The organism is Streptomyces sp. NPDC087845 (genome assembly GCF_044742755.1).
Lineage (GTDB): Bacteria > Actinomycetota > Actinomycetes > Streptomycetales > Streptomycetaceae > Streptomyces.
On the sequence record NZ_JBIUVC010000022.1, the window covers coordinates 55,712 to 112,230 of the forward strand.

At 68.4% G+C, this 56,519-nt stretch carries 51 protein-coding genes and 11 pseudogenes (2 of these 62 running past the window's edge); 43 read left to right on the top strand and 19 right to left on the bottom strand.

Annotated features, from left to right (window positions below; all coding sequences use genetic code 11):
* The 7 genes and pseudogenes from ACIOMQ_RS36160 to ACIOMQ_RS36190 all read left to right on the top strand — a co-directional run.
* Window positions 1–690, top strand: the 3' portion of a protein-coding gene (locus ACIOMQ_RS36160) for a methyltransferase domain-containing protein (RefSeq protein ID WP_401270544.1). Its footprint begins 114 nt before the window's first position; only the last 690 of its 804 coding nucleotides appear in the window; the start codon falls outside the window, past its left edge; it ends in the stop codon at window positions 688–690.
* A 58-nt stretch (window positions 691–748) separates the two neighbouring features.
* Complete coding sequence (locus tag ACIOMQ_RS36165) at window positions 749–1,012, top strand: hypothetical protein (protein WP_401270541.1); 264 nt, start codon at window positions 749–751, stop codon at window positions 1,010–1,012.
* Between the two features lie 33 nt (window positions 1,013–1,045).
* Window positions 1,046–1,586 (top strand): annotated as a pseudogene (locus ACIOMQ_RS36170) (transcriptional regulator); the annotation flags it as partial.
* Between the two features lie 140 nt (window positions 1,587–1,726).
* A complete protein-coding gene (locus ACIOMQ_RS36175) occupies window positions 1,727–1,888 on the top strand; it encodes a WYL domain-containing protein (RefSeq protein WP_401270539.1) in 162 nt (53 codons plus the stop codon).
* A 228-nt stretch (window positions 1,889–2,116) separates the two neighbouring features.
* Window positions 2,117–2,425, top strand: coding sequence for a DsbA family protein (locus ACIOMQ_RS36180; protein WP_362208582.1), 309 nt, complete (start codon window positions 2,117–2,119; stop codon window positions 2,423–2,425).
* A 223-nt stretch (window positions 2,426–2,648) separates the two neighbouring features.
* Window positions 2,649–3,116, top strand: coding sequence for a class I SAM-dependent methyltransferase (locus tag ACIOMQ_RS36185; protein WP_402191984.1), 468 nt, complete (start codon window positions 2,649–2,651; stop codon window positions 3,114–3,116).
* Window positions 3,117–3,270: 154 nt separating this feature from the next.
* Window positions 3,271–5,103 (top strand): annotated as a pseudogene (locus ACIOMQ_RS36190) (Tn3 family transposase); the annotation flags it as partial.
* 289 nt (window positions 5,104–5,392) lie between these two features.
* Here ACIOMQ_RS36190 and ACIOMQ_RS36195 read toward each other — a convergent pair.
* Window positions 5,393–6,253, bottom strand: a complete 861-nt coding sequence (locus ACIOMQ_RS36195; protein WP_402191987.1) for a class I SAM-dependent methyltransferase — start codon at window positions 6,251–6,253, stop codon at window positions 5,393–5,395.
* A gap of 431 nt (window positions 6,254–6,684) precedes the next feature.
* On the opposite strand from ACIOMQ_RS36195, the gene ACIOMQ_RS36200 reads away from it, so the two are divergent.
* Together ACIOMQ_RS36200 and ACIOMQ_RS36205 are read left to right on the top strand one after the other, a co-directional pair.
* A complete protein-coding gene (locus ACIOMQ_RS36200) occupies window positions 6,685–7,458 on the top strand; it encodes a recombinase family protein (RefSeq protein ID WP_402191990.1) in 774 nt (257 codons plus the stop codon).
* Between the two features lie 8 nt (window positions 7,459–7,466).
* Window positions 7,467–7,826 (top strand): hypothetical protein, encoded by a 360-nt coding sequence (locus tag ACIOMQ_RS36205; protein WP_402191992.1) that lies wholly within the window; start codon window positions 7,467–7,469, stop codon window positions 7,824–7,826.
* 15 nt (window positions 7,827–7,841) lie between these two features.
* On the opposite strand, the gene ACIOMQ_RS36210 is transcribed toward ACIOMQ_RS36205, so the two are convergent.
* Window positions 7,842–8,396, bottom strand: a complete 555-nt coding sequence (locus ACIOMQ_RS36210; RefSeq protein ID WP_402191994.1) for a GNAT family N-acetyltransferase — start codon at window positions 8,394–8,396, stop codon at window positions 7,842–7,844.
* A 272-nt stretch (window positions 8,397–8,668) separates the two neighbouring features.
* Here ACIOMQ_RS36210 and ACIOMQ_RS36215 point away from each other — a divergent pair, with 272 nt between their 5' ends.
* From ACIOMQ_RS36215 to ACIOMQ_RS36245, 7 genes and pseudogenes are all read left to right on the top strand, one after another.
* The gene (locus tag ACIOMQ_RS36215) at window positions 8,669–9,082 is read left to right on the top strand and encodes a DUF6083 domain-containing protein (protein WP_402191997.1); all 414 of its coding nucleotides are present in this window, start codon (window positions 8,669–8,671) and stop codon (window positions 9,080–9,082) included.
* A gap of 49 nt (window positions 9,083–9,131) precedes the next feature.
* A pseudogene (locus ACIOMQ_RS36220) lies at window positions 9,132–9,310 on the top strand (DUF6225 family protein).
* A gap of 134 nt (window positions 9,311–9,444) precedes the next feature.
* Window positions 9,445–9,786, top strand: a pseudogene (locus tag ACIOMQ_RS36225) (transposase); the annotation flags it as partial.
* A gap of 103 nt (window positions 9,787–9,889) precedes the next feature.
* Window positions 9,890–10,402 (top strand): DinB family protein, encoded by a 513-nt coding sequence (locus ACIOMQ_RS36230; RefSeq protein ID WP_402192000.1) that lies wholly within the window; start codon window positions 9,890–9,892, stop codon window positions 10,400–10,402.
* Between the two features lie 359 nt (window positions 10,403–10,761).
* Window positions 10,762–11,133 (top strand): VOC family protein, encoded by a 372-nt coding sequence (locus tag ACIOMQ_RS36235; RefSeq protein ID WP_362208560.1) that lies wholly within the window; start codon window positions 10,762–10,764, stop codon window positions 11,131–11,133.
* A 182-nt stretch (window positions 11,134–11,315) separates the two neighbouring features.
* Window positions 11,316–11,540, top strand: a pseudogene (locus ACIOMQ_RS36240) (hypothetical protein); the annotation flags it as partial.
* Window positions 11,541–12,428: 888 nt separating this feature from the next.
* Complete coding sequence (locus ACIOMQ_RS36245; RefSeq protein WP_402192003.1) at window positions 12,429–13,262, top strand: hypothetical protein; 834 nt, start codon at window positions 12,429–12,431, stop codon at window positions 13,260–13,262.
* A 307-nt stretch (window positions 13,263–13,569) separates the two neighbouring features.
* Here the strand turns inward: ACIOMQ_RS36245 and ACIOMQ_RS36250 are convergent, their stop codons facing one another.
* The gene (locus ACIOMQ_RS36250; RefSeq protein ID WP_362208554.1) at window positions 13,570–14,313 is read right to left on the bottom strand and encodes an SDR family oxidoreductase; all 744 of its coding nucleotides are present in this window, start codon (window positions 14,311–14,313) and stop codon (window positions 13,570–13,572) included.
* A gap of 241 nt (window positions 14,314–14,554) precedes the next feature.
* On the opposite strand from ACIOMQ_RS36250, the gene ACIOMQ_RS36255 reads away from it, so the two are divergent.
* Window positions 14,555–15,109, top strand: coding sequence for a transposase (locus ACIOMQ_RS36255; RefSeq protein ID WP_402192048.1), 555 nt, complete (start codon window positions 14,555–14,557; stop codon window positions 15,107–15,109).
* A 14-nt stretch (window positions 15,110–15,123) separates the two neighbouring features.
* Here the strand turns inward: ACIOMQ_RS36255 and ACIOMQ_RS36260 are convergent, their stop codons facing one another.
* The 3 genes from ACIOMQ_RS36260 to ACIOMQ_RS36270 all read right to left on the bottom strand — a co-directional run bounded on the left by ACIOMQ_RS36260 (window position 15,124) and on the right by ACIOMQ_RS36270 (window position 17,400).
* The gene (locus ACIOMQ_RS36260) at window positions 15,124–15,393 is read right to left on the bottom strand and encodes a hypothetical protein (RefSeq protein ID WP_401759188.1); all 270 of its coding nucleotides are present in this window, start codon (window positions 15,391–15,393) and stop codon (window positions 15,124–15,126) included.
* Window positions 15,394–15,917: 524 nt separating this feature from the next.
* Window positions 15,918–16,535, bottom strand: coding sequence for a TOPRIM nucleotidyl transferase/hydrolase domain-containing protein (locus ACIOMQ_RS36265; protein ID WP_362208710.1), 618 nt, complete (start codon window positions 16,533–16,535; stop codon window positions 15,918–15,920).
* A gap of 601 nt (window positions 16,536–17,136) precedes the next feature.
* On the bottom strand, window positions 17,137–17,400 hold the full coding sequence (locus tag ACIOMQ_RS36270) for a hypothetical protein (RefSeq protein WP_402192005.1): 264 nt from the start codon (window positions 17,398–17,400) through the stop codon (window positions 17,137–17,139).
* A gap of 95 nt (window positions 17,401–17,495) precedes the next feature.
* Between ACIOMQ_RS36270 and ACIOMQ_RS36275 the strand changes: the two genes are divergently transcribed.
* From ACIOMQ_RS36275 to ACIOMQ_RS36290, 4 genes are all read left to right on the top strand, one after another.
* Window positions 17,496–17,813: a hypothetical protein gene (locus ACIOMQ_RS36275; protein WP_402192007.1), complete on the top strand. Its 318-nt coding sequence runs from the start codon at window positions 17,496–17,498 to the stop codon at window positions 17,811–17,813.
* Complete coding sequence (locus ACIOMQ_RS36280; RefSeq protein WP_402192009.1) at window positions 17,740–18,897, top strand: polyprenyl synthetase family protein; 1,158 nt, start codon at window positions 17,740–17,742, stop codon at window positions 18,895–18,897. Before ACIOMQ_RS36275 ends, ACIOMQ_RS36280 begins: the two co-directional genes overlap by 74 nt.
* Window positions 18,898–18,959: 62 nt before the next feature.
* Entirely contained in the window at window positions 18,960–19,382 is a 423-nt protein-coding gene (locus ACIOMQ_RS36285) for a MerR family transcriptional regulator (RefSeq protein WP_402192012.1), read from the top strand.
* Window positions 19,383–19,757: 375 nt separating this feature from the next.
* Window positions 19,758–21,242, top strand: coding sequence for an alpha/beta hydrolase (locus ACIOMQ_RS36290; protein WP_402192014.1), 1,485 nt, complete (start codon window positions 19,758–19,760; stop codon window positions 21,240–21,242).
* Between the two features lie 774 nt (window positions 21,243–22,016).
* Here the strand turns inward: ACIOMQ_RS36290 and sigJ are convergent.
* Window positions 22,017–22,934, bottom strand: a complete 918-nt coding sequence (gene sigJ, locus ACIOMQ_RS36295; RefSeq protein ID WP_362211619.1) for an RNA polymerase sigma factor SigJ — start codon at window positions 22,932–22,934, stop codon at window positions 22,017–22,019.
* A gap of 101 nt (window positions 22,935–23,035) precedes the next feature.
* Here sigJ and ACIOMQ_RS36300 point away from each other — a divergent pair, with 101 nt between their 5' ends.
* The 5 genes from ACIOMQ_RS36300 (at window position 23,036) to ACIOMQ_RS36320 (ending at window position 29,121) form a co-directional block, all read left to right on the top strand.
* Window positions 23,036–23,416, top strand: a complete 381-nt coding sequence (locus ACIOMQ_RS36300) for a hypothetical protein (RefSeq protein WP_362211622.1) — start codon at window positions 23,036–23,038, stop codon at window positions 23,414–23,416.
* A gap of 875 nt (window positions 23,417–24,291) precedes the next feature.
* Window positions 24,292–26,115, top strand: a complete 1,824-nt coding sequence (locus ACIOMQ_RS36305) for an ABC transporter ATP-binding protein (RefSeq protein WP_362211625.1) — start codon at window positions 24,292–24,294, stop codon at window positions 26,113–26,115.
* Between the two features lie 331 nt (window positions 26,116–26,446).
* Window positions 26,447–26,650, top strand: coding sequence for a hypothetical protein (locus ACIOMQ_RS36310; RefSeq protein WP_362211628.1), 204 nt, complete (start codon window positions 26,447–26,449; stop codon window positions 26,648–26,650).
* 23 nt (window positions 26,651–26,673) lie between these two features.
* Window positions 26,674–28,029, top strand: coding sequence for a hypothetical protein (locus tag ACIOMQ_RS36315; protein ID WP_402192016.1), 1,356 nt, complete (start codon window positions 26,674–26,676; stop codon window positions 28,027–28,029).
* Between the two features lie 306 nt (window positions 28,030–28,335).
* A complete protein-coding gene (locus tag ACIOMQ_RS36320) occupies window positions 28,336–29,121 on the top strand; it encodes a hypothetical protein (RefSeq protein ID WP_402192018.1) in 786 nt (261 codons plus the stop codon).
* A 268-nt stretch (window positions 29,122–29,389) separates the two neighbouring features.
* On the opposite strand, the gene ACIOMQ_RS36325 is transcribed toward ACIOMQ_RS36320, so the two are convergent.
* Entirely contained in the window at window positions 29,390–30,964 is a 1,575-nt protein-coding gene (locus ACIOMQ_RS36325) for a TIGR03086 family metal-binding protein (RefSeq protein ID WP_402192021.1), read from the bottom strand.
* Window positions 30,965–31,193: 229 nt separating this feature from the next.
* On the opposite strand from ACIOMQ_RS36325, the gene ACIOMQ_RS36330 reads away from it, so the two are divergent.
* Window positions 31,194–31,592 (top strand): GNAT family N-acetyltransferase, encoded by a 399-nt coding sequence (locus ACIOMQ_RS36330; RefSeq protein WP_362211643.1) that lies wholly within the window; start codon window positions 31,194–31,196, stop codon window positions 31,590–31,592.
* 35 nt (window positions 31,593–31,627) lie between these two features.
* Window positions 31,628–32,005 (top strand): annotated as a pseudogene (locus ACIOMQ_RS36335) (ATP-dependent DNA ligase); the annotation flags it as partial.
* 171 nt (window positions 32,006–32,176) lie between these two features.
* Here the strand turns inward: ACIOMQ_RS36335 and ACIOMQ_RS36340 are convergent.
* Window positions 32,177–32,599, bottom strand: a pseudogene (locus tag ACIOMQ_RS36340) (ATP-binding protein); the annotation flags it as partial.
* A 126-nt stretch (window positions 32,600–32,725) separates the two neighbouring features.
* Window positions 32,726–34,213 carry a carboxylesterase/lipase family protein gene (locus ACIOMQ_RS36345; RefSeq protein WP_402192023.1) on the bottom strand — a complete coding sequence of 496 codons (1,488 nt, stop codon included), beginning with the start codon at window positions 34,211–34,213 and terminating at the stop codon, window positions 32,726–32,728.
* 83 nt (window positions 34,214–34,296) lie between these two features.
* Here ACIOMQ_RS36345 and ACIOMQ_RS36350 point away from each other — a divergent pair, with 83 nt between their 5' ends.
* The 3 genes and pseudogenes from ACIOMQ_RS36350 (at window position 34,297) to ACIOMQ_RS36360 (ending at window position 37,063) form a co-directional block, all read left to right on the top strand.
* Entirely contained in the window at window positions 34,297–34,902 is a 606-nt protein-coding gene (locus tag ACIOMQ_RS36350; RefSeq protein ID WP_402192025.1) for a TetR/AcrR family transcriptional regulator, read from the top strand.
* Window positions 34,903–35,171: 269 nt separating this feature from the next.
* Window positions 35,172–35,465 (top strand): annotated as a pseudogene (locus ACIOMQ_RS36355) (IS630 family transposase); the annotation flags it as partial.
* A 381-nt stretch (window positions 35,466–35,846) separates the two neighbouring features.
* Window positions 35,847–37,063, top strand: a protein-coding gene (locus ACIOMQ_RS36360) for an IS3 family transposase (RefSeq protein ID WP_401938260.1) whose coding sequence is annotated in 2 segments (ribosomal slippage) — window positions 35,847–36,099 and window positions 36,099–37,063 — 1,218 coding nt in all. Because the reading frame shifts where the segments join, the coding sequence is not laid out codon by codon here.
* A gap of 29 nt (window positions 37,064–37,092) precedes the next feature.
* Here ACIOMQ_RS36360 and ACIOMQ_RS36365 read toward each other — a convergent pair.
* Entirely contained in the window at window positions 37,093–37,215 is a 123-nt protein-coding gene (locus ACIOMQ_RS36365) for a hypothetical protein (protein WP_402192027.1), read from the bottom strand.
* Between the two features lie 493 nt (window positions 37,216–37,708).
* On the opposite strand from ACIOMQ_RS36365, the gene ACIOMQ_RS36370 reads away from it, so the two are divergent.
* Window positions 37,709–37,939 carry a transposase gene (locus ACIOMQ_RS36370; protein ID WP_402192030.1) on the top strand — a complete coding sequence of 77 codons (231 nt, stop codon included), beginning with the start codon at window positions 37,709–37,711 and terminating at the stop codon, window positions 37,937–37,939.
* A 131-nt stretch (window positions 37,940–38,070) separates the two neighbouring features.
* Here the strand turns inward: ACIOMQ_RS36370 and ACIOMQ_RS36375 are convergent, their stop codons facing one another.
* The 3 genes from ACIOMQ_RS36375 to ACIOMQ_RS36385 all read right to left on the bottom strand — a co-directional run bounded on the left by ACIOMQ_RS36375 (window position 38,071) and on the right by ACIOMQ_RS36385 (window position 42,117).
* Window positions 38,071–39,861, bottom strand: coding sequence for a glycoside hydrolase family 3 protein (locus tag ACIOMQ_RS36375; protein WP_402192032.1), 1,791 nt, complete (start codon window positions 39,859–39,861; stop codon window positions 38,071–38,073).
* Window positions 39,862–39,928: 67 nt separating this feature from the next.
* Window positions 39,929–41,254, bottom strand: coding sequence for an MFS transporter (locus ACIOMQ_RS36380; RefSeq protein WP_362211663.1), 1,326 nt, complete (start codon window positions 41,252–41,254; stop codon window positions 39,929–39,931).
* A 71-nt stretch (window positions 41,255–41,325) separates the two neighbouring features.
* Complete coding sequence (locus ACIOMQ_RS36385; protein ID WP_362211666.1) at window positions 41,326–42,117, bottom strand: tyrosine-protein phosphatase; 792 nt, start codon at window positions 42,115–42,117, stop codon at window positions 41,326–41,328.
* Window positions 42,118–42,256: 139 nt separating this feature from the next.
* On the opposite strand from ACIOMQ_RS36385, the gene ACIOMQ_RS36390 reads away from it, so the two are divergent.
* Window positions 42,257–42,538 carry a UTRA domain-containing protein gene (locus ACIOMQ_RS36390; RefSeq protein WP_362211669.1) on the top strand — a complete coding sequence of 94 codons (282 nt, stop codon included), beginning with the start codon at window positions 42,257–42,259 and terminating at the stop codon, window positions 42,536–42,538.
* Window positions 42,539–43,415: 877 nt separating this feature from the next.
* Window positions 43,416–43,553 carry a hypothetical protein gene (locus ACIOMQ_RS36395; RefSeq protein WP_401271222.1) on the top strand — a complete coding sequence of 46 codons (138 nt, stop codon included), beginning with the start codon at window positions 43,416–43,418 and terminating at the stop codon, window positions 43,551–43,553.
* Window positions 43,554–43,852: 299 nt separating this feature from the next.
* On the opposite strand, the pseudogene ACIOMQ_RS36400 reads toward ACIOMQ_RS36395, so the two are convergent.
* Window positions 43,853–44,457: pseudogene (locus ACIOMQ_RS36400) on the bottom strand (helix-turn-helix domain-containing protein).
* Window positions 44,458–44,544: 87 nt separating this feature from the next.
* Between ACIOMQ_RS36400 and ACIOMQ_RS36405 the strand changes: the two are divergent.
* Window positions 44,545–45,127, top strand: a pseudogene (locus ACIOMQ_RS36405) (class I SAM-dependent methyltransferase); the annotation flags it as partial.
* Between the two features lie 422 nt (window positions 45,128–45,549).
* Here the strand turns inward: ACIOMQ_RS36405 and ACIOMQ_RS36410 are convergent.
* Window positions 45,550–46,359: a hypothetical protein gene (locus ACIOMQ_RS36410; RefSeq protein ID WP_402192034.1), complete on the bottom strand. Its 810-nt coding sequence runs from the start codon at window positions 46,357–46,359 to the stop codon at window positions 45,550–45,552.
* Between the two features lie 633 nt (window positions 46,360–46,992).
* Between ACIOMQ_RS36410 and ACIOMQ_RS36415 the strand changes: the two genes are divergently transcribed.
* Entirely contained in the window at window positions 46,993–47,658 is a 666-nt protein-coding gene (locus ACIOMQ_RS36415; protein WP_402192037.1) for a hypothetical protein, read from the top strand.
* 308 nt (window positions 47,659–47,966) lie between these two features.
* Here ACIOMQ_RS36415 and ACIOMQ_RS36420 read toward each other — a convergent pair whose 3' ends face one another.
* Window positions 47,967–48,200, bottom strand: coding sequence for an HAD family hydrolase (locus tag ACIOMQ_RS36420; protein ID WP_401759848.1), 234 nt, complete (start codon window positions 48,198–48,200; stop codon window positions 47,967–47,969).
* Complete coding sequence (locus ACIOMQ_RS36425; protein WP_402128937.1) at window positions 48,197–48,376, bottom strand: hypothetical protein; 180 nt, start codon at window positions 48,374–48,376, stop codon at window positions 48,197–48,199. Before ACIOMQ_RS36425 ends, ACIOMQ_RS36420 begins: the two co-directional genes overlap by 4 nt.
* A gap of 395 nt (window positions 48,377–48,771) precedes the next feature.
* On the opposite strand from ACIOMQ_RS36425, the gene ACIOMQ_RS36430 reads away from it, so the two are divergent.
* The 7 genes from ACIOMQ_RS36430 to ACIOMQ_RS36460 all read left to right on the top strand — a co-directional run bounded on the left by ACIOMQ_RS36430 (window position 48,772) and on the right by ACIOMQ_RS36460 (window position 55,610).
* Window positions 48,772–49,182, top strand: a complete 411-nt coding sequence (locus ACIOMQ_RS36430; RefSeq protein ID WP_362211684.1) for a Rid family hydrolase — start codon at window positions 48,772–48,774, stop codon at window positions 49,180–49,182.
* A gap of 231 nt (window positions 49,183–49,413) precedes the next feature.
* Complete coding sequence (locus ACIOMQ_RS36435) at window positions 49,414–50,148, top strand: NUDIX domain-containing protein (RefSeq protein ID WP_401271239.1); 735 nt, start codon at window positions 49,414–49,416, stop codon at window positions 50,146–50,148.
* A gap of 247 nt (window positions 50,149–50,395) precedes the next feature.
* Window positions 50,396–50,599, top strand: a complete 204-nt coding sequence (locus tag ACIOMQ_RS36440) for a hypothetical protein (protein WP_401759839.1) — start codon at window positions 50,396–50,398, stop codon at window positions 50,597–50,599.
* A gap of 771 nt (window positions 50,600–51,370) precedes the next feature.
* Window positions 51,371–51,967 (top strand): RNA 2',3'-cyclic phosphodiesterase, encoded by a 597-nt coding sequence (gene thpR, locus ACIOMQ_RS36445; protein WP_362211691.1) that lies wholly within the window; start codon window positions 51,371–51,373, stop codon window positions 51,965–51,967.
* Window positions 51,968–53,274: 1,307 nt separating this feature from the next.
* On the top strand, window positions 53,275–54,042 hold the full coding sequence (locus ACIOMQ_RS36450; RefSeq protein ID WP_402192039.1) for an SDR family NAD(P)-dependent oxidoreductase: 768 nt from the start codon (window positions 53,275–53,277) through the stop codon (window positions 54,040–54,042).
* 108 nt (window positions 54,043–54,150) lie between these two features.
* Window positions 54,151–54,495 (top strand): hypothetical protein, encoded by a 345-nt coding sequence (locus ACIOMQ_RS36455; RefSeq protein WP_402192041.1) that lies wholly within the window; start codon window positions 54,151–54,153, stop codon window positions 54,493–54,495.
* A gap of 899 nt (window positions 54,496–55,394) precedes the next feature.
* Complete coding sequence (locus tag ACIOMQ_RS36460) at window positions 55,395–55,610, top strand: hypothetical protein (RefSeq protein ID WP_402192044.1); 216 nt, start codon at window positions 55,395–55,397, stop codon at window positions 55,608–55,610.
* A gap of 234 nt (window positions 55,611–55,844) precedes the next feature.
* Here ACIOMQ_RS36460 and ACIOMQ_RS36465 read toward each other — a convergent pair.
* A pseudogene (locus ACIOMQ_RS36465) lies at window positions 55,845–56,519 on the bottom strand (aromatic amino acid lyase) (it continues 264 nt past the right edge of the window).

Here is a 56,519-nt window from a genome sequence, read left to right on the forward strand (position 1 = left end):
GACCAGCTCGGGATCACCACCGGCATGCGGTGCTGGGAGGTCGGCGCCGGCGCCCCGTCCGTACCTCTCGGGCTGGCCGAGCGAGTCGGCCCGACGGGAGCGGTGATCGCCACCGACATCGACGTGTCCTGGACCGGAGACATCGACGGCGGCGTGATCGAGGTGCTGCGGCACGACGTGGCGGCCGACCCGCCGCCGCCCGGCGTCTTCGACCTCGTCCACGCCCGATTGGTCCTGGTACATGTCACCGACCGCGCCGAGGCGCTGCACAGGATGGTCCAGGCGTTGCGGCCCGGCGGCCGGCTGCTCCTGGAGGATGCCGACCCGGGGTTGCAACCGCTGTTGTGTCCGGACGAGTCAGGTCCCGAACAGCGGCTTGCGAACCGGCTGCGATCCGGCTTCCGCGCCTTGATGGCGGCACGCGGCGCGGACCTCGCGTACGGGCGAACCCTGCCCCGGCTGCTGCGTGAGGCCGGTCTCGAGGACGTTCAGGCCGACGCGTACTTCCCGATCACCTCGCCGGCCTGTGCCGTTCTCGAGGACGCGACCGTACGGCAGATCCGCCGCCTCCTGGTGGCGGAAGGGCTCGCCACCGACGCGGAGATCGACCGCCACCTGGCGAACGTCGCCACCGGACGCCTCGACCTTGCCACCGCTCCAATGATCTCCGCGTGGGGACGCCGCCCGTGACCCTCCCCGATTGCCTCTCACGCGCACCCGTCGTCCAGACGAGGCTGCCGTCGAGGTGATGGCACCCTGGGCGGTGCTACCAGAGAAGGACGCCCTCGGTATCGAAGCAGCCTCCCGTGGGGACGCCGGGGCCCAACTGCGCCATACACACGATGCTCCCGGCACCCTGCTCGACGGCCGGGACGCAGTGTTCCCGTTCAAGTCGGTCTTGGTGAACCCGGGCTCCGTTGCGTTGATCCGCGTGTTCGGGAACGCCTTCGCGTACTGCACGGTGATCACGTCGACCGCCGCCTCGGACGCCGAATGGGCGATGCCCGGGTAAGCACAGACGGGGCACCGGGAGTGGTGAGCCCGGTTCCATGTTGCCGGGTTCGTAGGCCCAGGGCAGGGCACGGTGCCCGGCTACATCACGCCAGGCGGGCACCGGTTGCTGGACAGACTGCTCAAGACGCCCGTCGCCGCCTTCGACGGGGCGTGGACGCTGCTGCTGGCCAACTCGATGTACGCGACACCCATGGGCGAGTGGCACGGCCGCGAGCACAACGGTGTGTGGCGCACCTTCCTCGGCTCGGGTGGTCGCGTTCGCCACACACCGCAGTTCCGGTGCGCGAGGGAGACCGCGGTGGTCGGCGCCCTGCGTGCGACCGCCCCGGCGCCCGGATGGCCGGCAACTGCGTCGTCCGGTGGAAGAGTTGCGGACAAACAGCGACCGGTTCGCCGAACTGTGGGATGTGGGCGCCGCGGGTCGGCACGATGCCGCGCGCAAGACCATCGATCACCCGCAGGTGGGCTCCCTGACGCTGGATTGCGACGTGCTCAGCACAGCGGGCAGTGATCTGCGCATCGTGATCTACACGGCTGAGCCCGGTACCCAGGACGCCGAACGCCTTCCACTCCGATGCCTGCACCTGGTCCCCGCTGAACTACAGGCCACCGGCGCACACCCACGCTGTCCTGCCCGGGCCCTTCAGCGCGCGATGAGACTGCATGGAGTCCTTCGGCGGAGACCCGCACGCCGGTCGACCCCGAGGTGCTCATGACGCCGACCAGAACCTGTCACAAGGAGGTCGAGGCCGGCCTCGACCACTCGTCCGGGAACGAGGTGCGACGGCGACGGCGACAGATCGAGCCCTACCGCCTGGTCGCCTCCGACCGGCGCTGGTACCTCCTCGCCTGGGTCCTCGGACACGACGGCTGACGCAGCTTTCGCGTCGACCCGATGGGCGCATCAGCCCGCAAGCGGAAGAGGACTTCCTTGGCCGCGTCGCGGTCGGTCATGTCGGCCGGGGTGACCATGACGACCAGCGGCAGGCTTTGGTGTCCGCGACCAGTTGCCACTTGCCGCCGTTGATTTCTTTCGCGCCGTCGTAGCCGCCGGCAGGTCCGGCGCGTCGGGCCGTGCAGCGCGACGTGCGATCCTGGAGGCGTGGAGATCGAGATCCTGGTCGTGCCCGACTGTCCGAACGAGAAGCCTGCCGCCGAGCAGCTGCGCCGTGCGCTCGACGGCCTCGGGCTGACCGACACCATGTTCACCACCCGGATCATCGCCGATCAGGCCGAGGCCGAACGGATCGGCTTCACCGGCTCTCCGACCGTCCTCATCAACGGCCGCGATCCCTTCCTCGAATCAGGTCGCCCCGCCGGCCTGACCTGTCGCGTGTACCGCACGGCGGGCAGGCCGACCGGGCTTCCCGGCGCCGACCAGCTGCGCGAGGCTCTGATCAGCGCTCTCTAGGCTGGGCACGAAGTCCGGCATCGGCCGGACAGCAGGGGAAGCGGGCACCACGGCGGACATCGCGTACGACCTGGTGGACGCGCAGAGGCAGTATTGGCGGAACACTCACACCGCCCACCCCGGCGTGTAGGGCGACCAGCCCGCCGTCCCCGCTGTCCCCGCTGTCCCCGCTGTCCCCGCTGTCCCCGCCGTCCCCGCCGTCCACTCGGCCGGAGCGCGGGACGTGCTGGGACGCGGTGCCGGGCACGGCCACGGCACCCTGTACTTCGCCCGCGAAGGGCTCACCGTCCGGGCCGCCGACTTCTCCGCCACCGGACTCCAGCAGCTGCAAGAACCCGCCCGAGCCCAGGACATCGACCAGCGAGTCACCACCGCGGCGCACGACGTGCGCGACCCACTGCCGCTGCCGTACACCTCCATCGACGCGGTCTTCGCCCACGTGCTGCTCCGCATGGCCCTGTCCACCAAGGAGATCCACTCTCTGGTCGGCGAGATCCGCCGTGTCCTGCGGCCCGGAAGCACCTTCGTGTACACCATCCGACACACCGGCGACGCGCACTACGGCACCGGCACCGGCACCGGCATCGCGCATGGCGACGCCATTGTCGTCGCGCTCACGATTGCGAGGCAGGCGAGGAACGTGATGAAGCCCTTCTCCGGTTGGGGGAAGGGCTTCGTGAGTGAGCGCTGAGAAGGCCTTGCACCTGCATTTCCCCGCAGGAAGTGGGGCGTTTTTCAGCGGACTAGGGGTAGCGCCGAGGGAAGCCCAAAAGCCGCCAGTTGTTGATCCTGGGGTTCGGTCCGGTGGCACCTGTCACCCATTCGGCCGAAGGCCGTTGGTGGTGATGGTGACTGTTGTCTGGGCGTGGCGCGGGACTGTGACCTTGATCGAGCTGACTGCGTATCCGCGGTTCAAGCGGCTGATCACCGCGCATGAGCTGCACTTGTTCTTCGCGCCGACGCGGGAGGAGACAGCGTGGGCCGCTGAGCGGATGGACTCCGACGGTCATCAGCTCGCGCTGTTGTTGGCTCTCAAGTCGTATCAGCGGATGGGCCGGTTCCCGAAGCCGGATGAGTATCCGGAGATGGTGGTCGACTTCGTCCGTCGTGCGGTCGAGCTGCCGGAGGGCACGCTCCCGCTCTACGGGACGGGCCGCACTGCTGAGCGGCAGCGTACGGAGGTGCGCCAGCGGGTGGGGACGAAGTACCAGCAGTCCCAGGCGCGGCGGATCGCCGAGGCGGCGATCCGCAAGGAGACCGCGTCGAAGAACCGGCCCGCCGACCTGATCAATATCGCGTTGGGGAAGGTGGTGGCGGCCGGGCTGGAACTGCCGGCGTTCTCCGCCTTCGACACGATGACCTCCACGATCCGCACCGAGGTGAACACCTCGATCTGCTGCGGCATCCACGACCGGATGAGCCTCGCCGAGCAGGCGGGGCTCATCCGGCCGCTGGAAGAGCGCGACAGCGACGGCACCACACAGTTCAACCGGCTGAAGCAGACCGCCCAGGGCCCGAGCTGGTCGCACTTCAAGCGCCTGTTCACGCACCTGGAGTGGCTGGACAAGCTCGGCGACACCACGGTGTGGGTGGACGGCGTCGCGTCGCCGAAGGTCACCGACTTCGCCGGGGAAGCGGATGCGGCGGATGCCTCCGGACTACGGGACTACGCGGCCGTCAAGCGGATCGCGCTGCTGGCCCGCCTCGCTGACACGGCGCGGATGCGGGTGCGAGACGATCTGGCGACGATGCTCTGCAAGCGGGTCGCCATGGAGGTCGGACTGCGCGAGGAGGGCGAGGCCGAGGCTTTCGACGCGGTGTCCTTCCGCCGGCAGCCGGAGGACAAGCTGCGCGGCGCCGCCGCGGCGGCGGATGCCGCGTATCCGGACAACGAGGGCCTGGTCATTGACCCCGAGACCGGAATCCCGTCACTCAAGCCGCACCGCTACGAGGGCCGGCGGCCCTCGGCGAAGCGCCTGGAGCAGGAGGTCAAGGCGAGGATGCCGGAGCGCACGCTGATGGGGATCGTGGCCCGCGCCGCGTACTGGGTGGAGTGGTGGCGCCGATTCGGGCCGCCCTCGGGCAAGGACCCGAAGCTGAAGGATCCGTTCGGCCGGTACGTGCTGACCACGTTCGTCAAGGGCACCAACATGGGTCCGTACGAGGCGGCGAAGCACATCCCCGGGGTGTCCGGGCATGAGCTGTCGTACGTGGCCAACCGGCACTTCTCCATCGCGCTGCTGAACGAGGCCGTCGCCGACCTGGTCAACGCGCACGCCCGCCTCGACATCTCCCAGGCGTGGGGCGACGGCACCGCCGTGGCGGCGGACGGCACCCACATGGACACCTACCTCGACAACCTGCTCGCCGAGCCGAGCGTGCGCTACGGCAAGGCGGGCGGGATCGCCTACCACCACATCTCGGACACCTACATCGCGCTGTTCACGCACTTCATCCCGTGCGGGGTGTGGGAGACCGTCTACATCATCGAGGGCCTCCTCAAGAACACCTCCGAGGTCAAACCGACCACCGTGCACGACGACACCCAGGGCCAGAGCGTTCCCGTTTTCGCCCTGGCGCACCTGCTGGGCTTCCATCTGATGCCCAGGATCAGGAACTGGAAGGGCCTGACCTTCTGCCGCCCGTCCGAGCAGAGCGAGTACGTCCACATCGACTCCCTGTTCGGGGAGGCGGGCAAGAAAGATCGGTGCGGGGACGGGGATGTTCTGTGCGGCTCTGGCGTGCTGGCGTCAGACATCGCTGGTGGTCGGTGTCGATCCCTCGGTGGCGATGCTCGCTCAGGCCGGGCGGTTCACCCCCTACCTGGACCGCAGCGGCGTGTCCCAGCGGGTGAACGGCAAGCCGTTCCTCGCCCCGGGCGCGGCCAGCGTGCCGGCCTAGCGGACCGCAGGGACGGACAGTCGAAGGCCGGCCCCCGCCACACGCGGGGGCCGGCCTTCGTCGTGCTCAGTGCGTCGCGCGCACCGCCGAGACCAGTCCGCCGGTGCCCTCGTCCTGCTGCGACGGGGTGAGCACGGGACGCCCGTAGGCCTCGGCGCGCTCACGCAGGGTGAAGGTCTCTGCCTCCCAGCCGAGGCCGGCCAGCCAGCCGACCGGGTTCTCCGGCATCTCCGAGACCCACATCGACGCTGCCGATCCCGGAGCGGCGTCCCCGCGGAAGCGTTCGACCACACCGCGCGGGCCCAGTGTCAGGCCCATCCTGCTGCCTGCAGCGGACAGCGCGCCAACCCGTTCGAGCAGCGACTGCACCGCGTCCTCGGGCAGGTAGATCAGCAGTCCCTCGGCGATCCACACCGTCGGCTGCGCCGGATCGTGCCCGGCCGCGGCCAGGGCGCCGGGCCAGTCCTCGCGCAGGTCGACCGGGACGGTGATCCGCTCGCAGCGCGGAACGGCCCGCTCCTGACGCAGCACCGAGGCCTTGAAGCCCAGCGGTTCGGCCGTGTCGACCTCGAACAGCCGGGTTCCCGCAGGCCAGTCCATCCGGAAGGCCCTGCTGTCCATCCCGGCTCCGAGCAGCACGACCTGCCGGACGCCGGACGCGACCGCCCGGTCCAGCAGGTCGTCCAGGAACTTCGTCCGGATGACGATCGAGAAGGCCACACCGAGCCAGCGGCGCCGCGCCGCCTCGTCCGCGCGCAGGGGCGGCGGCGCCCCGGGGCCGATCCCGCCGGCCGTGGCGAAGGCCAGCGCCAGCGGGTCCCGGAACAGCGGCTGCTCGCGTGCCGTCTCCATCGCCCTCACCCGGGCCACGCCCACGGCTGTGGCCCACACCCCGGACGGCTCGACCCGTCCCGCCGCATCAGTCATGCGTTCAGCCTAGGCCGCCGGGGCGTGGGGTGTTGACCTGTAGGTCTGGTCAGCCTCGGTGCTGGGCTCTTGGTGATCGTTTCCCACGTGTCTGGAGATCGTTTCCCGAGGCCGAACAGTTCTGCTGGGGCTGGGGCTGGGGCTGGGGCTGGGGCTGGGGCGGCGGTCAGGCGGTCTTGCTCGCGAATGTACTGCCGGGATTGGACGCACGCCGTTTCATAGGTGGTCACTTGTGAAACACCCCGACGCCCGGCGGCCTACCTGTAGCGATCATGTTTCATGAGTTGTTGCAAACGGCTGGACGTCTGAAACACCCTCATGAAGCGGTCGGGGGTGCGAGCGACGAATTCAAGCGCGTGGAATCGCGCGCCTGTCCGATGTCCACCTGCGCCACCCCTGCGGGCTCCTCGTGTCGGACCGGAAAGGGCAGGGTGGCAATCCAGTACCACACCGCCCGCTTCCGGCTCGTGCCCCAACTCGCCAAGGTGCTCAACGTGCCGACTCCCGCGGTGCGTAAGCCGGGCTCGGTCTGGACCGAGTTGCCCCGGCCCGCAAGCGCCGGCGCCGGGCCGGTCGGACACGTCCGTCTCGGGTACGCCCGCGCCTCGACCGCGCGGCAGTCCCTGGACGCACAGCTCGACTCGATCGCCGAAGCCGGGGGCACCCGGATCTTCTCGGAGAAGATCTCCACCCGCGCCACCAAGCGCCCCGAGCTGGAGGCCGCTGTGAAGCTCGCCGGGGAGATCCGCTCCTCCGGCGTCGCTGTCACCCTCGTCGTCCACGAACACAAACGTCTCGGCCGCGGCATCGAACTCGCCATGCTCGCTGAGGAACTGAAGGCGAGCGACGTCGGCCTGGAGTTCCTCACCGGGGAGCTGAAGGGCTCGCACGGCCCCTCCGGCATCGTCTTCACCGTGCTGGCCGCCATGTCCGGCATGGAGCGCGAGTATATCCGCGACCGCACCCTCGAAGGCCATGAGTCCGCCCGCAAGCGCGGCAAGACCATCGGCGGCGCGGGCGTCACCGACGACGACATGCTGTCCATGGCCCTACACCTGAGCGAGCAGGAGATGAGCCTGCGCGACATCGCCAAGCGGCTCGTCATCACCACGGGTGCGAAGAAGGGGCAGCACCCCTCGCCCGCCACTGTTGTGCGGATGCTGCGCGAATACGACGAACGCACGGCCGCGGCCTTGGCTACGTAGAGAAGTCAGTGCAGTGGAGCCGCCAGGCCCTCAAGATCAAGAACTGGCGGCTTTTGGGCTTACCTCGGCGCTACCCCGACTACCAACGCAGCGTCAGGCTCACAGCGTGCCGCAGCAGGGGTGTCATCAAGGGCACAGTGATCCTTCTCCAGGCCGACCGCCTGCCCAGCGGCGTCGAGCCGAAGCAGCTGTGGCCGTGGTGGTCGAGCACCTGCGCTACGGCACGGGAGGTCGACCCGGTCCGGCAGGCGTTCCTGCCCCCACCCGACCAGCAGCGCCGTGGATTCACGACCAAGCTCACCGTGACGACCAGGCGGCTGACCCGGAAGGGGCCTGCGACGAACTGGTCGAAGAGACCCGAATGGTGAACCGGGCCCAACGAGTCATCCATGAGGTGGTCGAGAGGAAGGGGTGACGGCGCGCCACTCGTCTTCGAGGATGCTGAACATCTCGGAGTCTCGCCAGCCGTCCCGGATCAGCAAGGTATGACGATGACGTCCTTCTCGTGTCATGCCGAGCTTGCCGAGCACCCGTGCCGACCCGAGGTTCCGCGGGTCACAGGTGGCATGGATGCGGTGGAGGTCGAGATCCTCGAACCCTCGCGCCGGCAGTTCCTTGCCGATCGCCGTTCCGACTCCCTGTCCCCAGACTTCAGGATGCACCGCGTAGGTGATCTCGCCTTGGCGTTGTCCTCGGCTCCGGACATGGAGCTCACCCATGCCGACTGCGTCGCCATCGACACGTGCTACGTAGGCGAAACGCCGCTGCGGTGTGTGCGACCAGGCCTCGACCGCACTCGCCACGAACGCGCACGTTTGCTCTTCGGTGTTCGGTCCCCAGGCCTGGAAGCGGCAGACCTGGGCCAGAGAAGCCCAGGAGTGGACAGCTCGCCAGTCTGCGAGCTCGATTCTGCTCAAGGTCATCGAACGTTCAGTCACAAGCTGATCTTCCTCGATGCAGTCGCGCCGACCCGCCGGTTCAAAAACTACCCAGTGTCGGCACTGCTCAGCGCTGACGTCACCACGAAGAAGGCCGTGGAAAGGGGCCGGTCCCCTTCTTCCGCGTCGCGTTCAGCCTGAGCCCAAGGGGCTGCTGTGTCGCTGTACGCCTCATGGTGTGCACTGCAGCACAGTAGGCAGGTTTCTCCCGCACCCGGCACGGCCGAATCGCGCCCTACCCACACTGACGACCCGTCCGGACCCTGAAGAACATGGGGGATACCGGAAACATCACACCAGGTCCGGACAGTACCGACGACACGTTTCACGCCCTCCTCGAAGGCGCTACCGCCCCGCGACCGCCCGACGCACCCGACTGCCCGTTCTGCGACCTCCCACAGGACCGCTACCCCACCCATTACGAGGGCCACTGGGTCCTCCTCGAACCTCGCATCATCGTCCCCGCCCACACCGTCCCCCCGCGCCGGCGCTGGATCATCACCTCGGAGGGTGCCGCCATGAACCTGTGGGACGCCGAACCTCTCCCCGGAACCCAGTGCCGGATCGCGCACCGTACGGTCTGCCCCTACCTCCGGCCCGAAGACCCCTGGCCCTGGACGAGCGCGCTCCGACAGGAGAACGAACGACGGGCACAGCGCCTGTTCAACCTCCCCGACACCGGCTGACCACCGGGCCGAAGCCCTCAAGGACCTGCCCGATGACACACCCATCCGCATCGGTGTCGCCGGAGATCCCGGCGATTTCGACGGTACCGGGAATCCGTCCCCGTCGACGCCCACCAGGTGGAGAACTGGTGGGCGGCCACCTCGACCAGGCCGGAGCGCACAGAGACCGAGAAGGCGATGGCCCTGTTCACGGGCTGGACGGCAGGCGAGTACAACGTCCTCGGCTGAATCCCGCCGCAGGTCTCGGCCGTGCCGCGGGTGCTCAGCAACGCCTGGCAGGACATCGCCGTTGCCCGCACCCCACTCCGGAAAGCCACCGGACCCGCCACCTGGTGCCTGGAGCTGCCATGGACCAGCGGGGACCGTTGCTGGACGCCATACCCCGCATCCGCGGACTGCGTGGCCGGCCACGCCACCGCCTTCGGTGGCTCGTCGCCGACCGTGCCTACGACTTCGACAAGTACCGTCGTCCCATCCGGGCTCGTGGGATCACACCCGAGATCGCCCGCCGCGGAACAGCGCACGGCTCAGGCCTGGGCAAGACCCGATGGGTCGTCGAGCGCGTCTACGCCTGGTTCCACCAGTTCAAACGACTCCGCATCCGTTACGAGGCACGCGCCGACCTCCGCCTCGCCATGCTCCAACTCGCCTGCAGCATCATCTGCTTGAGACCAATCCGAACCTTATTCGGAAACGATCAGTAAGCCTGAGATTTGAGAAGCAGGAAACGAGTGCCGCATCAGGCGACGTTCGCCATGCTGTGAGGTGCTGTCTGTCGACGGCTCGGCTGCTGGTGATAATCGACCGGTGAGTATCATCGAACGTCCTCTGCCGCCCCTGAACGCTGACGAACGCACCACGCTTGAAAGCTGGCTCGACTTTCACCGCGCCACACTCGCCAGGAAGTGCGAGGGCCTGGATGATGAGCAGGCCGCCGTCGCGCCCGTGCCACCGTCCGGCTTCACTTTGACCGGCCTCGTCCAGCACATGGCAGAGGTGGAGCGGAACTGGTTCCGCCGAGTGTTCGCCGGTGAACAGGCCCCGCCCATCTACGACCCGCAGGCCGACCCGAACGGCCCCGACGGCGGCTTCGAACTGGCCGAGGGCGCCACCTTGTGCGACGCCCTCGCCACCTGGCACGCGGAGATCACCCACGCCCGCGAGTACTGCGTCGACCGTGCTCTAGCCGATACTGGTCGCTTCATGGAGCAGGACGTCAACCTCCGCTGGATCTACGTCCACATGATCGAGGAGTATGCCCGTCACAACGGCCACGCCGACCTGCTCCGGGAACGTATCGACGGCACCACCGGCGTATAGCGCCGGACCAGGCAGCGCAGGCGGGCAGCGGTGGCGCCTTCTTCGAAGAACGTCTCGCCCAGGAGTGCGGGTTCACCGGCGTCGAGGCGACGCACTGGGACGGCCTGCCGACCGGCAAGGGACGCCGGACTGCCACCGGCGACATCTCGCCACCGGCTCAGGAACCGGCTCAAGGCCGTCGAGCGGGAGAACGAAGCGGCCTGATGTTCTCTCCCGGATACCCGTGGGCAGGGCGAGGCTTTGACCTGCGGTGTCTACGGATATCTGGGACGGAGCGGGTGGACGGTATCCCGCTCATCGGTGGGCAGCCGTCTCTAGGATGTTCATTGCGGAAGTCCAGTGGTTGCCCCGGAGGTGTCATGCCCCTGCAGATGAAGTTGAGCGCGATAACACTCGACTGCCCTGATCCATTGGCCCTGGCGGCGTTCTATCAGCAGGCCACCGGCCTCGAACCCCACCCGAGGTCGGACGCCGACTTCGCGGGTCTCAACCGTGGGGACGGCCTCTTCATCGGTTTTCAACGGGTCGACGGCTACCGGGCTCCTCGCTGGCCCGACCAGACCGTTCCCCAGCAGCTGCACCTTTGCTTCGACGTAGTGGATCTGGACGAGGCCGAGGACCGGCTGCTGGAGCTGGGCGCGGGCAAGCCGGACCACCAGCCTCATGAGGCCGCCAGGGCGCGGGTTCTCACTGATCCGGCTGGTCATCCCTTCTGCATTTGCCGAGGCTGACCGAGGGCAGGAGGGGGAGAGCTTGCCTCCACATGACCGGGCCCCAGCCGCACATGCCTACCGAAGAGCGGGACTACCACCATCGCGGACACCTGACACCGGACATCCAACACCGGGATATTTACCCGCTCGACCACGTCGCGGCCGCGACCGGGCTCGGCTCGACGGAGTCCGACATCGATGACCAGGATGTGCGGAACGGACTGCACTGGAAGACCCGCGCACTTGTCGAATGGGCTGCGGGGCGCCCGTTCGCCTGGGTCGACGACGAGATCACCGACACCGATCGGGCCTGGGTTGCCGCCCACCACCAGGGACACGCCCTGCTCCATCGTGTCGATCCCCGTTATGGTCTGACTGACAGCGACTATGCGGCTCTCGACTCGTGGCTGCGACAGCTGGTCTGAAACTCGGCTGGAGAACGTGAAGAGGCCGCGAGAAGGACCGAAGGGCAGTGCTCGCTGGTCTCATGTGGGCTGCCTGTCAGCTTGGGTCATGCGGTCTCGACGCCTCTATGCGTACGGTGGTGACGACCTTGATGGACACCCCGGACTTCCCGCAGCAGTACCGGGCCCGCGCCTGGGCCGAGGCTCACCTGGAAGAACTCGTCACCCTGCTCGTGCGCGCTCGGGTTGCGGACTGCCGCGTACACACGCCGCGGGCGAATGCGGCTGCGCCGTCGTGCCGACCGCGCCAGGTGTCGCTTCTGCCGTCGGGGGCGAATCGAAGCCGCGGCCTCGCTGCGCGGTCGGCGACGCAACGACTGTGTGAGGACCTGCGGTGCGGCTCGGCAGCATTGGTTTCTCGATGAGCAATGCGGACCGAGGGTAATCAAAGATGGTTCCAAAACGCTTGGGAGGCAGGGGTGTTGTGAGAGGAGGAGCGCGCGTCGTGGGCAGACTGCATCGCTACGCCGTCCTCACAGGTTCCTGACAAGCGGAGGCCAGTTTGGGGTGTGTCCGTCCGTGATGTGCGCAGTACCGCGGCCAAAGCCGCGGTCGGGCACGCAATGCGAGAAGTCGATGGAAGACGCCGCCAGATGTCCGCTGCGCACTGTCGGCGCCAGGATTTCGTGGGCCGGATATTCCGTCGAAGAGATCTGAAAGGTGGGACCGCGCATGGCGGTGGAGAAGTACAGCAGGGAAGCTGTCGGCGGCAGGGTCCGTACAGCAGCCCTTTTCACGGGTGCCGCTGTGGTCGCGCTCGCGGCGGCTGCTCCCGCCCTGGCTTCGGGCAGCGGGCCCTCGTCCGTGTCGGTTCCTACCCCCGCGGCCGCTGGGTCCAGTTCGCCGTCAGTGGGAAAGGCGACCTACAACCTGGGCAGCCTGGCCTTCGTCCCCGGGGACCCCTACAAGGGGAAGAGCGAGATCGCCGGGGTGGTGCACTACCCCAACGGGTCGGGTTCCAAGGGCCTGGCACATGGCCGGCACTCGCTGATCGTCATGCAGCACGGGCTGTGGGCCACCTGTGCGGACCGTGTCGCACAGAACGCGTTGACGAAGGCACAGAGGGCGCTGATCCGGGCAGAGAGGACCGGTGACAAGGCGGGGGAAGCCAAGCAGCTGGAGATCATTGACAAGATGAGCGAACGGTTGTGGGCCTGGCCCTGCCGGGCGGGCATCCCCCCGCTGCCGAGCAGTTCCGGCTACGACTACCTGGCCGAGCGCCTGGCCCAGCAGGGCTTCGTCGTGGTCTCCATGGGAGCCAACGGCATCAACTCGACCAGCAGCGGCCAGGCGGATTCGGTGTACCAGGCACGCGCCGACCTCATCAACAAGCACTTGGACCTGTGGCGACAACTCAACTCGGGCGAGGGGCCCTTGAAGGGCGAGCTCAAGGACGCGAAGACCGGCCGGGTCGGCGGTGCTGCCTTCACGGGGCATCTGGACCTGAAGCGTGTCGGCACCCTCGGGCACTCCATGGGCGGCGGGGGTGTGATGCAGCAGGTCTCCGACAAGCGGCACGGCGACTGGCCCGCCGGAGTGGAAGGGCTCCACAGCGCCTGCGGCGGCCGCGCAGTGTGCCCGCACGTACCGGGCATCGCCCCCGGACCGCACCCCGCCGTGCAGCGCTACTTGGAAGGCGTACCGGACGATGCTCTCCTGGTCTACCTGCGCCTTCACGTCTGACTTCCGTGGCGAATCTTCGCTGCGTCGAGGTGGAGCGACAGTCTGCGGGGGCCGGCATGGGCACCCTGCCGTTGTTGTCCTCGACGCCCCAGGTCTCCGATTGATCGACGCCGAGGCTTGTGGGTTCGCCGAGGACGTGCTGATCGCCGTCCTGACCTCGGATCGACTGGACCATGGTGAGCGTGGGCTGCCGAGCCCCTGCCTCATCCGAAAGATCACACCCCGCTCCGCACGGAGCGCAACGATGGGCTCACAGGAGAGTTACCTGACCCATCGGACAGGCTCTGGTCAGTGTGCGAGCCGGGGTTCAGATGGCGGTGCGGCCGCCATCGACGGCGATGGTCGCGCCGGTGACGTAGCTGGCCTTCGACGAGGCGAGGAAAGCGACGACCTCGGCTACCTCGGCAGGCTCGGCCGCGCGCTTCATCGCTGTGGTTTCGGCGATCGCGTCGAACAGTTCGCGGGCCGCGCCCCGGGTGTAGACCGGGCCGGGGGCAACGGTGTTGAAGCGGATGCCACGGCCGCTGTACTCAGCCGTCCAGCTCTGCGTCAGTGATGCCAGCGCGGCCTTGGTCGCGCCGTACGCGGCAGCGTTGGCCAAGCCGAGGCTGCCGGCCATGCTGCCGATGTTGATCACGCTGCCCGATCCCTTCGCCGCCATCGCCGGAGCGAAGGCGGCCACGAGGAAGAACGGCGCGCGGACGTTGCCGGCGAACATCGTGTCGTAGTCGGAGACCTTCATGTCCTCGGTCGGTGCCCAGACGGCTCGTCCGGCGTTGTTGACCAGGACGTCGATCTCGCCGACCTCCGCGGCGAGCCGGTCGATGCCGACCGGGTCCTCCAGGTCTGCCGCGACGAATCGGGCGTGGCCGCCGGCTGCGGTGATCTCATCGACGGTCTCGGCGCCGCGCTGGGCGTTGCGGCCGGCCACGACGACGGACATTCCGTCGGCGGCCAGCCGCTCGGCAACCGCCCGGCCGATGCCGGACGTGGCCCCGGTGACCAGGGCAGTGAGGGGGTGCGGGTCGAGGCTTGCGCGCTCCGCAGACATGGGATGCACCTTTCGGCTGGTCGGGGCAGCGCACGCCCGACAGGCGGGTGAACCACGATGCGCGTCCCCCTGGGTCCTACGTTCCACTGTCCCTGCCATTGCAGGCTCCAGCACCTGCGGCTACTCCGTTTCGGGGTGGTGCCGCACAGTCGTCTCCACGGTCTTCTCGACCTCGTACCTTTTGGCCCTGGTAGCGGCCGGGCCGCCAGGATGCACACCGCCCCTCGCGCCATACCCGCCACTGTGCCGCCTGAGCGGCGGGCCTCCAGGCCCGCTCGGCCGGTGGCGGGAAGATCGACAGGTGTTCGAGGGGATTCTGCACCGGGTTCGGACAGGGGTGCAGTGGCGTGACCTGCGGGAACGGTTCGGCCCCTGGAAGACGGCCTCTGAGCGGCACCGGCTGTGGTCGGCCGATGGAGCCTGGGAACGGTTGCTTGAGGAAGTTCAGGCCGAAGCCGACGCGGCTGATGGAATCGATGGGGATATCGCGGTGGAATCGACGGAGGCATCGCGGTGGACTCGACGGGCCGTGCCGTCAGCACCTGCGTCGACGCGGTATCCGGCACAACGATTCCAGAGAAGACCGACAGCCGATGCCGCCTGTCTGCGCAAAGGATCACGCGGCGGACGGCCACCTGGTTTCGATGAAGAGCGGTACAAGAAATGCAACACCGTCGAACGGGCGATCAACCGACTCAAGCAGTCCGGAGTGGTGGCCAGCCGCTATGGCAAACGCGGCTACGTCTTCCTCGGCACCGCCACAACGGCAGCCCTGGCCATCTGGCTCCGCACGTGATGTGGGGTCTGTCGTCAGCCGGCGTCGCCGGGACGCTGATGCCCGCACGGGGCCCGGTTGCCGCACTTGTCGAAGACATCGGGCTCGTCCGGCGAACTCGCCGAGTTCACCCAGACCGTGATGCCCTGGTCATGGACCACCACGTTGAACTGGGACTCCTCGGGCTCGGTCCCGGTCACGTCGGCGAACTCCTCGCCCGGACGCATCCAGTGGTCAGTTCCCCACGGCTCGACCCAGAGGCAGAGCATGCTGCCCGTTTGGTTAGTCACGCTGGTCTTGGACATGTGGGCACTCCAACGAGCAGCTTGATCGACCGGACGAGTCCTCATCGGAACGCACACTGATCCTGAGTCAGGTCGCGGCGGAGTGATGTGGCAGAACCCAAGTACCAAGATCAGTTTCGGCGCCATTTCTCGCAGGGGCAAGAGGTCAGACAGGCCCATGATGCTGCGCACCACCGAGGCGGTAGCAGGCTTGCTGCTTCGTTTCCCTGAACTGAGTGCAGACCGCAGCCCCGTTGGGCGGCTTCGGTTCACCGGGCTGGCCGCGGTGTCCCCGCAGTGTTTCCACCGCGACACCGGGCGTCCGCCTGTTCCCGCCCGTCCAGGGGTACCGCTTCCATTCGCCCGGCCTTCGTTGCACGGCCCGGTTTCCTTGCACGGCCACCGGGCCGAGCAGGCGTGTCCCTTCCTCCCGGAGACCTCATCCACATCGTGGCTGGAGCTTGACCAGACGGCGCCACCCGGTCAACTCATTGGCGACCCGCGCTCAACCACCGTGGTCACAACAGCCCTCCTCGTCCACCAAGTCACAGGCTCGTGAGGAGACCGTCGAGCGGCGTTGGTACCTGTTCGGGGTCGAGGGCCTCGACCAGGAGGCGGCCGTAGCGGATCTTGCGGCCTTTCTTCGTGCCGAGGAAGCGCCGCAACTGCTGCTGCCTGGGGCGACCGTGCTGTGCGGGCTGGTGCAGGAAGGTCTGCCAGGCGCGTAGGTCGCCCTCGGTCCGGACGATCTCCTCGACCCTTGCCGTGCCGAGCGCGCGGATGAGCTCGTCCTCCAGGTCTGCCGCGCACACGAAGATGTCCCGGCGTGGCGCCTGCGCCCGCTGCAGGCCGCGGTCGAAGAAGCGCTGCTCGCGCTCGTCGCACAGTCCTGCCAGGCGCAGGCCGAGACCGGGTGGCCCGAGGAGGCCGGCGTAGCGGCCGACGCTCATCGCCCCGCCCATCGACACCACGCACACCCCCTCGGCGGCCAGGTCCCGGCCACGTCGTGCGGCCAGCGCTTCAACGGCCGCGAGGTCGCTCGGCCCTTCCAGCAGCACCGCCGTCCGTACCCCCAGCCGCACAGCCAGATCACTCGCCGACCCGCCAGGGCCGCCGCTCGCCCAGTCGCTGACCGCGTCCTGGAAATCCTGCATCCTCGCCATGGAGTGAGTCTGCACTTCCACCGACAGCACGGCACGGGATTATTCGACGGCCCCGCTCGGCATGGCCGACGCCTCGTCACCTGAGCAGCCATCACCCCGAAAATCAAAGGCACTTGGGATGGGCGAGGAGACGTACCGGCAGTTGGAGAAGACCGGACACCGGGGCCGCAGCAGCACGAGCTGCTTCGACCGGCACCAGGACCGCTGCATTGCGTGGGCGGAGTGGGCGCCGCCTGCCTTTGGCGCAAACCTCGATCGGCTGCGCGCGGCCGAGCAGCACACTCACGGGTGCTGGGAGGCAGAAGAGGCCCGATTTGCGGCGCTCCTGAGACCGGAGCTCCGCGCAGGTCGATCCCGTGACAACCACAGCTTGCCGGCCCCGCGACATCATGCCTCCGAGGTCAGTAGCGGCCACATGGTCGTGGAGCGCGCCGCGACCGACGGCCCGGGCGAGGCCCGCGATGTACCTTCCGCGGATCATTCGCGACGGCTACCCGGAGTGGGGGCTGCCCTCCTACGACCCTGCGGCACCAGAGGGGACGAGCGCGCCGATCGACATCCCGAACGTTCCCGACGGTGTGGGCGAATCGGCGTGCGCGCGCTACGACCTGCTGTACCCGCCGATCTGCTCGACCGCGCCGGCTCTGCAACTGACGAACATCCTGTTCACAAACCTCAGCATCATGCAGCCCGTGAGCCTGAGCTTCTCCGCCACGGAGCCCGTTTTCACGGCCGTGGTCAGCGTCGGCACCGTCACCCAGCCGTTCACCCTCAATACGAACGACCTCTCCAAGTCGACTACCTCTTCCAGATCGGCTGTTGCGAGCCCGTCTCGCTCGACTCGCGCGACTGCAGCGAAGAGCACTGGGCCGCCAAGGCCAGTGGGAGGTTCGTCGCCCGGGCACACACGGCGCGACCGTCCCCCTCATCGTTCAGCTGAACGCGAGCGAGCCCGGGCCCATGACGATCAATGTGCTCGGTGTCGGCCTCACGGTCGACCCCAAGGCGGTCACCGTCGACTTCGACGTCGGCGATGAGCCGCGGTGGGTCAGGCAACTCGCCCAGATCGCGGTGAACGAGGGAGTCGGCAACGGGGGTCTGGTGAACGGCATGCGGACGTTCCTGAACCAGCCCGACGTGATCGAGAACATCGAGACGTTCGCCAACGAGGCACTCAAGAACATCCTGGCCGAGATGCCCGGCAGTGGTCACACACCCCTACGACCGGGCGCGCTCGCTGGTGGCGGCGGAGGTCGCGGCCCTCGACGCACGGCTTGAGGACCTCCTCGAGAAACAGCGCTCCTACGTGTCCGACGCCGAGTTGGCGTTCTACCGCGGCGGCAAGCGTCTGCGTCCGTTACTGCTCCTGCTCAGCGCGCACGTCGTCGCACGCGCCCCGGTTGAGGTGCTGCCCGAGAAGGCCGTGGCGGCCGCGGCGTCGCTGGAGCTCGCGCACGTCGGGTCGCTCATTCACGACGACATCGTCGACCGGGCGCCCACGCGTCGCGGCATGCCCACGGTGAGCGCCTCCCGCGGCTACGAACTGGCGCTGATCATCGGCGACCTGCAGTGGGTGCAGGCCACCCGGACCATGTCGGCCCACGTGGAGACCCGCGAGGACATCGCCCTCATGCGCGACTTCCTCGCCTCGGGCGAGGAGATGTGCCGCGGCCAGCTCGACGAGATGCTGGCGGCGGGGCCGGGTGACCGCTCCGAACTCGTGCGCCGCTACTTCCGGACCGTCGACCGGAAGACCGGGCGGCTCGTCGCCTTCGCGTGTGAAAGCGGCGCGCGCCTGGTCGGCGGGCTGCCTTCGGTGGTGGGCGGCCTGCGGCGCTTCGGCGGGTGGCTCGACCGGGCCTTCCAGGTCGTCGACGACGTCCTGGACGTCGTACGGCCCGAGTCGGCCGCCGGCAAGGAGCCGCTCACGGACCTGCGGCAGGGCCGCCTCTCCCTGCCGCTGCTCTACACCCTCGACGACCTGCCCGGCGACCACCCGCTCCACAAGATCACCGACGGACGGCCGCTGTCCGAGGACGAGCTGGAGGACGGCATCCGGCTCGTACGCCACGGGAACGGCTGGGTCCGCGCGCTTGGGGACGCGCGCGCGATCGTCACCACCGCCCGGGCCGAACTCGGCCTGCTGCCCGGCGGCCCGCACCGCGACGCGCTCGACGCGCTGGCCGCCCACCTCGTCGACCAGCCGTTCCTGGACTCCTACGGCACCGCGACCGCCTGCTCGTCCGAGAAAGGACACCCCCGGTCACCACAGCGGTCATCCCGGAAAGGTCGCGGTCGGCCACGATGTCCTCGGTGGGGGTGGCAGCGGAGAAAGGGGAGCCGAGCGGCTGCTGATCAGTAATGGTCACGCCCCTGACGCTACGATCTGAAGCGAGGTCTAGATCAAGTCCAGGAGTGAGCGGCATGACGGCCACCGAAGATGCCTCGCAGTCGCTGAGCATCGGCGAGGTGGCCGAACGAACCGGACTGAGCGTGCACGGCCTGCGCTTCTACGAGCGCGAGGGCCTGCTGGTCGGGCCGGTCCAGCGCACGTCGGGTGGCAGGCGGCGCTACACATCCTTCGATGTCGACTGGCTGCTGATCTGCGTCAAGCTCCGTGAATCCGGTATGCCGCTGGCTGACCTCAAGCACTTCGCGCAACTGGTTCGGCAAGGTTCGGGCAACAAGGCAGAACGCTTGCGACTGCTCGATGCCCATCGACAGCGCGTCGACGCACAGATCCAGGCGCTGGAGGAGTGCCGATCCGTCATCGCCTGGAAGGCCGGCGTTTACGCCGAGCATCTCGCCCGCGGCAAGGCCGGCGGGCTCTGGGACCGGACAGCCTGAGGCAAAGCCTGGACAGCCGCGTCGTGTGCGCTGTGCCGGCGATGGCGCGACAAGCCATGGCTCCACCGCTTCAAGCGTCCTCCTTACCGAAGCGTCAACGACGTTCTGTCCCGCAACAATTGCACACGAATGAGCCGATCGGAGGTCCGGCGGCGGAGAGTACCCCCTGGCCCCAGGATCACCCACGCATTCCGTAGGGTCTGCTGTCCGGCGGACCTACGGCCCCCCTGGTTCGTCCCTGACTCGCCCCGGAACGGCCCCTGACAACGGCACCGGGCGGCCGACAGTGCGCCTAGCGTGCTCAAGGAGTCCCGGCCGGGTCTGCACATTTCTTGAGCACGTCCCTCACGCCCAGTCTCGTCAGGAGGATGAAGCATGCCGTTCAGAGGCAGGTCCGCGTTACGGCGCGCCGCCGTACGGAGCACGGCCATGGTCGCGGGAACCGCCATCGCCACCGTCGCCGGTTTCGCCACCGCACCCATCGTGAACGCGGCGCCGGTGGCCGCCAGAGCCCTGCAGTGGGCTCCCTGTGACGACCCGGACAACCCGGGCGCCGAGTGCGCCACCCTCACGGTGCCGATCGACTGGGCCCACCCGGACGGGCCGACGTTCGGCCTGTCCGTGGCCCGCCGCCAGGCCACCGACCCCGGTGCACGCGTCGGCTTGATGGTGTTCGGTCCCGGGGGTCCCGGCGACTCCGGGGTGGTACGGGTGGTGAGCGGCATCAGCCGGTTCAGTCCCGAGATCCGCCGCAGGTTCGACATCGTCAGCTTCGACCCGCGTGGCGTGGGCCGCAGCAACCCGGTGGCCTGCTCCAACGACCTGCTCGCCCAGCGGCCGTCACCGGAGCTGGCAAGCCAAGCGGACTTCGACGCCACTCTGGCCTACAACAAGCGGCTCCGCGCCGACTGCCGGGCACGCACCGGCCCGGTGTTCGACCACCTTGACACCGCCCAGACGGTCCAGGACTTGGACGCCCTGCGGGCCGCCCTCGGCGAGGCCGAACTGACCTTCCACGGCAGCTCGTACGGCACACTGCTCGGGGCGGAGTACGCCGAGGACCATCCGCACCGGGTCCGGGCGATGGTGCTGGAGAGCGTGATGGACCACAGCGTTTCCACCACCCGTGAGTTCCTGCGGTCCGAGGCGACCGCTGCACAGGACTCCTTCGACGAGTTCGTGAAATGGTGCGCCGGCGGCTCGACCTGCGCACTGCACGGTCGCGACGTCCGCGCGGTCTGGCAGGGGCTGCTGACCCGGGCCCAACGCGGCGAGCTGGAAAACCCCGCCAAGCCGGGAACCCCCCTCTCGTCAGCGGATCTGGTCAACAAGATCGCCTTCGGGAAGTTCTACGTCGTCGACTACGCAGGCCTGGCGAAGGACATCGCCGGGATGGCGTCGAGCAGCCCGCTCCCCGCCTCGCCCACCTCGGTAGCGCCGCTTCCGCCGACGACCCCCGTCTTCTGCGCAGACTGGCACCTGCCGGTGCACGACTACCAGGAATACGCCTCACTCGTCGGCGTGATGAACAAGACCGCACCCGACCTGCCCTCCCTGCTGCCCATCCAGATGACAGCGGCGTGCCTGGGCGCGCCGACCGCTAACCCGCAGCATCCCCTGGCGGCCCGCGGCGCCCCGCCGATCCTGGTGTCCAACGCACTCCACGACCCCGCAACCGGCTACCCCTGGGCGGTCTCGGTGGCCCGGCAACTCGGCCGCAGCGGCGCGCTCCTTACCTACGAGGGCCAGGGCCACGGCAGCGTCACCAGCGGCCCCTGCATGGAGCACGCCGTCGACGGCTATCTGACCGACCTGACAGTGCCACCACGCGGCACCAGGTGCCCGGCCGTGCCGTTCTGAGCGGGCCGGCCTCCCGGCAACCCCGGCGGACGACGTGGACCGGCGGGCTGGAGCGCCGAGTAGCCGGGGGAATCTCATCCCCCGGCTACTCGGCACACCAGAGGGCCTCCCGATGCTCGTATGGCTTCAGTACCCACGAGTTGTTCAGGAGGCCCTGCTTTCGTGCACCAGCCACGCAGGCTCCCCCGAACGAGACTTCAGTTCGACCCGCAACCCCAAGGCCGGTATGAAGACAGCTCTTTATGCGCTTCCTGGTCCTCTGTGCAGTGCGGGTGGTGTGCCAACTTGGTCGTCGGGCAGCAGCTGGCAGGTCGCTGGAGGGCTGCGGCGTCCCGAAGGTGCTGTCGAAGGTGAGGGAGAGGTATCCGGCGATGAGGCGGTGGGGGAGGTGGTTCCGGCGTGTGAGTAGGAGTCTGTGACGCTCCATCCGCGCCAGGTGAGTTCTTGGGCGACGCGCAGCCCGTGGGTGTTTCCGACGGCCTTCCTGTGCTGAAGCTCGGCGTGCAGTCGACCGGGGCTGCGACCACGACAAGTACCGCCGCCTCGTCTGGGGTATCCGGAGTGAAGCCGCTGATCGCCCGCCGCAGCATCGAGCAAGGCTCCGGCCGGGGCGCTCAACGGCGTTTCGTGGAGCGTGCGTTCGTCCATCTGCGGTGGTTCCGCCGGCTGCGGAACCGCTGGGAGGTACGCGACGACATCCACGAAGCATCCCTCGCCCTCGGATGCGCGACCACCTGCTGGCGTCGACTGCACGCTCTGCCGAGTGAGGGCTGGCTAGCCCTCCCGCGCCCACGGCCGCAGCTTCTCCGGGTTTCGGACCACCCAGATCCGGGTGACGCGCCCGTCGGAGACGTCGAACGAGGCTACGGTCATGACGACGCCGGCACGCTGGGCCACCAGGCCCGGTACACCGTTGACCGACCGCTCCAGGAGTTCGAGCCCAGGAGCCTTGTCGGCAATGGCGACCATGTACTGGGCGATGCGCGCGCCGCCCTCGACCGGGCGCAGGACGGTGCCGACCATGCCGCCGCCGTCGGAGGTCATCACGGCGGCCGGGTTGAGAAGACCGACGAGGGCTGCGATGTCCTTGGTCTCCCACGCCTCTTTGACGTGCCTCACCACGTCGGCCCGGCCGGTCGCCGTCACCGGAGCGCGCGCGACGCCCACCCGCCGCCGGGCGGAGGCCGCCAGCTGCTTGCAGGCCGCAGGGGTCCGGTCGAGAACGTCGGCGATCTCGGCGAACGGGTACCGGAAGACGTCGTGCAGGACGAACGCCACCCGCTCGGCGGGCGTCATCGACTCCAGGACGACGAGGAAGGCCATGGCCACCGACTCGTCCAGGACGATCTGGTCGGCGGGGTCTGCAGGGCCGGTGGGGTCGGCGCCGCCCGCGTGGTCCCACTCGGTGCGGTTGGGCAGCGGCTCGGGCAGCCACGCGCCGACATAGCGTTCGCGGCGGGCCCGCGCCGAGCCGAGCAGGTCCAGGCAGATGCGGCTGGTCACCGTCGTCAGCCAGGCGCCGGGGGACAGGATCTCCTTCTGCCGGCTTCGTGGCAGCCCGTACCAGCGTGCGTAGGCATCCTGTACGGCGTCCTCGGCCTCGGTCACCGAACCGAGCAACCGGTAGGCGACATTGATGAGTTGGCGCCGCTCGCCGGCTATCTCCTCTGCGCTGGTCCCGACAGTCCCCATGCTTCCGGCCGCCCCCTCGCCTTACCTTTCGCAGGCCCGTGTCGTCGGGCTGGTGAGACCTTATCGATCTACTGCCCGAGGGCGGAAAAGGGGACTGTGACATGGACACTCAGGTGACGGCGACAGTGACGGCGACCGCACAGCGGAGCTCCTCGTTCCTTCAGGTCGCGATCGCCCTGCAGACCCTGACCATCTTCCTTCAGGCGGTCTCCGCCGGACTGCTGCTGACCTCGTCCTACGGACAGACGCTGCACAGTGCCGGAGCCCGTGTGATGTACGGGGCGTCGATGCTGTACGTACTCGCGGCGGTGCTGGCGTGGAAGCCGGGCGGCGGCTCGCCCCGGCCTGTCTGGCACGCGTCAGGTTTCCTCGTACTCGCCTCGGTCCAGGTCGTGCTCGGCATCGCGCACGTCCCGTCGGTCCACCTTCCCCTGGGTGTCTTGATGTTCGGCCTGAGTGTGCTGGCGCTGGCCCGGCGCTAAGGTCCGATACGGGGCCCGCCGGGTGACGGCGTGTTGCGTAGGCAGGTGCGGATCCTGCGGAGCCGTAGCCTTTGTCGCCGAAGATGTGGTCGGGTCGGGTCGGGTCGGGTCGGGTCGGGTCGAGTGCGTGGGCGGCCGGGGCCGGTGCGCGCGATGTGGATCGTGTCCATGACTTGCTCGAAGCGTGTGGAGTCGTTGACGTTGCCGCCGGTGAGGACGAATCCGAGAGGCTGGTCCCGCCAGGCTCCGGCGCGTATGGCAGTTGCCAGTCCGAGTGATCAAGTACGACGAGTCGTTCGACCTCCGAGGTCAAAGGATCAAGCTAGGCCGTTTCGTTTGGCTCACCTCGCGGTGTCCTGCGTTTGCGAGTGAGGGGGCTCTGCGGCTACAGGCAGTGCTGTCGCCGCGGAACTGAAAGTTCCGCATGTTCAGCCGGTGACCTACGGCATCACGCCGGCGCGGGTGCAGCGGGGTCTGACGCTTCGCGAGACGTCGGAACGCCTCAGCGTCGGCTTCGATCCCGATGCCGGCCTTCCCGAGCTCCGACCTGCGGACGCCCATCCGACCGTGAGGGATCGCATTGAATCCGCGAGCGCACCGATCCTCCCGCCGCCGTCACGAGTCCGTCGGCCCAACCGCCCATGTGAGACCGCCTACTTCATCGGTCGCCGTGGACTCATCCTTTTCCATGGAGCTCGACAGCGAGCGCCCTGACCGGCGCTCAGTCAGGGGGCAGCTGCGGTGACCGAGGCTCTTGTGCCTCCACGAAAATCAGAACGGGTCATCCGATCGAGTGGTGAGAGGCCGGAAAGAGCGGGCGTTCGTCGAGAATGGTGTCGGGGGCGCTGACAGCGGGGCTCGGAAAGGGGCCGACGGTGGCTGATCGACGTGTGAGTGTCCTGGTGTCCTCGGCGGCTTTCGCTGTCCGTCTTGCCTGGCTGGCAGACCGGCGGGCGCTGGTCCATGTGGTCCTGGTGCAGGTTCTCCTGGCGGGCGCGGTGGCCGGAGGGCTGGTTGTGGTGCAGACGGTGTTCGGGTCGGTGCTGGCGCACGGTCCTGCGGCAGCCGGGCGGTCACCCCTGCTGGTGCCGGCTGTCATCGTGCTGCTGGTGGCGGGCGCCGCGGCCGGTGCCCTGCGGCTGTCCGGGGCGGCGCGGATGGCGGTGCTGACGGTGAAAGTGGACCGGCTGGTGGCGGGGATGGTGCTCCAGGCCGCGGTAGCGGCCGAGCTGCCCCGGTTCGAGGAGCCCGGCTTCCACGATGGTCTGCAGCGTGCGGTGTTCGCCTCGCGTCGCCAGCCCGCCATGGCCGTCGTCCTCCTCGTCACCGCTTTCCAGGCGGCCTTGACCGTGGCGGCGGTGGGGGGAGCGTTCGTGGTCATGGCGTGGTGGCTGCTCCCGCTCGTGCTGCTCAGCGCCCTTCCCGCGATCAGGGCAGCGGGCAACGAGCGCAGCGCCCACCACGACCTGCACCACGGGCTGTCGGAGAACCGGCGGCTGCGGGAGTATCTCGAGCAGCTGCTCACCGGCCGTAGTGAGGCCAAGGAGATCCGGGCTCTGGACCTGGGGGCAGTGCTGACCGGGCGCTGGCAGGACCAGTACGCGCGCGAGGTTCAGGACACCGAGGCTTTGCTGAAGGCTCATGCGCGGCGCCGGATGGCCGCCCAGGCCACCGGAGGGGCGTTGACCTGTCTGGCGGTTGGAGGCCTGTGGTGGATGGCCGGTAATCATCTGCTGCCCCTGTCGGTGGCCGGGACGGCCGTGGCGGGAGTGTGGCTGCTCTCGGTACGGCTCAACGCGTTCGCGGGCATGCTCACCGGTATCGGTGAGAATCTGCTGCGTCTTACCGATCTGAGGAGCTTCACCACCTCGGCCCCCGGCATCCCGGCAGCGGCGACAGCACTGACCTGCGGGCAGAGGCCGTCGACGGGGACGGAGCTGGGGCCGTTGCGCGCTGAGCGCCTGAGCTATACCTATCCCGGCGCGGACAGCCCAGCGGTGAGGGAAGTGAGTCTGGAGGTGAAGCCGGGGCAGCTCGTGGCTCTCGTGGGGGTGAACGGGTCGGGCAAGACGACGCTCGCCAATCTCCTGGCCGGGCTCTACCCGCCGGACAGCGGCCGCCTGCTGCACGACGGGGTCCCGGTCACGGACCTCAGGGCCCATCGAGCGCGGACCGCGGTGGTCTTCCAGGACTTCACCCGCTACAAGTTCCCGGCCCTGGACAACGTCGCCTTCGGCCGCCCCCACGGCACCGCCGACCCTCACCGTGTACGGGAAGCGGCACGGCAGGCCGGCGCACTGGACTTCCTCCAAGAGCTCCCGGACAGCCTGCACACCCCGCTGGGCAAGGAATTCACCGGGGGCGCGGACCTGTCCGGCGGGCAGTGGCAACGCCTGGCCCTGGCCCGCGCCTTCTACCGCGACGCTCCCTTCGTCATCCTCGACGAACCCACCGCGGCCCTCGACGCGCACGCGGAGGACCAGCTCTTCACCCGCCTCCGCCAGCTCTTCACCGGCCGCACGGTGGTACTGATCTCTCACCGGCTGCGCAGCGTCCGCCACGCCGACCGCATCTACGTCCTGCAGGCCGGCCGCGTCGTCGAAGAGGGCAGCCACGACACCCTGCTGCGAGCGGACGCCCACTACGCGGCCCTCTTCCACACCCAGGCCAGCGCCTACCACGACACCAACACCCCGTGACTCATCGGGAACCGCCGCCCACATCCCGCGATCAGCTCGTCGGCCTTCCCTCACTGTTTGTGACAGGTTCAGTTGACTCCGCATCGGCCAGGACCGGCATTCGTTCCGACCCCGCCCCCGGCAGAGAGCCGACCATGGGCCTGGCGAGGGACGGCCGCCTCCAGCTGCGCCTTTCTCTGTGACCTGTCCATCCGCCGTGTTCGCCGGTCGAACATCCGATGGCGCCCACTTCGATGCCGGCGGGGGCTCAATTCACCTGTCACAGACACATAGCCTTGCTTCATACGTGTGGGTGATACACACAGAGTCGCCGATCGTGCACTCTTTACGCATGGTCACCTACCTGCAAGAGACGCGTCCCCTCACCCCCGACACAGAGATGATCGCGGAGATCGAAGAGATCTTCACCGACGCCTTCATCGCCCCCAGCGCCTGCCGGATCCAGGGAGAAGGCTGCACCGGATCCGTCGGCTGCTGCCCCGGGCTCGTGTGTGTGTCCACCAACGGCTTCAGCGGCTTCTGTCAGCAGCCGTAGTCATGCTGCAACCGGGAGTGGTCGTGGCTGAGCTGGGCAGTGGCGGGGTCCTGGTGGACACCGGCAGGCCCGCCGCGGCCTACCTCAGTCCGACCGCCCTCGGCTGGCTCCGCGGCCGGCCCCCCGCCGCCGAACACCACGCCCAGCACACCCACTGCTTCACCCAGTGGCGGGCCGTCGGCCTCATCACACCGGATACCGAATCCGCCGAACCCGCGGTGCACGGCGACCTGCAGGCGCAGGCCACCGACTGCGCCGCGCTGGCGCCGCACCCGGTGCTCGTGGTGGCGATGGCCGCCACCTGCAGCTTCTGCACCCAGCTGACCGCCGATCTCACGGCGAACGCCCCCAGCCTGACGCGCCTCGACGCCTCCGTGCTCCTGGTCGACGGTGACGACACCCGCCTGCTCGGCCGGCCCCTGGCCGAACCCGCACACCAGCACCTGACCCGCCTCGGCCAACGCGCGGCGCACCAAGGCACGCCCACCGCCATGCTCCTGGCCCCCGGCCGGCCACCCCGGGTACTCACCGGTTTCAACGAGGTCAGCCACGCCCTGGTCGAACTCACTGGCGCGGACCCGCAGGCCACCGTCGTCGAGGCGCCCACCAGTTGTTCGGTGAACGTCGCGGCCCAGCCTGTCGACGCGGTCCTCACCGCCCAGGTCAACGGCACCCGTCTGGGCATCGCGGTGCGCGGTCACGAATGCCTCCAGATCGCCAAATCCGCCACCGGCGGTCTCTGCGACACCGGCTACACGCCCGTCACCCTCACCGTCGAACGCCCCGACACCTTCTACCTCCTCTTCCGCGGCGGCGAACTCCTCACCCGGGCCCGCACCCCCATCGCCCTGCAGCAGAGCCTCGACGCAGTCCTCGCCGGCTACGCACGCCATGCGTCGCCGGAACGGGGCGCGATCCCGCTGCTGTGCGGGGCCGCCGTGCACGACGGAGGGCATGCCGTCCTCTTTCCCCGCACCTGGATGTCCGACCTCGTCAAGCGCGCCCGCCAGCTGGACCAGGCCGGCTGGCGGCTGCCGCCCGAGCCCTACACCACACTGCGGACCGCCCCCGCCACCGGTGCCCTCCACCTGCCCGATCCGGCCCGGCCCGGGCAACCCGGCCCGGCCGTCTCCGCGGTCCTGACCGAACCGCCCCACACCGGCTCTCCATCCACACGGGCTTGGCTGCTGGCATCCATCGTCAACTGGATCGCCCGCCCGGCCACCACCGACGCCATTCACACACTGGCCACATCCCTGGAAGCCCTGCCCGTCCACACCGGCACATGGGAAGAAGCCCTCACCCACCTGACACACCCTCACACCCCCGAAGACGACCCGTACAGCAGGCACAACCCCTCCGGCAGCCGGAAGGAGTAGCCGACGCGGCGCTCCCTGGCCACACCCCGAACAGCGGCGACGGTTCAGGCCGCTTGATCAGGCCGAGAACGCCGCGCGCCCTGAACCGGCTGGTGGCGGAACCCCCGGGCGTACAGCGCCCCGGGGCCTCCGCCGTGCGGAGCCGGTCAAGGGCAAAAAGACGCCCGGGCCGATGGCGGGTCTGGCCCGGCACGGGAGGGGGCAGAAGGCGCCGACGCTACGGGATCTTGCCCGCTATGCGGCTCCGAGAACCTCCAACCGCGGAACGAGGCCCCCGGCCGACTGCCTGCTGCGGACGAGCGGTGGGTGTTCGAGGTCGAAGCGGACGGCCGGCGCGCCATGGTCTACCTGCCCGGTGACGGCACCGTGCTCCTGCGGGCCCGGTCCGGCGCGAACATCACCCCCGCCTACCCGGAACGGGCCGCGCTGAGCCCTGCCCTCGGCCGTCCCTCGGTCCTGGACGGTGAGATCACCGCCCTCGGCCCGAGGGGCGTAGCGACTTCGAGCGGATCCAGGGCCGGATGGGGACTGGCCGGCTCCCCTGGGAAGGCGGCCCGCATTGCGGCGTCGGTGCCCGTTCATCTGGTCCTTTTCGATGCTGTCTACCTGGGACAGGACTCCTTGGTCCGAAAGCCGTACACCGAGCGTCGTGCCGTGCTGGAGAGCCCCGGCCTGGACGGGCCGTACTGGTCGGGGCCCGCGGCCACCATCGGGCACGGGCCGCAGGCCCTGGAGAGGACCCGGACCGCTGGTCTGGAAGGGCTGGTCGCGAAGCGGCTCACCTCCCTCTACGAGCCCGGTGCCCGCTCCCGTGCGTGGTCTGTCAACTGCACTGACTCGGAGACCCGCTCGATCCGGGGGGTCAGGATTCGTGACCACGCGAACGTGCATGAGACTTCTTCGCTGCATCGAGATCTGATTGACGGGCGGTTCGGCTACCTCGGGGCGGGGCTGTGGCCGCGGGCACGCTGCCGTCGCTGGTGGTGGGCGCCGCAGGCCATGAAGGCGAGCCGGTCAGCGTCTACCTGCGGGATCGGATGCTCGGCGACGCCAGTACGGCGACCTGCCGGAGCTTCGGCTACGACCTGCTGAGGCGGTACCGGGTGCTTCTCTGCACCATGTCGAACGGAACCAGCAGCCGAGGTGGTGCCGGCGCACGATCGAACCCCCGCGACCAGGTGCAGGGGGAGGTGCTCGCTCTGCGTGGGTGTGTCTGACTTGTCGATTGCCGGGGCCACCCGCATTTCGGGGTGTGTGGCAGGCCCGCCTCCAGGGAGCCCCGAGATGTGGCGGCGCTCCCCGGACTGCGGTCCCTGCCCCAGAACTGGGGCGATGCTCTCGCGCTGAGGCTGCTGGTCTGTCAGGAGATGGAGCGACCAAGGTAGGCGGCCAGACGGTCGAGTGCGCTCGCGTCTTCGGGCACCGACTGTGGCTGAGCGAAGGATCCGGCGGTGGTTCGGGGCAGGTCACCGTAGATCTCCCGTACGATCGGAAGGGCCGACTCGGCAAGATCCGGGACGAAGTCGTGGGGGCGTCCGATGGCTCGGGCCAGGTCCCAGCCGTGGACCAGCATCTCGATCACCAGCTGCTCGACCAGCCGTATCCCCGGTGCCGGCCCGTACCTCTGCTTGAGCATGCCCGGTCGGCCGAAGGCGCTCAGTGCGTCCCGCGAGGCGGTACGGAACGCCTCGACATGGTCGTCGCCGAGGTGATCGGTGCTGAAGTCGGAGCGAGGATTGCCGTTGGCCAGGCCGGCCCACAGCAGGTTCTCCCAGACGAGATGGTTGAGCAAGGTGCGTACGTCCCAGTCGGCACATGGCGTCGGTCGGCCGAACTGGCCCGGGGCCACGGCAAAGATGAGGGCGCTGACGGCATCCAGGACCTTTTCGCAGGCGTTGAGTACGCCTGCCGGTTCCCATGCGTCGTCCCCGGCGTCGTACACCTCACCGAGTTTCGCGGCACGCGCACCGGGCGAGGGGTTGGATCGCAGCGCCGTCTTCAGCCATTGGCCGGCGGCAGCCATGCTCGGCCGCCTGGGCCGGCCGTTGACGACGCACAGCAGCTGCCAGTACCGCTCGACGTGTGTGTCGGAGGCGACGTCGAGCTGTTCCAGAAGCAGGCTCCGCGCCTGCGCATCGTCAACGAGCACCTTGGCCGTCGTAGACGCCTGTGTGGGAATCCAGGCCGCGACGATGGCGGCGACGACGGGGTCGGCCGCCGGCGAGTCCGGGGCGGTCCCCTCCTCCGTTGCTGTTTCCACCCGCCGCAGCCAGTCGTCGGCCGCGTGCTGGGCCTCCTGCAGCACGCCTTCGTCGTGCTCGCCCGGGTTGTGCTCGGCGGCATACCGGGCCATGCGGCGCATACCAGCGCGGAGAGCGGGGTCCCTTACAAGTTCGCCCAGTTCGAGCCACGCGTCCACCTGCTCGTCGGTGGGGTCGGCGGGAAGGTCCGGGGCCACCGCCAGCAGGCCCTGACGGTAGGTCGGAACATCCAGCTCCCCAAGGGTTTCCGTCACGAAGTCGTGGATGATGGTGCGGCGTTCGGCGGCGGACATGCGCGCCAGGTCGGTCATGGTGGTGAGTCCCTCGGTGGTGGTGTCTCGGCGGGTGACGGAGCGCAGCACGGCCTGCTGCGATCGCAGCGTGCGGATCTGCGCCTCCAGCGCATCGACGTGGGTCGCGGCCACCTCCGCCAAGGTGCGTTCGCGCTCCAGTACGTCCCGGATCGTCGCCAGGCCCAGGCCGAGATCCCGCAGTGTGCGTGCCAGTTGCAGACGGGCCACGGCTTCGGTGCCGTTGACCCGGTAGCCGGCGGAAGTCCGCTGAGCCGGGTGCACTACCCCGATGTCGGACCAGTGCCGGATGAGTTTCACTGTCAGCCCGGTCTTCCGCGAGACCTCTCCAATGCTCCAGAACGTGTCGTCACCGACGTGCATGCGCTCCACCCTTGGGTCTCCCACGGTGGGAGAGTCAACCAGCCGGGCCCTCGGCGTCCGCCGCGGCTCCGAACCGCACTTTCGTAGCACCGGATGACCGATCGGCCGACTGAAGCACAAAATCCGGCCGAGTGCCGGGCGACCACGACGCAGCCACGTACGGTCGAGCGGTGGCAGGACACCGAGGTCGGGGCGAGTCCAGAGATGCCCAGCGACCTACGATACGGCTATGACGATCACGTATGAGTGGCGCGGCGACTTCGACAACACAGGTCTCAACGCACTTCATGCGGAGGCGTTCGGGCACGGCCCAACGCTCACCGACTGGCACACACAGGTGCATCGTCACAGCCTCGGCTGGGTCTGCGCGCGGAAGGCCGGCAGGCTGGTGGGCTTTGCCAACGTCGCCTGGGATGGTGGCGCCCATGCCTTCATCCTCGACACGATGGTCGCTCAGGACCTGCGCAAGACCGGCGTCGGAACCGAACTCGTGGCCGCAGCGGCCCGAGGAGCCCGTTCGGCGAACTGCGAGTGGCTCCACGTTGATTTCGAAGAGCACCTGCGCCCCTTCTACTTCAACGCCTGCGGCTTCAGGCCGACGGACGCAGGGCTCATTGCTCTGCGCTGAACCAACTTCGTCCCCGACCACGGACGCGGTTGGTGCGGAGAAGGATCGAGATCCGCAACGTGCGCACCGTCGACGTGGTCGTCCGCGGGTGGGTGCCCGGCCGCGGCCGGCTCGCCGGACTTCCCGGCGCAGTCCTCGTGGGTGAGCGGCAGCAGGACGGTGGCCTGCGGTACACGGACAGCGTCGGTACCGGGTGGAGCGGCAGAGAACGCACGGCCCTTGCCCGCCTGCTCCAGGCCGCCGCGACCGACACCTGCCCCTTCGACACCATGCCCGCAGTAACCGGAGCACGGTGGGCGCTGCCCCGGCTGGTCGGCGAAGTCCGCTCCGCGACCCGCACCCGGGCCGGGCTCCTACGGCATCTCTCCCGGCACCGCCTGCCCCCCGACCTCGCCCCGGACGGCATCACATGACCAGGACGAGCCCACTTCATGAGGAGCGAGGGGCCAGTCCTACCCGTTCCGCCACCCCTGTCTCGGGCCGGCAGACCGGCACGACATCTTCGTCCGCCCGCTCACGGACCCGCTGCTTCCGCTCCTCGGCGACTTCGAGATTTCGGATCCGCACGGTGGGCTGTCCCCACATCAACCAGTCCGAATCGCTCGACTTGACGGCAGTCCCAACTCGAACCAGACCACTTTGCCGGTCGAGAGCCGTGTCGCTCCCCACCGCCGGGCCAGCCGGTTCACGACGAGCAGGCCGCGGCCGCCCTCGTCCATGTCCTGGGCCCGGCGATGCCGGGGGAGTTGCGGGGTGTCGTCGCCGACCTCGTAACGCAGGATGTCGGTGCGCAGCAGCCGTAGCGTCACCGGTCGCTCCGCGTAGCGGACCGCATTGGTCACTACCTCGCTGACCAGCAGCTCCACCGAGTCGGAGAGATCGTCGAGCCCCCAGTGGCTCAGTGCCCGGCGGGCCGGCCTGCGGGCCCGCCCCGGAGCGGTCTCTTCCGGTTCGAGGTGGCAGTACGCGACATCGCTCGGCGCGATCCCGTCGAACCGAGCGGAGATGGCCACCGCGGTGAGTACGTGACCCCCCGCTACTTTGCGGCTGGAGTCTGAGCTGGGGCACCGGGGCCATGATGGACAACTCCATGCCCCGTCCGTCGGGAAGACCCAGGCAGACAGGCTCCTCGTCTACGTGAGGTCAAAGGGAGCCGGGTCGTGTCGCTCCCAGACCTGGCGAGAGGCCTCTTCTGGGTAAGGCAAGGTCTTCGACTCGATATCCAGGACGCGAGTCAGCTGTCCCTCGGGCCGGTGGGCGGGCCACCCCGGGTCGCCGGCCGTGGCGAAGCGGACCCATCCCCGCTGCAGTTCCCGGGATACTGCCGAGACCTCCGGCGTTGGGCGGTCGCCGAAGAGGTGCCGGCCGGCGGGGCTGTCCAACGTGCCGAACACCAGGGGAACGTCGAGGCTGTGGCAGGCGCCCAGGACTCCGCCGGACGCCGGAGCCGCCAGTTGCAGCTCGAAGAGAAACGACGTGCCTCCAGCCGCTTGGTTCGCCTGGGCCAACTTCAGTGAGGGCATCCGGAAGAGGGCATCGGAGTACACCAGTTCGAGCAATTCTTCAGGGGTGGCCTGTGGGTAGGCGGCACGGTAGGCGTCGGCGCCGTCTGGTGCCGGGGCGAACAGATCCAGGGCCGTGTGGGCCTCGTCCTCAGTGAAGGTGCCCAGCCGCCCCATCATGACGCTGAACAGCCGGAATTCATCGCGGGTGTGGCCGACGAGGAGCTCGATTCCGCCTGTACGGCCGCCGGCCAGCGCCCTCCAGGGCGTTTCGGTGAGCACCACGCCGTCGAGGACAGGGCACACGGCGACACCGATCTGCGAGAGCCGACCCCAACTCTTGCGGTGGCCGGGAAGGTCGACACCAAGGGCGGTGAGCTCGCCGGCCAGGCGCAAGGGGTCGATGCCGGACAGGGCTTCAGCGTCAGGTGCCGCACCGACCCGGCCCGCGAGCGTGGCGGCGACTTCTTCCGCCAGCGCGCGGGTGCACAGCGATCCCGGCACCGAGTGCACGATGGCCCTGCGGAACAACCCGTGTGCCCGCTCCATCGTCAGCAGGGCCGCGATCGACCCCGCCCCGGCGGACTGTCCCGCTACCGTGACCAGGTCAGGGTCTCCGCCGAAAGCGGCGATGTTGCGCTGCACCCATTCCAAGGCCGCGATCTGGTCGAGAAACCCGCGATTGGCCGGGGCGCCCTCGACAAGAGCGAAACCCTCGACTGCCACCCGGTAGTTGATGCTCACCACGACCAGGCCCGCGCTGGTCAGGGCCGCAGGGTCGTACATCGGATCACTGGAGGCCCCTGCGATGTAGGCACCACCGTGGATCCACACCAGCACGGGCAGCCCGGCCGTCCCCAGGGCCGGGGTGCTGACGTTGAGCGTGAGCCAGTCGTTCCCGACTGAGCTCTCGGCCGTCGGTCCCACCTGAGGAACCACGGGGCCGAACTCGGTCGCCTGCCTCGTCCCGTCCCACCCCTGGACCGGGGCAGGCGCCTGGAAGCGCAGCGGCCCGACCGGCGGCTGAGCATAGGGAATGCCACGGAACACCGCATGCTCTCCCCGCCAGCACCCTTCGACGAGGCCCTCCGCAGTCCGTGTTCTTGGTTGTTCGGACATGCCACACCCTTCCTCCACGAACGGACTCCCAGCTTTTACCGGTCAGCTGTAATATGTCAACTGTATTGAAATAGAGGAGGCCAATGATGCCCAAGCAGGTGGATCACCGCGAACGCCGCGAGACGATCGCCCGAGCGCTGTGCCGCGTAGTGGAACAACGCGGCATCGCGCACGCGAGCGTCCGCGAAGTGGCCCAGGAAGCAGGCATTTCCCACGGTGCGGTGCAGCACTACTTCGCCACCCGAGAAGAGATGTTGGTCTTCGCCATGGACTTCGCGTCCGAACAGACATCACTACGCGTCGCCGAAGGCGTCAGAGAACTCGGCAACCCACCACACCCCCGTGACATGCTCCGAGTGATGCTTACGGAGATGCTCCCTCTACATCCCGACGCACGCGCGACGAGCCGGATGAGCGCCGCCTACGTCCTGGAGGCACTGCACAGCGCGAACATCCATACACGCGCACGCGACGGGCTGACTCACGGCCGCGACCTCATCGAGCAGATCGTCCGCCAGGCAATCACCGATGGCCACATCAGCCCCGACCGCGACCCGGCGACAGAGACCAACCTGCTCCTGACACTCACTGGCTTGACCCCGCTCATCGAACTGAGCGTGATCGGGCCCCAAGAGGCCCTGACCGCCGTCGACCAGCACCTCAACCGACTGTTCATCAACAAGACCTGACCGCACCCAATCGCCGGCGGTCACGTTCTGGTACGGACGGCCGCTGAGACCGACGAAGCCCAAGAACGCCGCTCCCGGCTCGCTGAGCACTGTCAGTCGTAGGGTCAGATCCCGGCGGGAGGCGCTCACTTAATTCATCGCTGTCAGTCGTCTTCGTCGTCGGCGTCGGGGCCACAGAGTTCGCGGACGCCGGTCGGGCCGAGATCGGGTGCGCTGAAGGAGTAGGTGCCGATCACATTGATGTGCTTGCGTCCGAACGGCGACAAACCGCCAGCAAGAAGTGGCTGCTGGCGCATCCGCGCTTTCAACTGCACTTCACACCGACGAGTTCGTCCTGGCTGAACCTCGTGGAGCAGTGGTTCGCCGAGCTCACCCAGAAGGAACTCAAGCGAGGCGCCCACCGCTCCGTCCAAGCCCTCGAACGAGACATCCGCAGCTGGCTCGCCGACTGGAACAACAACCCCGGCCCCTTCGCCTGGATCAAGACCGCCGACGAGATCCTCAAATCCCTCGCCGACTACCTCGCCGAGATCAACCCATCCAGCCAGCCATCAAAGGAATAGTTACGCTCGTGATTTGCGGCGCACCACACGAGCGGCACTCGCCGGGTATGCGGGCCTTCGTCGTTGGCGGGGTCGGTCAGGCTGCCGAGATCAACGCAGTCAGGGCGAGGGCGACGCCGGCGGTGGGGGCGGCATCGGTAGCGGCACGCAGCATCTTGGCGAGGCAGATCTGGGAGAGGTGGTGTAGGCGCGGCTCAAGCGAGATGGGTCAGGAGGTGGTACGACGGGGCCGGCTACCTGGGTAGCTTCGCGGTGCGCTCCGGGTAGACGGTGCCGACATGGCGCATGGCGGTTTGTTCGGTGATGCCGAAGAGCTGAGGCGACCCCGGCGGTGTGGACACTCTGACAATGGATCTTGCAGATCCAAGGAAGGGTGTCCTGGTGGGACGGAAGTCTCCGTATCCGGCGGAGTTCAGGAATGATGCCGTCGCGCTGTACCGCGCGGCGGGTGGGAAGCGCACGTATGCGGCGGTGGCGGCGGATGTTGGGGTGACCGGCGAGACGCTGCGCAGTTGGGTGCGCCAGGCCGATGAGCAGGCGGGCCGCGGCAACCGCGATGAGCCGGTTGCCGAGGGCAGGGATGAGGAACTGGCCCGGCTGCGGGCGGAGAACGGCCGGCTACGCAGGGCGGAGAAGGAGTGGGAACTCGAGCGGGAGATCCTGCGGCGAGCGGCCCAGTATTTCGCGAAGGAGATGAGGGCATGACCCTCCGCTGGGGCTTCATCTCCGACAACCGGGCCGACTTCGGCGTGCAGCGGATATGCCGGGTGCTTCAGGTCTCGCGCTCGGGCTTCTACCGGTGGATCGCCGGCGCGAAGGCCCGCGAGGTGCGGCAGGCCGCCGACGAGGCTATGGCCGCGGAGATCCGCGAGATCCACACCGACCACAAGGGAACGTACGGAGTGCGGCGTGTCCATGCTGAGCTGCGGGGCTTGGGACACGCAGTGAACCGCAAGCGCGTCGAGCGGCTCATGCGCAAGCACGGCCTGGAGGGCCTCCATCTGCGGCGCCGTAAACGCACCACGGTCCCGGACCGCCTCGCACCGCCTGTCCCGGACCTCGTCCAACGTGACTTCTCCGCCGGGCAGCTGGACGAGAAGTGGTGCGGTGACATCACGTATGTGCAGGTCGGCGGGTCGTGGCTGTATCTCGCCTGCGTCCTGGACATCTACTCACGCCGGGTGCTCGGCTACTCGATGGCCAACCATATGCGGGCCGGGCTGGTCATCGACGCCCTCAAGATGGCGGTGGCGGCCCGCGGCGGCCACGTGGACGGCGTGATCTTTCATGCGGACAGGGGCTCGCAGTACACCGCTGCCGCATTCGCGCAGGTCTGCGACGGTTTCGGAATCCGCAGGAGCATGGGCCGGGTCGGCTCGAGTTACGACAACGCCCTCACCGAGTCGTTCTGGCAGGGCCTCAAGAGGGAGACGATGCACCAGAGGCTGTTCTCGACAATGCGTCAAGCGAGGCTGGAGATCTTCCAGTGGCTGAGCTACTACAACGCCCGCAGACGCCACAGCGCCCTCAATTACCTCTCACCGGTGGAGTTCGAACAGCAGCATCTGCGAGCAGCTAATCTCTCAATCGCGGCATGAGCCCCTGTGTCCACACTCCGGGGGACGCCTCAGAGCCTCATGAGCTTGAGCGGATCGCCGGTGGCGAAGGCTTCGTCGAGGATGCGGTCTTGGCGCAGCCTGTCGAGGGTCGGTCCCTTGGGCAGGACCTGGCGCAGGGTGCCCCTGTGCACGGCTGGGTGACCGGGTCGAGTAAGGTTTTCCGGCTGACCAGCAGGTGGGGGTTGACGGAGGCGGGCCAGCGCTGGTGACGGTAGGCCAGCCAGCCAGCCAGCCAGCCAGCCAGCCAGCCAGCCAGCCAGCCAGCCAGCCAGCCAGCCAGCCAGCGACGACGCCTGGGGTGTCTAGCGTGAACGTGCAGGTCGGGGCGATTGTCACGCGGTAGACCCCGACATGGATGCGCAATACGCCAACGCTGTCGAACGCGCCTTTGGGGCGCGGTTCGTCGGTGAGGTGATCGACGGCGGTGAACACCTGTTGCCCCTGGCGGGGACGTCCTTGGCTAGGGCCTGTTGTCGAAGTGGATCTTGGTCGCGAATGATCACGTCCTGTGGGGCGTGGTGATCTGACGAACGGCAAGTGGGTCCGGCTGGAGCCGTTGCTGCCGAAGGGCATCAAGCCGGGCCGACCGCTGGTGTGGACGTGGCGGCAGCTGATAGACGGCATATGGTGGCGGACCGGACCGGTGCGCCGTGGCGTGATGTGCCGGAGCGGTACGGGTCGTGGGACCGGGTCTACGACCTGTTCCGGCACTGGCAGCGTGATGGCACGTGGGCGCGGATCGTCACCCGGCTTCAGGCCCAGGCCGACGCGAGACTGCACTGGTCCCACTGGCCCAGGCAAGCACAACACCGAGCACGCATCAGCCACTACAAACGACGAGGCCACAGCCCCTGAACTGCCCCACCATCACACCAAGCACGGTTGCAGTACTAACCGCTCGGCCTGGGGGAGGGCGGCCTGCCCGTCCTGTAGGCCACAGAGGCGAGCCTGACGCTGCTGCACCCGGGGATGTGACCGGGAGGGCATCAGTGCGCGAACGCGCTGTGTCCGCAACGGAACAGCGGTTCGGAGGTGTCGAACGGGACGTCCTCGCGGGAGTCCTCGACGGCCCGCATGGAGGAGGGGAGGTCGAAGGGGAGGGTGCCTTCCGCGGTCGTGCGGCCGAAGGCCACGTCGAGGACGATGTCGTCGTCGGCGCCGAAGCTGCCGAGGAGCAGTGTCGCTCCGGTGGCGAGCCCGGTGAGGACCGCGGGCCGGTCGAGGTGCACGTCGATCACGGTGGGGACGGTCGCGGACAGCGCCTGCAGCCGGGCCAGTTCGGCGGCGGGGAACTCGAGGGACCCGGCGTGGAAATGCTGCTCCAGGAATCCGTCTCGCTTCTCGTACGGGGCGGTCAGACGCAGTACCGCGAGGTCGGCGTCCTCCGGGCGGTCGACGAGACGGCCGTATCGGGCGGCGACTTCGGGGGCGATGTTCTCCACGTAGAGGGCCGGTGTTTCGGGCAGCGCCGTCGGTGTCTTCGCACGGTCGGTGAGCTGGACGAGGGAACGCAGCTGGACCCGGCGGCCCAGGCGACGGGTCTCGGCCGCGCCGACCAGGGCGCTTGCCGCGTCGGTGTCGACATAGGGGTCGTCGAAGAGGCCGAGGCGGAACTTGTCGCGCAGAATGCGGCGTACGGAGGTGTCGATGCGTTCCTCGCTGACGGCGCCGGAGCGGACGGCGTCGACGATCCAGTCGGGGCGGGTCTCGCCGCCGAGCTGGTCGACGCCGGCGTCGAGCTGCATGAGGACCTGCTCGGGGAGGGAAAGGTGCTCGACTCCCCAGTTGCGGGGCGGGAGCCGGACGATTCCGGGGATCTCCATGCCAGTAAGGGAGTTGAAGTCGGTGCACACCACGCCGTCGAAGCCGTAGCGGCCGCGGAGAAGCCCGGTGATGACCTCGTGGTTGAAGTTCGCGGCGACCTCGGGCAGGCCGCTGCCGGTGGGGATCGAATAGCAGGGCATGACCTGAGCGGTGCCGGCGGCGAAGGCCGCTTCCCAGGGCTTGAGGTGGTATTCGAGGTTGTCGCCGGGGAAGGCCTGGTACTTGCCGTAGGCGAAGTGGGAGTCCTCCCCGCCCGCCTGCGGGCCGTGGCCGGGGAAGTGCTTGGTCATGCAGGCCACGCTGTCCGGCCCCAGGGTGTCGCCCTGCATGCCGCGGATGTAGGCGGCGAGCATCCGCGCGGCACGGTCGGCGTCCTCGCCGAAGGTGCCGCTGATACGGGCCCAGCGCGGCTCGGTCGCCAGGTCGGCCATCGGGTGGATGGCCACGCGGATTCCGACGGAACGCAGTTCCCCGGCGGCGGCCGCGGCGAATTTCTCGACGAGCGTGGGGTCGTCGGTCGCGGCCAGGCCGATCGGTTCGGGGCCGGGGCTGAATCCGCCGTCGGTGTGGGCGGTCATGGGGTTGGCGGTGAATCCGTGGCGGGGGTCGGAGGAGAGGGTCACCGGGATGCCCAGGCGGGTGGCGGCGGCGAGGTCCTGGACGTGGTTGTTCCACGCGGCCATGGCGCCTGCGGAGGGGACCTGGATCATTGCGAAGTGGGTGATGTGCCGTTCGGCGATGAGGTCGGCACCGGACGGCATGAAGCCGTTGTCGCCGGCGGCCATCCGGCCGTGGCACATCTGACCGGCCTTCTCCTCGAGCGTCATCCGGCCGAGGAGGTCGTCGACGCGGTCGTCGACGGGGAGGCGGGGGTCTTCGTACGGCTCCATGGTGCCGTTGTGATTGAGGTCGCGAAACGGTGTGCCGTCGTGGTGGTGGAGGCGGGAGGTCACGGTCGTGCCTTTCGTCGGATGCCGGGGGATGCCGGGGGATGCCGGGGGATGCGGTGGTGGCAGGGTGTCAGTCGCGGGCGAGGCGGGGGTGCCGGATCAGCGGGGTCAGGGCCACGGCCGCGAGTGCCGCGAGAGCCCCGCCGAGGTAGAGGGCGAAGTAGTTCTTGCCGTCGGTCGCCGGTCCGATCGGGTCCGTGCCGAGGTCCAGGAGGAGCGGGGCGAGCAGGGGGGCGATGGACTGCGGCAGGGATTTGGCGATGTTGAATACGCCGAGCCAGCGGGCGGCGTCGGTGCTGGTGGGCATGACGCGCAGGACCAGGGCCATGTCGACGGCGTAGAAGGCGCCGAGGCCGATGGCGGCGACGGCGGTGGAGAGGTAGATCGGCCACACGGACGCGGACAGCATCTTGATGACCATGGCGGTGGCCATCAGCAGGCCGGAGGCGACGACGAAGGCCCGGTAGGCGCCGGTGCGGGAGGCCAGCTTCCCGAACGCCGCCGCGGCGACGACGTTGCCGACGACGGAGAACATGCCGGTGACCGAGACGAGGGCGGCGGCCTCGGCCGTCGACATCTCCAGGCGGGACATCAGGTAGTAGAGGCCGAACGTGCCGATCAGGGCGTTGGCGCCCTGGAGCAGGAAGCGCTGCAGCCAGACCGCGGTGAAGGCCGGGGAGGTGCGGGGGTCGAACAGCAGGCTGGTGAAGACCGAGCGCAGGCTCACCGGGCGCCGCTCCTCGGCGGGGACGGCCTTCTCGCCGCGCAGCAGGGTCCAGGACACGGCGGCGCCTGCGGCACCGGCGATGCCGGGGATCAGCAGCAGGGCCGCCGTGTTGTCGGGTATGAGGCCGACGAGGAAGAAGGCGGGGAAGACGGAGGCGAACTGGGCGGCTCCGAACAGTCCGGACACGGTGGCCTGTTGCGTGGCCGGCACCCGGTCGGCGATTACCGCGGCGAGGGCGGCGAGGGCCGCGTTGTACGCGGCCTGGGCGAGGACCCAGCCCAGCATCAGCTGGGCGGCCGAGCTTGCCGTGGCCATCACCACGGTGGCCGGCAGCCCCGCGGCGAGACCGCCGAGGATCCACGGCCTGCGTCTGCCGAAGCGTCCGACGGTGCGGTCCGACAGGTGGCCGAAGACCGGGTTGAGGACGAACGCGGCGACGGCCCCTGCCGCCATGACGGTGCCCAGCACGCTCTCCTTGGCGTCCGGTGCGATCTCGTTGACCTTCAGGCTGAGGGAGGCGACCAGAGGCATGGCGAACCCGATCCCGATGAGGAGCTCGGTGAAGACCAGCCCGGCGATGACCCGGCGTGGAGCAGGGACCTCGCCTTGGGGAAGGCGGTCGGGGGGCAGGGGTTCGGGGGCGGGGGTCTTGCGCAGGATGTCGGTCATGAGAGGGGTTCTCCTGTCGGGCGGAGGGCGACGGGGGAGTGGGGGAGTGGGGGAGTGGGAGAGTGGGCAGGTCAGGGAGCCGCAGAGGCGGTCGTGGGCAGGGCAGCCTTGGCGCGGAAACGGTCGATGACCGCAGGCTCGGCCCCGCAGCTCAACAGGAAGCCCTCGGCGCTGCCGTGACGGGCCCGCATTGTCTTCAGGAAGACCTCGATCGCCTCCCGCGGGGCCTGGAGCAGTGGTGCGGGAACGACCGGCCGTCCCGCCGTTCCGTGCCCCTCGTCGCCGCCCGCGCCGTCGGCCGTACCGGCGTTCAGCGCGATGCGATGCCGAGTGGAGAGCGCGGCGAGGATCTCCGGGAGCGCCATGGCCGTACGGACGTAGTCGTCGGCGATCCCGTCGTCGGACACTCCGGCGAGTTCCAGCAGCAGTGCCACCAGGAAACCGGTGCGGTCCTTCCCCGCGGCGCAGTGCACGAGTGCCGCGCCCGGTCCGGCGGCGGCCCGGACCGTGTCGGCGACGGCCGTGGGGGCGGACTCGGCAAGGTCGGCGTAGAACCGGCCCAGGTCGGCGGAGGTCCGCAGGGAGGCGATGTCCGGGCCGGCGACGGCGCCCGTGCCGTCCGGAACGATGGGCGCCCGGACGACGCTGATGCCCGCCTCTTCGGCGGCCGCCCACTCGTCGTCGCGCTCGTCGGGGCTGCGCAGGTCCACGACGACGCGGATGCCGTGGGTGAGCAGCTCCCCGATGGTGCCGGCGTCGGCGACGGGATCGGGCTGGGCGGAGCGGAACAGGATCCCCGTGCGGATGCGATCGCCCCGGAGGTCGGCGACGGAGGCGGGGTCGCGGAAGTTCAGCAGCGGCATGGGAGCCTTCCTGAGTCGGTCACTTCACAGAACAAGTAAGACATCTAGATGTCTACATGCCTGCTGTGGGGTTCTGTGTAGAACTCAGTGGTCGGTCCGCTGAACCTTGGATGAACGGGCGCTCCGCCGGGCCGCCTTCGTGTGTGATCGAGCAGGTCGTCGCCGTGGCGACCTCATAGGCGTCCGGGTCCTGACCCAGAGCGCCGGCGTCGTCCTGGAATACGACTGGCGGGCCTTCAGCGCCATCGGAGCCGACATCGGCGACGCCGACCTGCTCGGCGTCCCCGCGGGCACCCCGCTCCTGGTCCGCGAAGGCGTGAGCTGCGCCCCCGGCGGGCAGCCCGTGCTGTTTGTGCGACGCCGCATCAACGGCGAACGCGCCCGCTTCGTCCTCAACTTCCGCCCGGACGGGGAAGGCTGAGGAACCAAGCGGGCTGCCCGGACATTCTGCGGGGCTCAGGCCAAGGCCGGCGGGCAGCGGGTGCCGTACGCCGATTCGATGGTGCGGGTGGCGGTGCGGGCGAAGTCCTCGCGGTGGTGCGGGGGCGATGAGCCGGACAGCGAGGGGCGGGCCGTCCGGGCGATGCCGGTGGGGATGCTGATGGCGGGGTGGCCTGTGTTGTTGAACCGCTGTGCAAGAGATCGGAAGAGCCCGCTCGCATACCGCCGTGGCCACGTCAGGGCCGTCGGCCGGCCAAGCGGTGGTGGGCGTGGTCGGCATCGGCAGCAGGTTGTACCGGTCGTAGAGCGCGGCCGCCCAGCGGTCGAGCCGTGCGCGGTGCGCCCAGTAGGCGGCGAAGTCGGCCCGAGCGCAGGTCGGGTTCCTCGTCAAGCAACACCACGGCTCCGACAAAGCGGTCGCTGGACTCCTGGGATGGCTGCAAACCCGGCTCCATCGGGTCGCGTCCTCGCAGATACAGGTTGCGCGCGTGTCTGACGACTGCGCTCAACGGCGAGCACTGGCCGGGACACACCCGCCCTGTGCCACGGGCACGGCAGGTACCTGCCGTGCTCCTGCCAGACCCGGTACCGAGGTACGGAGAACGACTGCACAGACCTCGAGCGGGACGCGATCCGCGTCTACGTCCGCCGGGGCGGCAGATGTGTGATTGCTGCCCGTCACGAGGGAGTGCTCAGGGCCTTCGCGGCTGTATCCGAAGAAACGCCACAGTCTGAGACAGGAACAGGAAGAAGAAGAGGAAGAGGCCCGGCCGGGCTTCGCAGGCCTTTGGGCCGGGTCCTCCACCGAATGCCGCTGGAAGGCCGTATCCACAGGTGCATCGCAGGATCCTGCGGTCATGGCCTTCCCCGAAGCACAGCAGCAGAGTCACGTCCCGCTGCCGTACGCGGCCCGGCTGTTCGACGCGCAGGCCGTCGGCGCTACCAAGCAGCAACTGCAAAAATCGACGCCGAAGGACTCCAGAAGATGTACTTGAGGGACCGCGGCCGTTCCGTGCCCCCGGCCTCCTGGTGGAGCTCACCGAAATCGACTGCCCCGAGATTGGCCTATTATCGCCGCACAGCACCGCGGGCCGCTGAACCTCCGTGAGCCGAAGCACGATAGCTGTCACATAGGCAGGCTTGTTGTCACCGGGGAGGCCGCGGCCCGTTGTCGATCGCTGTGGCCGGCTGCTCGGCGTGAGATCCCCGGGCGTCGCCTACAGCGACCACGACCTGGTCGTCTTCCTCGAAAAGGCCGACGTCACCGACGCGCATACAGAATCTCTCGCTGAGTTCACCGTCGGCTCCCGGCCTGCGGCGATCGATGAGGGTCGGTGCGTACGTGCGCACGCATTCCTTGCAGGCCGAACAGGATGAGAAGCTCAACCACGCCGCCGTCGGCGCTGCCCAGCCAGTGGGGCAGGGACGTGTCGAACTCGGCTGCCTCACCGGGCGGCAGTGTCAGGTCGTGCTCGCCGATCACGAGCCGCAGGCGTCCGTTGAGCACTTAGAGCCATTCGAAGCCTTCGTGGGTCTGCGGGGTCGGTTCGAGTGGTTCCTGCTGGGCGGGGGTGATCATCTTGAACGCGTGCACACCGCCCGGTCGCCGGGACAGGGGCACGAACGTCATCCCAAACCGCCTGATCGGCTTGAGGTGTATCCAGGGGTCGCCAGTGCGCGGGGCACGAGGTCGTCCAACGGAACGTCATAGGTACGGGCCAGCGGCAGCAGCAGTTCCAGGCTCGTCCGGCGCTGCCCGCTCTCCAGCCGGGACAGAGTGCTCTCCGACACGCCGGTCGTCGCCGCGAGGGCGGCGAGGGTGATGCCGCGGTCACGACGCAGCGCACGAAGCCGCGGCCCCACCGCGTCAAGCACGTCGTCGTCCGTCTTGCGATCCATCAGGCCATCTTGTCGTAACCGCAAGATTTCGTGCCAGGTCGTGGGGTGCCTGGCAAGACTGGGTGCATACCGACACAAGGAGTCTTGATGAGCACCACTGATGCGGTCGCGTTCTGGGACGGCCTCTACGCGGCCCGACCGGCAGCCGGCAGCCGGCAACCCGCAGCCGAATGCCCGCCTCACCGAGGCGGTGACGGGCCTGTCGCCCGGTGACGCGTTGGACCTCGGATGCGGCGACGGCGGCGACGCGCTGTGGCTCGCCCGCCTGGGGTGGCAGGTCACCGCCGCCGACATCTCGGCCGTGGCGGTCGAGCGGCTTGCCGCCCTCGCCCGGTCACAGGGCCTGGGTGACCGCGTCACCACCGTGCGGGCCGACTTGCACAAGTCTTTCCCGCCCAGCGGATTCGACCTGGTCTGCGCCCACTACCTGCACACCCCCTTTGACCTGGACCGGGCAACCGTCCTGCGCTCGGCCGCGCACGCACTGCGCCTGGGCGGGCGGCTGCTGGTCGTCGGCCACGGCTCGGCCGCGCCGTGGTCGTGGAACCAGGATCCCGACATCCGCTACCCGAGCCCGCGGGAAGTTGTCGCGGGTATCGACCTGGCACCGGAGACATGGACGGTCGAGCGGGCCGACGCACCCCGCCGGATCGTAGCCGGGCCAGACGGGCCCGAGCATCGCGGCGGATCACCCGAGAGTCTCGTATCACGGCCTGGACCGGGTCAGGCACCTCGGTGCGCACACCGGATCGCCCCCGACTTGAGCGGCGGCGAACTTGATCATCTCTGCGGTCACTATGCCCGCGTGTGGACCAGTCGGGGCCGCTGCCCCGCCATACGATCAACGGTGTAGTTGCGACGTCGATATCCTCCAGACCCGCGCGGCGTCTTCTTTTCTGTTGACGGAAAGGCTGCTGAACGAGCACTTGTGACAAGCCGGGTGCCTCGTTTGTGGCAACCAGGCTGCTTCGACCACTCCCATTCGCCGGCTCATCCGGCCTGCCGGTGACAACTCCTGAGCTTCGGCTCACTCCACCAGATCCGGTCCGTAAATGCTGCGAAGCTGCCGTGCTTCGAAAGACCGCCCGTAGATCAGCCGGCCGTCTCGGTGCCCTTCTGCGCAGCTGACTCGGCGGCGTGAATGCCGTCGTCCAGGACGATGCGGACGGTGCGCTGTCCCGTTCCGCTAGTGACGGTGTCGAGTTCCGTGGCAATCCGGCTGTAGGCGGTGGCGGCCAGTGCCCAGTCGGCAGTAAGCGGGTCCGCCTGATCGCGCGTTTCCCAAAGGGCGATGAGCAGGGCAATCAAGGAACGGCCGGAGAGGGCTGCTTGTACACGTCCGTCCTTGATGTCATCCACGGAGGGTGGGGTACGGAAGTGGGTCTGGTTGGAGCTCAGCCCGGTGAGGTACTCCCAGGTGTCGCGGTGGCAGACGAGCTCGGCGAGGGCAACTCCGGCCGCCTTCATCAGCCGTGCTCCGTGCAGGACTTCCGGCGAGGGAGCCGGGGCGGTTGCCTCTTCGTGCTGCCGTCCCTGCTGAGGGATGGCCGACAGAGGATGGCGCGTCGTTGCCGTTTCTTGGTAGACATCTTCTGACGCCGCCTTCAGCGCAGCACCATCCAACGCCTCACTGCGGTCACCTTCGACGCGACCCGTACTGCCCGTGCGGTCCTGGCCGTCGGCGGCGTTCTGGTTCATGAGCTCCTCTTCGGGACTGTCACTGGCCGATGGTCGAGTCCTGCTCTCCGGCTGCTGCTCTTCGCCGCCCGTCGCCGGAGGCTCTCCCGTTTCGGGGGAGGGCTGCTCTGCGGGAAGGGCCATCAACAAGGACTGCAGCCCTTGGGAGAGCTCCAGACGCAGGGCACCGATGTCGGCGCGGGTGTCGGCGAGGTCGGTGAGCATCCGTTCCTGCCTGCGGCGTAGTTCTCGGTTCTCCTCGCGGAGCCCGGTTGTTCCGGCCTGGACGGTTTCCAGCGTCTTGTGGCCCTGCTGACGCAGGGCCGGCAGACCGCTGGCTTCATGCTGAAGCTGAGCACCGATCCCATGGAGTATCAGCCCAACCTTCTCGAACTCTTGTTTCCACCGCATGTATCCACCTGATCACTTTCCGCTGATAGCTGCGGGAGCCTCCCCATCCGACGGTCCGGTAATGCGATCGTTTTCAGCCCTCCATGCAAGGGCTACTCAGGGCATCTGTGGACAGAAGATGGCGGTTTCAATTCCTGGTTGGCGGATGGCCCTCTGTCCGGCGCGATCCTGCGCGCGGCCCTCACATGAGAAGGGTGTCCCCCCTGCAGGGGACGGACACCTTCGTCGGCCAGCGTGGGCCCTTGCAGGCATTTGTCACTGACCATGCCCCCGCCGCAGGTCTCCCCGTTCCACAGGTTCTATGGGTTCGGGTCTCACCGGCTGGCGTCGAGGTCCAGAGTTGGGCAGAGGACTGGTGACGGAAGCGTCGCCAGAACCGCGTGGCGGTGGCAATACAGCTACCGGTCAAGACCCCCGAGTGTCAGAGGCATGCGCTTGGATGTGCGCGTGACCGTTTATGACGTCGCTCGGCGTCTGCCCGAGATAGCCGCCCTTCGAGATCACTGCCGTTCCATGGCGATGCTGGAGGCGGTGCTGAGTCCCGACTCGGCAGACCGCTGCTACTCCTTCGATGCCCATTGGTCCGAGCAGGCGTCGATGGCCTCGATGCGTAGCGGGTCGGGCGACGAGTACTCGATCGTTTTCTCGGCCGCGGGCGCCTATGTTCGTGGGTTCGATCACGAATCATCCATGAGCCCCTATGCAGAGGACGGGCCATGGCCCGGCGTGCTCGACGATGTTCCTGAGGTCTTCCGTTCGTATGTTGAGGAGCCCGCGTTCTCGGACGAGGACGGGATGCCCGTCATCACTGCGTGCATATGGCGGGAGACGGGGGACGATGCCTGGAAGACGGGGACGATCGACTTCCCCGAGGAGACCGCGGGAGATCCGGACGGCGCCGGATACTTGTTCCATCTGCTGATGGACCGCTCGGCGGAAGCGTTTCAGCGGTGGGCTGAGGACTACTACGAGGTCCCGGTCGCCTTGGAGGCCGTTCGGCACGTATTTTCCTCACGCCCGTTGACCGAAGGCGTGGTCGGCGCGTTGAGCGCCGAGGTCACGCTTGCCAGCCTTGAGGGGTGCATCGCGGAGATCGGCTATCCACTGGGCTGAGACCCTCAGCAGGAGCCGATGGTCTCGTTTCGGGCGGCGCTTCGTTCGTCGAGGGCGACGATCGCGTCGCGTATCTCTCCACCAGAGGCCGCTTCACGAAGTACACGTCCAACTTCCCACCCCGGAAACGTCATCCCGAAAACGTTTCGGCCGTGATCTGCCATGTTCAGGGTCTCGTCCGTACAGCGACGACGTACTGACCGGTCTGCGACACGTGCTGCGGCAGAGATGTGGATGAGGGCGTCACCGCGTGCGGAACGCGGCCGCAGCCGTCACTCGGTCGAGAGTCCGGACGGGGCACTGGGCAGTTACCGGGCTGGGCTGCCTGAGGAACCGTCCTGACCCCGATTCGTTACCGCGAGGGCTCCGAGCAGTGGCTCCGCCTCTTCGAGGTCGGGAAGAACGAGTGGGGCGCCGGTCTCGCAGAGGTGTGCGGCGGTGGAGCGGCCGGTGCTGACTGCCAGGACGCGCACCCGGTTTGCGAAGCCGGCAGCGACATCGGCGGTTGTGTCTCCGACCAGCAGGACATCGTCTGCGGTCAGGGGATGCCCAGATGGCGGCTGGTCCGCTGCATCGCGATGCGTACCGGCTCGGCGCGTTCCTTGTGGTCTTCGGCGTAGCCGCCGAACGGGAACCGGATGCGGGTGTCGAGGCCGAACACGGCGAGTTTGGTCTCGGCGACCGACCGGACGTTGCCGGTGACAACGGGCAGCGCCACATCTCCAACGGTCTGCGTCACATCTCCGAGCGCGGCGGCCGCTGACAGAGCGTTCGCAGCGCCGGGCAGGGCTTGGCCGTGCTCGCGAAGCTCGTCGGCGCGGAGCCTGCTGTTCGGCGGAAAGCCGGCAACGACCTTCACGAAATGTGTGCCAGAAACTGAACTGCTCTAGAGACGCTGCTCCTCGACGTGTACAGAGCCAGCTGGCTGCGTCGATCCTTGGGAACAGCTTTTCTTGATGGGTTCCGGAGTCAGTTGGCGATCAGCCGTTCGTGAATGTCGAGCAGAAATGGCTGCATTGCCGTGGGGCCGGCGTGAAAAAGGGAAGGCAGGAGCCAACTGGCCGTCGGTAAGATGTTCGCGCTCAACATCCGATGGGAAAGGACCCGACGACCGTGGCTCGTGCCATCACTCTGATCCGCTCCGCCTCCCTGTCCGACATCGCCGAGTACGCCTACGCGGCCACGGCGCCCGCCGAGTCACGCCTGATCTTCCTCGCTGGGGCGTGTCCGCTGAACGATGACGGCTCCACAGCAGCGATCGGGGATTACGCGGGCCAGGCAGCGAAAGCCATGGAGAATATGCAGACTGCTCTATCTGCCTCAGGCGCGTCACTGCAGGACGTCATCAGTACCCGGGTCCTCGTCGCATCGGCCCGGCAGGAGGACCTGGTGGCTGCCTGGCAGGTGGTCCGGGACTTGTTCGCTGACCATGACGTCCCCAGCACCTTGATGGGCGTCACCGTGCTCGGCTACAACGACCAACTCGTCGAGATCGAGGCCGTCGCCGCCGTGCTCGATTCTTGAGACCTCTTCCAAGGACACCGCGAACGCGGAACGGCCGGCCGTCTGCAAGGACAGCCGGCCGTCGAGGAACACAGGCTGCGGTCAGCGCTCTCCGAGTCGCGCGGGCGGGTACGGATAGCGTTCCGCTCCACGAGCACCGCGCATCTGCCTCCCGCCGAGTACTACGCCTCCCTGCCCAAACACATCGCTGGAGCAGGAGCGATCATCCACGACGTCGCCGGCCGCATCCTCCTGGTCCAGCCGTCCTACCGCGACGACACCTGGGAGATCCCCGGCGGCGGACTGGACATGGGAGAGAACCCGCGGCAGGCAGTCCAGCGTGAAATCAAGGAGGAGCTCGGTTTCGACCTGACGCCGGGCCGGCTGCTGGTCGTCGACTGGGTGCCGGAGCAGCCCGACGGCCGACCCCCATTGGTCAACTTCCTCTTCGACGGCGGCCTGATCACCAAGAACGAAGCGCAGACACGCAGCCGTAGCCAATGGGTGGGTCGGGTACTTCGACGCGTTCACCGACCTCCTGGAGGACTGGGGGCGCGTTCTGACCGAGGCCACCCGGCGGGGCTGGGGCGTCGTGGGGCTGAGCGAGTAACGCAGGACCGGGCGCCTCGCATGACGGCGGCAGCCCCACCGGGGCTGCGCACACGCCCCCGTCATAGCTGTGTTCATGAGTTTCAGTTCTGGCCCGACTTCTGGATGAACGTGAATCAGGAGGAGCCATCCAGTAGTGCCCCCATCCACAGCCCGGGGCTCGATCTCGTTCCACGGGCGCTACGCGGCCCACTCCGGCCCCAGGACGGCCAGAGCGGCACGCTGCGGTTCGCTCAGCCTGTGCCGTCTTGTTTTGGTGTGGGAGATCCACACTCCCCGCCTCACGCTGTGCTCCTGGCCCTGGAGGACAAACCGTCCGATGTGGGAGCGCTCCATGACGTGTGCCGTCGCGTGCGACGTACTGACGCAGGACTGTGACTCCCCGCTCGAATGCCCCCGAGTTGCCGCCGGCCATCGCGGGGGTCTCTTGCGGTGCTGCGGGAAGCGGCCGGATACCGAGTCGTTCCAGGCGTCCGCCCTGCTCGGGCATGAGGTTGTGCCACACGGTGTGGTCGCGCCGGCGCCGGAGTCATTTGCCGGCGTCGTAGTTTTTGCCCGGCTGAGTGATGGCGGTGGTCCTACCGGTGCCCGCCGAGCCGGAGACGATCAGCCCGCGACGGGCCGAGTGCTGGTCGCCGATGGTCAGGATGGGTTCGCGTCCGGTGGTGGTGGCGTGGTGGTGGTCGGTGTCGAGGTGGTCACCAGCTGGCGCATGCTGGGATTCGGCCGGGTGCCGGGTGAGGCGAGTGAGAAACCGCCGGGTCCGGTGAGATCGGACGAGCGGTACTGGTCGATGCGGGTGCTCAAACTCTGGTGGGACGAACAATGATCTGTGAAACCGCGCTGAGACTGGCCAGACTTCATTGAGACCGGAGAGTTGGGAGCACGCTCCCGAACCGATCACCAGTCCTACTGCGCTGTCACGCTGCTTCTGTCCCGCGTCCCTTCTGCTGGTGTCACGTTGCCCGGCCCGGCCCCCGGACTGCCGGACCGGGGTGGGTGCGGCGAACCGAGCCCCGGTGTCCGGGCTGCGGCGATTCCGTAGTAACACACGCCAGGTCACATCCAGGGAGCCCTGGATGAGCGGGCAGTCGGCTGCCGCGCCTGTATCCGACCGTGAGGCCCTCGGCGACCACGCGGCCGTAGCCGTCCGTGCGTAGGCGGCCGACCAGCGCGCCAAGGTCGGCGTCCTCGCCTCCGTGCTGGAGGGCATCGCCGTCCACGGCTGCTCCACGGCCGAGACCGGAGTGCTGTGGGGAAACGTCCGCGACGCTCATCTGGAACACCTCGCCGGTGAGCCGCCTCGTGTCGCCTGACCACGTACCGCGCCGTGCCCGCCCCGTCCTGGTCGAGCCTGCCCTGGCCCAACTTTCAAAGCTGACCGCGGGCGAAATGCACCGCCTGGACCGCGCGATCGTCGCGATCGGTGCCGACCCCGGTTTGGCACCGAGGGATGCCGACCGGGCGGGTTCATTCCGTGTAGCGACTCGGCCTTGTCGCCGCCCGCCGGAAGTGGATTCCTCAGCATCGCGACCGCGAGCTCCTCTCCTGGAGTACCCGGGTCATCGCATCCACCACCGGGTGCGGTACGAAGTCCGGTGTGAACGATCAGACTCAGCCCGCGACTGTTCGCGTGTTCATTGCGCTCGCCCCGCCCGATCACGCGAAAGAAGAACTGGCCCGGGAGTTGCGCCCGGCCTGTGACACACACCCTCACATGCGGTGGAACCGCATCGAGGACTGGCACATCACCCTGGCGTTCCTCGGGGAGTTGCCGGCCGAGACAGTTCCGCTCCTGCGCCCGCCTCTCGCCAACCTCGCGGCGGGCCACCAGCCATTCTGTCTGGCGCTGCGCGGCAGCGGAGACTTCGACGACCGGGTGCTGTGGAGCGGAATCGACGGAGACCTCGATGAGCTGCACAGGCTCGCGGCCGATGTGCGTTCTGCCGTCAAGAACTGCGGTGTCGCCTTCGCGGATCGACCCCTGCGTCCCCATCTGACGTTGGCCCGTGCCCGCCGAGGGGATCGAGCTTCGGCAGGAGAAATCGCCGAGAGGATCGCCGGATTCGCCGGGTGTCAGTGGCCTGCCGAACGTCTGCACCTGGTCGGCAGCAACGTCGGCCGTAGCCGAGGACCGATCCACTACCGCGACATCGAGGCTTGGGCCCTTGGCAACGGGAACTCCACTGGATCTTGAACAAACCGACGGCGGCCTGGGGAGGCGTGATCACCTCGATGTCTCCCGCAGAGCTCGCGCGTCAAGCGCTGGGCGGATCACGGCTCTGTGTTTCCTCCCGCACTTGTGAGGCAGCCTTCATGCTCCCGGACGAGCCACCTGTCCGTCCTCGCCCGCGCCCCGTTTCGTGTCTTGCGTGAGTACGCCGTGCTCAGGGGCCGGTGAGAATGCCGTGGCCGCCGATCCAGGGCCACACGATGTGAGGGATGCCGGCCAAGAGGATGCGGCCTGGGGTGGCAACACGCGGCCGGTGACTTTGTCCTCACCACTGTTGGGCGAGGACGGCGGTCGGGTTGTCTTGCGGGGTCGGCTGAGCTTCACGGGCGATGGCGGGGCCGTGCTGGAAGTGGCCGGCACTCACATCCTGCTGGACGAGAAGGATGCCCAGGCCGCCACCGCAGCGCTGGTGCGCCGGGGCAAGGTCTTTGAGCCGGTGGGCGCGATCGTCATCCCGGCCCAGCGCGACGGCGTGCTGTTCACCGTTGGCGGCCGGGACGGCCGCCCGGCTCGATCGCGATCGATCGCAGCCAGCCAGTCGGCCCGGTACTTGACCGGCGGTGCCGCTCGGACAGGCCCGGCACTTGCTCGACAAACGTCCAGCGGGAACAGCTCTTCCGGTCGCAGAAGTACCGGCGCACCCGTAGCCGTACCACGACCTGACGGGAGCCCAACGGCCGCTCATCCAGGGCGCGCTGGTAGGAGCTGTGTACGCGTCAATGCCTGCTTCCCGCAGTCTGGCCACCGGCCCGGCTGGCCGGTGGTTACCGCCTCCATCACCAGGACATCGGAGGAGTCGCTGACGCGTTCCACGCGCACGTCGATCCCGGGATACAGCACAGCCTCGACCAACTCGCTCGCCACAGCAGCAAACACCCTGTCGAATCGATCCCCCGTTCCCAAGGCTGGCCTGGGGATTCACGGAACAGCGGCCAGTGCCATTTTCAAGGAGTCCCATCACCACTGGCTGAGCGAGTTCGCGACGTCAGTTTGTTCTGATGTCACCAGGGGGCTTGAGGCGTTCGCCTTTCGCCCGTGTGACCGCCTGCGGGTTGTCCGTCCTGGCCGCCGTCCGTGGGCCATACGGGTCATCGAGTGCCGCCGTTCGATGCATGCGGCGGTTGGGGCCGATGCGGCTGCCTTTCGGCTGGGACAGGCTCCTTGCGGGCGTACCGGCAGTTACGTCCCAGCCCGAAGAGGAACCCAGTGTCGTGTGGTTCCGAACCCCTTGCCCGGCGTTCACCTGGGTGGTTGCAGGAAGGACTCTCGACATGTCTGATCCCGTTGTCCTCATCACGGGCGCGCTCACCGGTATCGGCCGCGCCACCGCCTTGGCTTACGCCCGTCAAGGCGCGAGCCTCGTGGTCTCCGGCCGCCACGAGGACGTGGGCGAACAGCTTGCCGGAGAACTCTCCGACCTCGGTGCCCGGGCCGAGTTCGTGCGTGCCGACGTCCGCTTCGACGCCGAGGTGAAGGACCTCGTCGACCGCGCGGTGGCACGGTTCGGGCGGATCGATGTCGCCTTCAACAACGCCGGCACCGAGGGAACACCCGGCCCTGTCACCGAGGTGACCGACGAGGCTTACCAGGCCACCTTCGACACCAACGTGAAGGGAACGCTGCTGTGCCTGAAGCACGAGTTCCGCGTCATGAGGGAACAGAGCGGCGGCAGCATCGTCAACGTCAGCTCCAGCTTCGGCCTGATGGGTTATCCCGGGGCGACCTTGTACGTCGGGAGCAAGCACGCCGTCGTCGGCATTACCAAGGCGGCCGCACTCGAAGGCGCCGCTCACGGTATCCGGGTCAACGCGGTCGCGCCCGGTTTCACCCGGACCGCTATGTACGAGCGGTTCACCGGCGACGATACGGCTCGTGCCGCGGTCGATTCGGTGCTGCCCATGCACCGGGCGGGTACCCCGGAGGAGATCGCCGAGGCCGTCCAGTTCCTGGGTTCGGACAAGGCGAGCTACATCACCGGGCACATCCTCCTGGCCGACGGCGGCCTCATGGCGGGCGGACCCCTGTTCCCGAGCTCGTGAACCGCGAGGTCGGCACAGGCCGGGTCGGCCTCGGCGGCGCAGTGCCCGCTTGAGGAATGTTCCGGTTCTCCGGGAACTCTCACGAAGTAGCCGGCGTCTCCAGTGATCATGAGGGAACGCATTGAAGCACTGAGTGGTACCGGGGTGGCCCTGGCCGGTGGATTCGTCGGGCTGCTGGGATGGGCCGCGGATGCCGAACTCCGGGCGCGCGCCGGATTCGAAGCAGGACCGGACTGGAGCGTGCTGTACGCGGAGCTTCCACTGACCGTTCTCACCGGAGTGGTAGCCGCTTTGTCGGCCTGGTTGCTGCCCCGGCGATGGATGATCGAGCCGTCCGTTGCCGGTTACGCAGGCCGGGTCGCGCTCGTCGCCATAGTACTGGCCGGATTCTGGCTGGCCGTCCAGGGCTGGTACGCAGGACTGCCCGAGTCAGTGCCGGACCACAAGCCCTAGAACGGTGGAATGCCATCACCCGAGATCGGCGCAGGCGGGCATTCACTTTCGTGCAGATGGCTCTCCAGCCGCTGATACACCCGCCGCGCACTGAGCGGTCCCCCGTACGCTCCCCGCCGTAGACTTGTCAGGGAGCTTGAGCTTTGCCGGACGTCCAATTCAGGCGGGCCCGCGAGATTGATCTCGCCAGGGCGGCGGGATTGGAGTTTCGCAGGGCTCCAGCCATTGTGGGCTCTCTCCAATGAGCGGAACCCTCTGCTTCGCTTTGTGAGCGGTGGACTCCCCTCAGGAAGGACGTGGGCCGGATGAGCCACCTTGTGAGCCAGGTGTCCATCAGTGACATCACGCTGGCAGCTTCGGCTGTGCGCTGGATTTTCCCCGTCTGTATAGCAGTGGTCGTAGTCGCTGTTCTGCTTGGCCTCGTCTGGTGGGACGCGCGCCGTCGGTCTCGGGCACGACAGCAGGGGCCACGGGCCGAACGTTCCTCCCGAAGCGGCGAAAACTTGAGGGCTGCAGATGATTTCGGGGAAGGTCTCAGCCCATATGAGATCAACCGGCCCTCTTCGCCAAGGGACGTACCCAAGGATGACAATGGTGGGGCTTTTGGCAGTGGAGGACCCGGCGGCTGACGGGGCGGCGACATCGGTGGCAATGGACGCCAGTCTTCCCGTTGCACAGCCGGTGGACCTCCAGGCGGAAGCTCACCAGGCCTGAGTTGATGGTGGCCTGAACCCTGAAACGCCGCGGCCACCGTAGCGGCAACCGCCCCCACCCTGCGCACACTGCTCATGGGCGCATGGTCCCCGCGAACCTGGGACGAGGGGAACACGCGCAGGACTCCTCGCGGCCGCCAGTCCGCGTCGGCACAGCTGACCACCCGGACCGCGCAGGGGTGACTGATGCGCGGCCGCCGCGAGCATCCAGCTCTGCTGCCCGGCATCGCCAAAGCGCGGATCGTCGGCGACGACCAGGCCGTGCACGCCGTCCTCGACGCGCTGCGCGCAACGTGCACGGTGACCGAGCCCGCGCTGTACCCGGGGGCCGGGCCTGTGTCGACGTCGACGCCACGCGGCCGCCGGCGCCCGAGCAGGGACACGGAGGACCGTCGGACATGACATGGCCCCACCGGAGCGGGGGCCATCGTCGAACAACTCGCCGGTCGGTGTCGGATCCGGATCCAGAAGACCAGCGTCCGAGGCGGAGCGCCGTGCGGCCACCGAGCAGCGGCTGCACGAGGACGTGACGTCGAGGGCGTGGGCTCGCGGGCATGGGCGGGAGCAGGTCCGCGCCCGGCAGGCCGCCGCCGCGTGGCCATCAGTAGTTGACTGCTTCGACGATGAGTAGCGGCGTCAGATGGCCGCGAGCCGCGGAAGGAGATTCACCGCGCTGTAGACATCTTCCGTGAGCGAGCGATCCTCAAGATCTGCGGGCAGCCGTTCCGCGGCCAGCTCGTACGCTGCCCTTGCGGGAACGTCGGGCAGCTCCGCGGCGTCCATGCGCAGCGCGCGTACGGCGACCACGAGTATGCAGGCGAGCACCTGCCGGAATGCCTCCACCGTGGTCTCGGCCAGCCGGGCTGCGTGTGATGCGAAGCCTGCGTGGTCCTCCAGCCCGCGGGAGACGACGGCGCTGGCGAGGGTGGCCGGCCTGGCCGCCTCGTGCATCCGCGCAAGCGCGTCGTGGGCGACGTAGTCAAGGATCATGACTCCGGAGCTGCCCGTCTGCGCCTCTGCCAGGTACAGCGGTAGCTCGGTCATGGCCGGTTCGGCAAGGTGGCGCAGCAGCGTGGCGGACAGGGCGGCCACGTGGTGGACCGTGGCGCGGACCTGGTCGAGTGCGGTGGCCACTTACGCGGTGTGGAAGTGTCCGTGGTGGAAGACCGTCTGTTCGTCGGTGTCGACGAGGGGGTTCTCCGCGCGGGCGTTGATCTCGACGTTCAGGACGCGTTCCAGGTGGTCCAGGCTCTCCAAGGCAGGGCCCTGGACCTGGGGGAACGCGCGCAGTCCGTACGGGTCCTGGATGCG

Bases quoted from the DNA above. Each gene is read 5' to 3' on its own strand.
- ACIOMQ_RS36195 (WP_402191987.1), bottom strand. From the start codon at position 6,253: ATGACTGATGCGGCGGGACGGGTCGAGCCGTCCGGGGTGTGGGCCACA.
- ACIOMQ_RS36460 (WP_402192044.1), top strand. From the start codon at position 55,395: ATGCGCGGCCGCCGCGAGCATCCAGCTCTGCTGCCCGGCATCGCCAAA.
- ACIOMQ_RS36285 (WP_402192012.1), top strand. From the start codon at position 18,960: ATGACGGCCACCGAAGATGCCTCGCAGTCGCTGAGCATCGGCGAGGTG.
- ACIOMQ_RS36235 (WP_362208560.1), top strand. From the start codon at position 10,762: ATGCCCCTGCAGATGAAGTTGAGCGCGATAACACTCGACTGCCCTGAT.
- ACIOMQ_RS36275 (WP_402192007.1), top strand. From the start codon at position 17,496: ATGACGATCAATGTGCTCGGTGTCGGCCTCACGGTCGACCCCAAGGCG.
- ACIOMQ_RS36395 (WP_401271222.1), top strand. From the start codon at position 43,416: ATGGCCTTCCCCGAAGCACAGCAGCAGAGTCACGTCCCGCTGCCGTAC.
- ACIOMQ_RS36385 (WP_362211666.1), bottom strand. From the start codon at position 42,117: ATGCCGCTGCTGAACTTCCGCGACCCCGCCTCCGTCGCCGACCTCCGG.
- ACIOMQ_RS36300 (WP_362211622.1), top strand. From the start codon at position 23,036: ATGGACACTCAGGTGACGGCGACAGTGACGGCGACCGCACAGCGGAGC.
- ACIOMQ_RS36345 (WP_402192023.1), bottom strand. From the start codon at position 34,213: ATGTCCGAACAACCAAGAACACGGACTGCGGAGGGCCTCGTCGAAGGG.
- ACIOMQ_RS36455 (WP_402192041.1), top strand. From the start codon at position 54,151: ATGAGGGAACGCATTGAAGCACTGAGTGGTACCGGGGTGGCCCTGGCC.
- sigJ (WP_362211619.1), bottom strand. From the start codon at position 22,934: ATGGGGACTGTCGGGACCAGCGCAGAGGAGATAGCCGGCGAGCGGCGC.
- ACIOMQ_RS36410 (WP_402192034.1), bottom strand. From the start codon at position 46,359: ATGCTCACCGACCTCGCCGACACCCGCGCCGACATCGGTGCCCTGCGT.
- ACIOMQ_RS36265 (WP_362208710.1), bottom strand. From the start codon at position 16,535: ATGGCGAGGATGCAGGATTTCCAGGACGCGGTCAGCGACTGGGCGAGC.
- ACIOMQ_RS36370 (WP_402192030.1), top strand. From the start codon at position 37,709: ATGGTGGCGGACCGGACCGGTGCGCCGTGGCGTGATGTGCCGGAGCGG.
- ACIOMQ_RS36290 (WP_402192014.1), top strand. From the start codon at position 19,758: ATGCCGTTCAGAGGCAGGTCCGCGTTACGGCGCGCCGCCGTACGGAGC.
- ACIOMQ_RS36250 (WP_362208554.1), bottom strand. From the start codon at position 14,313: ATGTCTGCGGAGCGCGCAAGCCTCGACCCGCACCCCCTCACTGCCCTG.
- ACIOMQ_RS36260 (WP_401759188.1), bottom strand. From the start codon at position 15,393: ATGTCCAAGACCAGCGTGACTAACCAAACGGGCAGCATGCTCTGCCTC.
- ACIOMQ_RS36330 (WP_362211643.1), top strand. From the start codon at position 31,194: ATGACGATCACGTATGAGTGGCGCGGCGACTTCGACAACACAGGTCTC.
- ACIOMQ_RS36310 (WP_362211628.1), top strand. From the start codon at position 26,447: ATGGTCACCTACCTGCAAGAGACGCGTCCCCTCACCCCCGACACAGAG.
- ACIOMQ_RS36350 (WP_402192025.1), top strand. From the start codon at position 34,297: ATGATGCCCAAGCAGGTGGATCACCGCGAACGCCGCGAGACGATCGCC.
- ACIOMQ_RS36215 (WP_402191997.1), top strand. From the start codon at position 8,669: ATGGGGGATACCGGAAACATCACACCAGGTCCGGACAGTACCGACGAC.
- ACIOMQ_RS36450 (WP_402192039.1), top strand. From the start codon at position 53,275: ATGTCTGATCCCGTTGTCCTCATCACGGGCGCGCTCACCGGTATCGGC.
- ACIOMQ_RS36175 (WP_401270539.1), top strand. From the start codon at position 1,727: ATGACGCCGACCAGAACCTGTCACAAGGAGGTCGAGGCCGGCCTCGAC.
- ACIOMQ_RS36325 (WP_402192021.1), bottom strand. From the start codon at position 30,964: ATGCACGTCGGTGACGACACGTTCTGGAGCATTGGAGAGGTCTCGCGG.
- ACIOMQ_RS36165 (WP_401270541.1), top strand. From the start codon at position 749: ATGGCACCCTGGGCGGTGCTACCAGAGAAGGACGCCCTCGGTATCGAA.
- ACIOMQ_RS36380 (WP_362211663.1), bottom strand. From the start codon at position 41,254: ATGACCGACATCCTGCGCAAGACCCCCGCCCCCGAACCCCTGCCCCCC.